The organism is Metabacillus sp. KH_069, from assembly GCF_057838075.1.
In genome coordinates this window covers 4,238,139-4,295,809 of the sequence record NZ_CM174460.1, presented here as the reverse complement: position 1 = coordinate 4,295,809, position 57,671 = coordinate 4,238,139, and the positions used below count along the sequence as shown (strand labels likewise).

Below are 57,671 nucleotides of genomic sequence, written 5' to 3'. Positions count from 1 at the left end.
ATTGTCTTTTCTTCAGAAGGAGAAACGGTATTTGATTTGAAGAAATGGGATTTGTAATAGAATGGATGGCTGCCTATTTAATGGCGGCTTTTTTTATTTAGGAATATATGAAATAGTCGATTTGAGTATAATTGCTTAACAATAATAGCATTGGGTGAGCTGAAAAAGTGCATCATCTAGGAAGGTTTAAAGTCAGTTCCAACAGGCAGATCCAGAAAAAAATGAAAAAGCCGGTCATCAAGGACCGGCTCAATTTAAGAGAGAAAAAGAATAAAATTTAGCGCTTCGATGGCTAGCGGAATCGCCAATAAAAGCAAAAACTCCTTTATTGTCGGATCTTTATCTGTCATGCCTGCGCTAAACAGGCACTTCCACTTTTCTTATTCGCTTTCGTATAAACGCAATGCAGCGTGGTTTGTCGGCCCAACGTACTCGTTAAGAGGGAAGGAATGACGAATGGCTGCTGTAATAAATTGTTTAGCTGTATAAATGGCTTCTTTAACAGATGCACCTTTTGCAAGTTCCGCCGTAATCGCAGCTGAATATGTGCAGCCTGCACCGTGTGTATAAGAAGTATCGATACGCTCGCCTTCAAGAATCTGAAATTCTGTTCCATCATAAAGAACGTCCACTGCTTTTTCATGCTGAAGCTTTCCGCCGCCTTTTACAAGCACGAATTTAGCGCCCAAATCATAAATTTTGACTGCCGCTTCCTTCATCTGATCAACTGTTGTAATGGTTCCGATGCCGCTTAATTGGCCAGCTTCAAATAAGTTTGGAGTAACAACAGTGGCAAGCGGTGTAAGGATTTCGCGCAAGGCATCCGCAAGGTCGGGATACAGTACTTCGTCCGCTCCTTTACATACCATAACAGGATCCACTACTACGTTTTGAAGGTTATTCTTTTTTATCGTTTCTGCAGCAAGTTTAATGATATCTACAGTTGGAAGCATGCCTGTTTTCATGGCATCCACACCGATACCTTCTACGATGGTTGCTGCCTGGGCTTTAATAGTATCTAATTCCACGGGAAATACTTGATGATGCCACTCATTGGCCGGGTCCATCGCTACAACGACTGTTAAAGCAGTCATGCCATATACTCCGCGCTCTTGAAATGTTTTTAAATCTGCCTGAATACCAGCACCGCCGCTGCTATCTGATCCAGCAAATGTTAAGGCTTTTTTCATTGTCATAAGTATGTGTACCTCCATCCAGGTGATTGAAAACGAATCTTACACAGCTATTATAACAATTTAGAAAAAGGTTAGCCATTGATGCGAAATAGGTTGCAAAATGGATAAGATACCCATATACTTTTATTGAACAGTGGTTAAATAAAGGGCGGTGATACATATGGCAGCAAGAAGAGCAGTCGATCAAGAACTTACGCGGGAATCCATCATGCATGCTGCGCATCAATTATTTAATGAAAAAGGCTATCAGAACGTTTCCATGAGACAAATCGCCAAAGAGCTGAATTACAGTCACGGAGCTATCTACTATCATTTTAAAAACAAGGCTGAGCTTTTTTATGCACTGGTTAAGGCAGATTTCACTCTCCTGGATGAAAAATTGATGAATGTTTTGGACCAAGAAGAACTGAGCAATAAAGGAAAAACTAAAAAAATACTCGAGAGCTACATTGAATTCGGCTTGAGAAATCAAAGCCAATATGAACTCATGTTTTTAACGAAAGATGAAGAGGTTATCAGCTATATGATTCATGAGCCTAATGCGAGCTACGATCAATTTGCTCAAGCCATTTATGCGTTATCCGGTAAGCAGCTTTCAGCAAATGTCATTTGGTCTGTCTTTTTGTCCCTTCATGGATTTGTCACGCATTATTGCAAGACAGGGATGACATTTGAAGAGGTGGAGCCTCTGGTGAAGGCACATGTTCTTTTTCTAATGAAGGGGTTATCTTAATTTTTTGTCTTTAATTGAACGATGGTTAATAAAGGGGAGGAGAATAAAAATGAATGCAATTGTTTTTGGGGCATCAGGCGGAATGGGTTATGCACTTGTCATGGAGCTTGTCAGCAGAGGGATTGATGTTACAGCTTTTGCGAGAAATGATCAAAAGTTAAAAAAACTTTTTGGCCATATAAAGGAAGTGAGGATTCATCAAGGTGATGCGATGAACCCTGATGAAGTCGCAGAGGCATGCAGGAAGAAAGAATTCATTTTTCACAGCATTAATATTCCTTATCCTGAATGGGCCGATGGACACCCGCGTATTATGCAAAACTTGCTGCAGGCTGTTAAACAGGAAAATTCACGTTTCATACTTGCAGACAACATATACGCCTATGGAAGACAATCAGAGGCTGTCACTGAAGCTGCCTCCAAGGACCCGCATACAAAAAAGGGGAAAATAAGACTTCATCTTGAACAGATGGTGAAGTCGGCTGAAATTCCTTATCTCATTCTTCATTTTCCGGATTATTATGGTCCAAAAGCTGAAAATACCTATATCCATTATACGCTTAATCAGATGCTGCAAAATCGCACCTCTCAATTTGTAGGGTCTTTAGACCTTGAGAGAGAATATATTTATACTCCTGACGGTGCAAAAGCTGCGGTTGAACTTGCCCTCACTCCACATGCTTATCAGCAAAATTGGAACATTCCTGGAGCGGGCACAATGACTGGAAATGAGTTCGTTGAAATGGTGCGCGACGCAACTGGCTACAGTAAAAAAGTGATAACGGTAAAAAAAGGCATGATTTCCTTCATCGGTCTTTTCGACAAAATGATGAAGGAATCGGTTGAAATGATGTATTTAACAGAAAAACCGGTTTATTTATCTGGATCCAAATATGAAAAAGAAATTGGTCCGCTTCCAAGAACGCCATATGACAAAGGGATAAGAGCAGTCATTTCCTCCATGCAAAAAACTAGCTAGTCAGCTGGTTTTTGGGGGACACGAAACATCCATTTTTATATGAATATCAGGAAAATAGATACGGCCCTGTATTTTACTTTTTATACAGTTTAAAGGATCTTCTTCTTCAGGTTCCGGTGCTGCTGGTTTTGGCTTTTCAACAGGTTCGGGAGCAGGTTTTTCTTCAGCAGGAGGCTCCGGTTTCTTTTCTTCTTCAACTGGTGCTGAATCTGCGGGTACAGTATTTGGATAGTTGTTTGCAGCAGCTATTGCTTCAAAGGATTGATTTGAATGAAGAATGATAACAGAGGTGCCTGTGTGTACTAGGTCGAATAAATAGCGGATTTCTTCATTATGCATACGAATGCAGCCGGCGCTGGCATAAGTTCCGATGGAATTTGGATTGCTGTTTCCATGAATGGCATAGGTCGTTCCATTGGTGCCCAGAGCATGAAGACCGAGCCATCTGTCTCCGAGCGGATTTCTGCTGTCGCCCCCTGGAATCTTGTCTTTGTAATAAGGACGATTTTTAATCTTGTTTACAATTGGAAATGTTCCTTCCGGGGTAAACGAATTATCTCTCCCTGTTGCGACATTAAATACTTTAACAAGCTGTCCGCTGTCAAAAAATGCGAGTTTATTCGTGCTTTTGTTAATGATAATCAGCTGAGGTACAGCATCTGCTTTAGCAGGTGCGGAAAAGGATGCAAATAAGAAAAGAGCGGCAAACAGCATGAACCATTTTTTCATTTCTCTCTAGTCCCCTTTTATTTAGTAGCAGAAAAGTCAAACCCGGACTTTTCTGCCGGATTCTTATCTGTCATGCCTGAGCTAAACAGGCAGCTCCGCTTTTCTGATTACAAGAAAAGATTACCAGACAAAGACTGAGGAACATGTAGAATCTTCTTGTCGAAAGCTGACAATGAAAGAAATTACTATTTTTAATCCTTTCACAGCATAAGACGGGAAGAGGAGTAAAATTGTTCCATGAATCATCATGAAATATAAAAAAGGCGGGTCTCATGAGACATGAGACCCGCCTATACATCTATATTAGTAGGGGGAAATATAGATTGTATGAATTATTGGTGTGCTACGATAACTACTTTGCCTTTATCAAGCTCTTCTTCCATATGAGCTGCTTCGTTCTCTGTTAAGCCCAGAGAAACCATTTTTGAGCGAAGCTCATCTCCGCGTGAACGGAATACGTTTTTCATTGATGAAAAGACGCCTTGTTCTGATACGCCGACACTTTCAGTATCTGTACCGGAAGTGAGATGCTTTGAGCGGTTCGGGTCATGTGCGAATAAATAAATATCGTCTTTCACAAACCCTTCAACTTCAAGGTGATTGATTTTTTCTGTTGCTTGAACACCATTTTCAACTACAAATGTTTTCATTTTAATCTCTCTCCTTATGTTTGTTGATAGTTAATAAATACCCAATGTACAAACTTTAAAAACACAGAATTTCATAAATGGGTCTAAAGGTCCAGCCTAGAGAAATCTTTTCCTTTTTATGTTTTAATGAGCAGTAGAAATATACAAAGAAATGAGGAGATCTCTATTGCGTGTTTCAGTCGTTATTGTAACGTATAACCGTCTATATCCTCTTGCTGAGCTTTTGGAATCAATTGCCCGTCAAACATACCTTCCGCATGAAATTATTATTGTGAACGACGGAGGAGAACCGGCAGACTCTTTAACAGCTGCTTATGATGATCTGCCGATTCGGATGATTAATCTAGAAGAAAATACAGGACATGTTCATGCACGGAATACCGGAGTATTTCAGGCAGAGGGCGACGCCATTATGCTATGTGATGATGATGATTATTTCGCCCCGGAGCATATTGAAAGAATGGTGCATGAATTGACAGATGCACATCTGGTATATTCAGATGTTGAGATTGTCGAGTTTGAAGTGCAAAATAACGTTCGTGTGCCTGTAAGCCGCAGATTATTCGCCTATACATATGATGCTGAAGAGATGAGGCGCTTCTCAACGTTTGTGCCATCAGGAAGCTTGTACCTAAAAGAGGTGCATCAGTCGATTGGATATTATGATCCGGAGGTTCATAATTATTGGGACTGGGATTTCTTTTTAAGGGTTTCAGAAAAATTTCAAGTTAAGCGGGTTCCTGTGGCAAGCGTTATTTATGCTTTTTCTGATACAGGCAATCATCAATCCGCAGCTCTTAATGAAAGAAGACAATCTTACCTTGAAAAGCTAAGTGAGAAGCATCAATTGGGAGAGCTTCCTCAAAAAAACTTCTTTGTTTTATTAGAGGAACCCGAGTTAAAGGCGAGAGAAGCGCTGAGCTTGCTTGTCTGGGACGGGAAGCCGATGATACCCAGAATAACCTGACTCCTGCTGCGGCGGGAGTTTTCTTATGTTTACAAAGAAGCCACCTCCATGATACTATATGTTTAAACATTTAAACAAATAAACCAAAGGGAGTTTTATAGATGAAAACCGTTTTAATTACAGGTGCATCAGATGGAATTGGAAGAGAGCTTGCTTATAAGTATGCGCAGGATGGGTACCGTCTAATCTTGACGGCAAGAAACGAAATGAAACTGATGAAACTTGCAGGCGAACTGAAAAATACGAAAGCAATCGTCAAAGCCAAGGACTTAAGTGATATGAACCAGATTCATGAGTTGTTTCAGGAATTGCAGGAGGAAAAGATTCAGGTTGACGTTTTAGTGAACAATGTCGGCTTTGGTTTATATGGGGATTTTAAAAACACGTCCGCTATAGATGAGCTGAACATGATTGATTTGAACGTCAAATCCATTACACTGCTAACGAAATTGTTTTTGCCTGATATGATTTCAAAAAAATCGGGTCAGGTTTTAAATGTTGCCTCCTCTGCCGCTTTTCAGCCAGGACCATTGATGGCTGTGTATTACGCGACAAAAGCTTATGTGTTATCATTTAGTGAAGCAATTGAAAATGAACTGAAAGGCACTGGTGTATCAGTCTCCGTTTTATGTCCCGGCCCTACTAAAACCAGCTTCAGCGAACGTGCCAGCCTTGGACAATCCAAGCTCTTTAAAAGTGGAGTAATGGATGTGAAAACTGTTGCTGATGCGGCATATGAAGGGATGAAAAAAGGACAGACGCTGATTATTCCAGGCTTTAAAAATAAGATTCTTGCAGCAGCTGTACGATTCATGCCGCGGAAAACAGTAACAGGCATTGTGCGGAAAACGCAAGAACGCGCGTAAGAAAGGTGTGAAGCAAAATGGGAGACCAAGCCATTGATACATTTCGTTCATGCATCCCATTATTCCATGCTCTCGGGGATCCAGCGAGACAGGATATTATTCTTTTATTAGCAGAAACAGAACGTCTGACTGTGAATGAAATTGCCGATCAGTCCAGGCTTTCAAGACCAGCCATTTCCCACCATCTTAAAATCTTGAAGGATCAGGGATTGGTAAGCATTGAACAGCAGGGGACGAAAAGGTTTTATTCATTAGCACTTGAAGATTCCGTTACACTGCTGAAAAAATTAATAATATTAGTAGAAGAAACCTGTATTTAACCTCGGAAAGGGTGGGAACAGATGAAACAGCTGCTTCATGACGGCTGGTGGACATGGCTCAAGCCGGAATTTGAAAAACCCTATTATCAGAGGCTGAGAGAATTTCTGAAGACAGAATATGAAACAGAGACGATCTATCCAGATATGGAAGATCTGTTTAACGCACTGCAATTCACTTCTTATGAAGATGTAAAAGTCGTGATCCTTGGCCAGGATCCATATCATGGACCAAATCAGGCTCACGGACTCAGCTTCTCTGTTCAGGAAGGAGTCAAACTTCCGCCATCGCTCCGCAATATTTTTCTTGAACTGAAAGACGACCTTGGATACGATCCTCCAAATCATGGATCACTTGAAAAATGGGCCAAGCAGGGTGTGCTGCTATTGAATACGGTTTTGACAGTGAGAAAAGGGCAAGCAGCCTCACATAAAGGGCAAGGCTGGGAAACGTTCACAAATCGCATTATTGAGCTTCTGAATGAGCGTGAACTGCCAGTTGTGTTTATATTATGGGGAAAGCATGCAGCAGAAAAGAAATCACTGATTGATACAGACAAGCATATTGTGATTCAATCGCCTCATCCAAGTCCTTTTTCCGCCAGAAAAGGGTTCTTTGGTAGCAAGCCGTTTTCAAGAGCGAACGAAGCACTCAAGGAAATGGGCCGGAAGGATATTGACTGGGAAATAAAATAAAAAAGAGGAGGTGCGGACTAAACTGCACCTCCTCTTTACTGAAGAGATAAGAAAGTAGAAGATTTTGAGCATCGATGGCGAGCGGAAGCGCTCAGGCTCCTCGGCCAGAACGGCTCATTCAGCAAAGGCAAAAGCGCCTTCACTGTCGAATCCTTTTCTGTCTGTCGGAGCTTGCCGGGCGCTTCCGCTTTTCTTAAGAGATAAGAAAGTATCCAAACTTGCGCATTGATGTCTAGCTCCATCGCCCAACTCCTCGGCCAGAAAGGATTCGACAGTAAAGGCAAAAAGCGCCTTTTCTGTCGAATCCTTATCTGTCTGTCGGAGCTAAACGGGCGCTTCCGCTTTTCTTATTAAACCCAGCCCGTTACACGCTCATGATCTGTAACAAGCAACAAGATTTTACCTTCATCAAGCTTTTCTTCATAGCGTTCTGCTTCTGCTGAGCTGAATCCGACTTCCTCTAATTTTGTGCGAAGCTCATCGCCCTTTTTGCTGAAAATGTTGCCGACCGCACTTCCAAGACCTAATTCAGAGATGCCGATCGTATTTGCTTCAGCGTTGTTTGCTACACGGTTTGTGCGCTCATCATCATGTGAGAGAATATAAATGTCGTGCTTGTCGACACCTTTGCTTTTCAGTTCCATCACGTCATTTTTCAATAATTCGTCATTTGTATATTCTTTTACAGCTGGTTTCATTTTCATTCACTCTCCTTTTAGGTTTCATAGTAATTAAATAGCACGAATCGTACCTAGTTAAACCTCTTTTTTTGCAGGTGATGTTCTGTAACTTTGATATAATAGACTGCAAGGACAAGAATAAAGGCAGGATATAAAGATGAAGAATCAACAGATTAACTGCTTAAAATGCACGCATTACTATGTCACCTGGGACAGGAATTTTCCAAACGGCTGCAGGGCTTACGGGTTTAAATCTGCTGCAAGACCTTCCGTAACCGTGCTAAAATCATCAGGTGAATCCTGTTTGAAATACACACAAAAAAGATAATGTGTCATGCGATACAGAAATACCAAGTAATGAAGGAGCGATAAGGATGGATATACATATTTCAAAGCTGCTTGCGAAAATGGAAAAGGAAATTCACCGTGCGATGCACGGTTCAAGTGATTCAGAAGTAAGAGAGAGACTGCTTGCTGTGAAAACACTCTGTGATCTGGTGCTGGAAGAGCAGGCGGAAGAACGCTATGAACCAAAGCAGCAGCCCTCTCATAATCAAGTGGATGCTCTCCAGCTGCAAAAAATGATGGGGACATCCAATTTGGGCAAGAAAAAAGAAGAAGACGGCGTGAACGGCGATTCTATTTTTGATTTTTAAATCCTTCAAAGATTTTGAACATCTGTTGACGAATCCGCTGTCTGTCTTGATTTAAAGAAATGATAGGGTAAGATGAAAACTAGAGGCTGATTTTTAAATCGAGGAGAAGATAATCATGAAACTATTTTTAATACTAGCTGCAGCAAACGCTTTTCTGGCCGTTGCATTAGGCGCATTCGGAGCTCACGGTCTTGAAGGGAAAGTACCTGAAAAATACTTGAAAATCTGGCAGACGGGCGTCACCTATCAAATGTTTCATGCGGGAGGCTTATTCGTGATTGCCTTTTTAATCGACAAACTTCCTCAGGCAGGCATGCTGACTTGGGCCGGCTGGCTCATGTTTATCGGCATTCTCTTATTTTCCGGAAGCCTGTACGTTTTAACCGTTACTCAAATCAGTGTGCTCGGTGCGATCACACCGCTCGGCGGCCTGTCCTTTTTAATTGCCTGGGTAATGATGATCATCGCAGTTGTGAAGTTTTTATAGAATGAATGGGGGAGTCCTTTAGAGGGCTCTTTTTTATTTTTCTTTAATAAAGTTTAAAATCTCCAATTAATAGATCTGTTTCGATAACAAAATATAAAATTCGATAATATTCATTATCAGAATCTGACGCTAGTGAGGAGAATCGCAGTCATAGTCAAGAGAGTTTCACCTTGGAATCTCTTATTCCAACCGCACAATACATGGTAAAATAGGGAAAAAGAAGGGCGGGATGTAATGTGAAGAAGGTACTTTTGATTTTAGGAAGTTTAATGATTTTATCTGGTGTACTGGGTGCATTAAATCATCTATCACTTATTTTTAAGTCGCTTAAAGAAGAACTTGGTGAATACGGGAGTCCATCTTCTATAATGATCTGGCAGTACATTCCATCCTTCACGATCTACGTCACATTACTTGCAGCCGGCAGCCTATTGCTCGGTCTAGCAGCTTTATTGAAACAGCAAGAGAAGCGCAATGTTCTGATGGAACACCTGATCGATGCTGTGAAAGCAAATGAGGTTCAGAAAGTACAGCCAGCTGCTGAACCCGCTTCTGATATTGAAAAGCAGACACTTGCCCTGTTTCAAAGCAGAACCGGGCGTGATCCTGAAGAAACCCCGGATGATCCCGGTGAAGATGAACGCTACTACTGGAAGGGATGAGACATTCATAAGATAAGCGCAAGCACCCTGTTAACTAAAGGATCCGGCAGGTATGGATCCGCCAGAAAAGGCGCTTTTTGCCAATACTTGCGAAGCCGTTTTATCCGAGGAGCCTGAGCGATTCCACTCGCCATCGAAGCGCTCTTATCTCTTAAAAAAGAGCATACATTAAATGTATGCCCGGTGCCGCGTTATCTAGGAGGAGAAGAAGCCATATCATAAGGATAATAATAGGCAATTTCCTCATCAAATGTAATATAGTCTAAATAAACCATTAACAGCAGGTATCTTTTCGATGTTTTTTGATCGCTTAAAATAATATGATCTCGCCCTGCGGCTTCGATGACGCCTTTAAAGATCTTAGAGTTCCACTCTTTGCTGGCTTCAAACGTCATATAGATGGTTGCTACTTTCCCTCGATTTAAACGCAGTATATTTTCAATGTACGATTCCTCTAGCGGGAGCATGCCGCCCTGTGCCTGAGTGGGAGTCTGCTGCATCCCCTGCATCCCCTGCATTCCCTGACCGCCGCCCTGCTGGGGATATCCAAATTGCGGCTGCTGCTGCCGGTAATCATAACCGGTTCCATAAGGATTGAAGCCTGCTCCAAACTGATTGAACGATGAATTCATGTTGTACCTCCTTAAGTAGAAAAAAATTAATAAACGTCAGGACAATTTGATCGAGTCGGCGAAAAGAAACAGTGTGCTTTGAACCTTCCCGTATTCGGCTGGTTATACCAGGTGCCCGGACAATCTCCGTAAGGTCTGAAAAACCATAGGTTCGGCCCGGATCAGCCGGGCAAGCAGCTCCACTTCCTTTGATGTATAGGGAATCACTCCCATGTCATCACCTGCCTTATGAAAAAAACATCTGGTTGTATAAGGTGACTAGATGTAGAAAATTCAATCTCACTCATTTATAGGTATGTATGGAAAGGCTGTGTTATGCCATAAAAAAAGCCCTTGCCGACTTTGGCAAGAGCTTCAATAATCTTTCATTAAATATGAAAATATCCGTACAATTTATCGGCAGGAAGAATGTTTCCTACAAAGAATGTGCCAAATTCGCCGTAGCGTGCACTGACCTCATCAAAACGCATTTCATAAACAAGTTTTTTGAACTGAAGCACGTCATCAGAGAATAGCGTGACACCCCATTCAAAATCATCAAAACCGACAGATCCAGTAATGATCTGCTTTACTTTTCCTGCGTATTGACGGCCGATCATGCCGTGGCTGCGCATCAGGCTTTTGCGCTCATCCATTGGGAGCATATACCAGTTATCTTCGCCATTGCGGCGTTTATCCATCGGATAGAAGCAGACATGCTTTGCTTCTGGAAGAGATGGATAGAGACGGGCAAGCACTTGCGGATTTTGGTATGGATCTTCACCTGCAGGCAAGTAGTTGCTGAGCTCCACAACAGATACATAGGAATATGTAGGAAGAGTATAATCAGCAAGCTTCGATTTATTAAACTCTGTTTCAATAACATTTAACTCTTCCATAGTAGGGCGCAGAATCATCAGCATAAAGTCAGCTTTTTGTCCGACAATCGAATATAGTGCCTGGCTGCCTTGCTTTTGATCTTCAGCAATTCCCCATTTTTCAAGCAAACCCTGAAACTCATAAATTGCTGCTTGACGCTCGTCACTGCTTACCGTTTTCCAAAGCGCCCAGTTCATTGCGCGGAAGTCATGTAAACAATACCAGCCATCTAACGTTTGTGCAGCTTCACTCATATAAGTTCACTCCGTTTCATCATTCTTAAATACCTTTTAACTATACCATAGTTTGTCCATTCCATAATGGAAACAGCCTTCATTGTCCATATTAAAAAGATAGTACATGTGTTTAGATGTTAGTTAATTTAGAAAATAAAGAATTTAAGTTGTAAGCGCTCTATCAGTCCGCGGCTGTTTGAATTTGCCTGTAAGTGGAGTATCCTTAAACATAGAGCAATGGTTTTTAACTAATTAGGAGGTTTTTTAATGTCTGATTTATTTACTCTTTTAAAAGAAAAAGTAACTGGAAAAGAGCTTAAAATTGTTTTTCCTGAAGGAACGGATGAGCGCATTCTGACGGCTGCAAACCGTTTGGCAGGAGAAGGAATCCTTAAGCCTATTCTTGTCGGCAGCAATGACGATATTACGAAAAAAGCAAATGAACTGAACCTTACATTAGATGGCGTAGAAATTTATGATCCAAAAACATTTGAAGGCATGAAAGAGCTTGTTCAATCTTTCGTAGAACGAAGAAAAGGCAAAGCGACAGAAGAACAGGCACAAAAAATTCTGCTTGATGAAAACTACTTCGGAACGATGCTTGTGTACACAGGACAAGCTCACGGCTTAGTAAGCGGTGCAGCTCATTCAACAGCAGACACCGTGCGCCCGGCGCTTCAAATCATCAAAACAAAAGAAGGAATCAAGAAAACATCTGGCGTCTTCATCATGGTTCGCGGCGATGAGAAATATGTATTTGCAGACTGTGCAATCAATATTTCACCAGACAGCCAGGATCTTGCTGAAATTGCCATCGAAAGTGCAAAAACAGCTGATATGTTTGATATCGAACCAAGAGTGGCTATGCTTAGCTTCTCAACAAAAGGCTCTGCAAAATCACCTGAAACAGAGCGCGTAGCAGAAGCGGTAAAAATCGCAAAAGAAATGGAGCCTAACCTTGTTTTAGATGGTGAGTTCCAATTTGACGCTGCATTTGTACCCTCAGTTGCAAAATCAAAAGCACCGGACTCAGTCATCAAAGGCGATGCAAACGTATTTGTTTTCCCAAGTCTTGAAGCAGGAAACATCGGATACAAAATTGCACAGCGCTTAGGCAACTTTGAAGCAGTCGGACCGATTCTTCAAGGCTTGAATGCACCTGTGAACGATCTTTCACGCGGATGTAATGCTGAGGATGTTTATAAGTTAGCATTGATTACTGCAGGACAAGCGGTTTAATAGTAAGAATGGGAGACAGCCGGGTTTGGCTGTCTCTTTTTCTGCCTCTATATTTCCATTCGTTCATGCTATAATAAACTTGTTTATAAACTCGAGGGAGTCCATCAACATGTCATTTGAAACCTTATTAAAACAAGATGAATGGAAGATTGTCGATCAGTCCAGCCTCGGACCTCATTTCGATGCGAGACAGTCCTTTGCGATGGATGATACGTTATGTGCTGCGGTCGGGAACGGCACTTCTCCTGCAACGGCCCGGACATGGGTTCATCACAAAACAATTGTGCTTGGCATACAAGACACGAAACTTCCATATTTACAGGACGGAATCTCTTATTTAAAAGAACAGGGGTATCGCGTAATCGTCCGGAATTCAGGCGGCCTCGCTGTTGTTCTAGATGAAGGGGTTCTTAATATATCACTGATTTTTCCTGAAACTGAAAAAGGAATTGATATCAATCGCGGCTATGATACGATGTGGGATCTGATTAAGCGGATGCTTGCGGGCTATGGTACTGAGATAGAAGCACGAGAAATTACAGGGTCTTATTGCCCTGGCAGCTATGACTTAAGCATAGGCGGAAAAAAATTCGCCGGGATTTCACAGCGGAGACTGCGCGGCGGAATCGCTGTTCAAATTTATCTCTGTGCTGACGGCAGCGGAGCTGAGAGGGCGGAGCTTATACGAAGATTTTATGAGCTTGCGAAAAAAGGCGAGCCGACGAAGCTTGTTTATCCTGAAATCGTTCCAGAAACAATGGCATCCTTGAGCGAATTGCTTGATGACGAAATCAACGTTCAAACGCTCATGCTTTCATTTTTGCAAACCTTGAAGGAGCTGAGCGGCAGAATATACGCAGCTTCGCTGTCAGTCGATGAGCAGGTGCTGTTTGAAAAAAATCTGCTTCGCATGTACGACCGGAATGAAAAAGTGTTTGGGACATTTCAATAAGCGGTGGGTATCCCTAAAAAGCAGGCAGGAGGATTCTCCTTGCCTGCTTTTTTAGTGTTATTGGAAGCTGGTGTCTCTAGACGATCGCAATGAGATGATCAAATATGAAAAATCTTCCCTTAGTTCGTGACGAATACGTCTTTTTAGAGCACTAATCGTTCCTCTCCGTCCTTCGTTTGTGCAGTAAGCGCGCTTTTGGAGCATTTACATTTTCACGCCATTTAGAGTAAGTGCTGTAAAGCCCTTTTAAGAGCACTTGCGCTTCCTCACCGTTCGGGGTTTGTGCAGTAAACATCGTCTAAGAGCACTTACGCTCCTTCACCACCAATAGTTTGTGCTCCAAAAACGTCTTTGAAGTACTTTCTACTCTAGAGTCTTTCAATACATGATGTCCCCGAGATGTGTACTCAACTAAAAAAAGATGCCAGTATAGGCATCCTTTTTTGAAATCGAAGAGTAAATATTTCTGCGCTTCGATGTCTAGCTCCAGCGCCCAACTCCTCGGCCAGAACGGATCTGCCATGCCTGCGCTAAACGGGCGCTTGCGCTTTTCTTATTCAGCTAACTTTTCCAAATTTCCATTCCGGTCCATTTTGAACTTCGTAGCCGGACGCTCTTCTTCCTCAAATAAAACTAGTTTTCTTGCACGGTTCATAATCTTCATTAATGTTTCATAATCTTCTTGAACCATAACAGTATCCTGTTCAAGCTGAGAAACCTTTACGGCCAGATCCTGATTGCGTCTTGAAAGCTCATAGTTTTCGCGTTTCAATCTCTCATTCTCAAGTTTTAAGGCATTGACATGTTCATTGTTCGAAGAATAAGATTCTAAAAATGCGATAACCTGGTTCATTGTGAGATCGGCAGATGCGGCAGGTGTTCTGCGCGCAGTATATGGAATTTCATAGGTCTCTTCTTGATAGACTTCCTCTTTGTAGACAGGGTGAGTGACTGCAGGCAATTCTTCGTTATCAGTCTCAAAAGCTTCAACTTCAGTCATTACCGGTGCTGCTTCTGACTCCGGCGGTGAATACAGCAATTGCTTTTTGGCAGGCTGTCCCTTGCCGGTTGCTCTCATTTTTTGCTTGCGCTGTTTTTTTGCCAGCTGAAGTGCTTTTTCATAGTTATGTCTGACAACTGCGTTCCAGCGGAAACCGCAGGCTGCTGATGTACGATTGAGTTTGTCTCCAACTTCTTCAAATGCGTTTAGCTGTGTGCTTCCTTCGCGAACGTGGCGGAGCACGGTTTCAGCTAATAATAAATCATCTTCTTCTGACCAGGCATCTTGTCTTTGCTTCATGGTCTCAACTCCCTTTTTAGTTATAAAGTTCCTGAGCTTGGATGGCAAGTGGAATCGCCGGCTCCTCGAGTAGAATCAGGCTGAGCATGGCAATCCGCTTTTCTTAGATAGATAGTTGTGTATTTTCCTGTTATCATTTTGACCAGAAACACTGGGCTTTATACAAAAATATTAGAAGGATACTAGATTTTCCTTCCATTTTTTTCTTTTGGCTATAATAGAAGTTATTTCCCCCGGCTTGCAATGAAGATCGATTAACGGTAAAATACCAAATAGTGTTTGAACGTGATTTAACAGAAGGAAAGGGTTGTAAATAAGGTGGCAAATGAATTCAGAATATGCGACGATTGCCAGGCAACCAACATTAAGACGTTGCTCCCCCGCCTGAAAAAAGTTGATCCCGAAGCGAAAATTGATATCGGGTGTCAATCATACTGCGGTCCGGGAAGAAAAAAATCGTTTGCATTTGTAAATAATCGTCCGCTCTCAGCACCAAATGAGGACGAATTGATCGTGAAGATTGAAACAAAAATCAGTAAATAATATCACCATTGGCTCATTATGCAGTGGTGATTTTTTTATCCAGCTAACTTCAGAAAAAAAGTGGTTGTTTGCGTCGAAATAGAATCGATATAATGGAAACAAGTCAAGATGGAAGAGGGAAAGCGATGGCCTATCGGAGCGGGAAGTTATCTGAGGAAAAAGTATTCAAAGATCCTGTTCACAGATACATTCATGTACGGGACAAGCTGATCTGGGATTTAATTGGAACGAAAGAATTTCAAAGGCTCCGCAGAATCCGTCAATTAGGGACGACCTATTTAGTTTTCCACGGAGCAGAGCACAGCCGTTTTAATCATTCTTTAGGAGTCTATGAAATTGTACGGAGAATTGTAGATGATGTGTTTAAAGGGCGTCCTGAATGGAATGAGGATGACCGTCTGCTTTCGCTTTGTGCGGCACTTCTGCATGATCTGGGACACGGTCCGTTCTCGCATTCTTTTGAAAAAGTGTTTCATTTGGATCATGAAAAGTTCACGCGTGACATTCTTGTGGGAGACACCGAAGTAAACGAAGTGCTCCGGCGCATGGGCGACGATTTTCCGAAGAAGGTATCGGAGGTCATCGCCAAAACATATGAAAATAAACAAGTTGTAAGTCTTATTTCAAGCCAGATTGATGCCGACCGCATGGACTACCTGCAGCGCGATGCCTATTTTACAGGAGTCAGTTATGGCCATTTTGATATGGAGCGGATTCTGAGGGTGATGAGGCCCCGCGAGGATCAGGTCGTGATTAAGCAAAGCGGCATGCATGCTGTCGAGGATTACATAATGAGCCGCTACCAGATGTATTGGCAGGTGTATTTCCATCCGGTGACCCGCAGTGCAGAGGTCATATTGACGAAAATCCTTCACCGGGCGAAACAGCTGCATAAAGATTACTACACCTTCAAACAGGATCCCATTCACTTTTACTCCATTTTTGAAGATGAAGTGACAACACATGATTATCTGAAATTGGATGAGTCCGTTGTTCTGTACTATTTTCAGCAGTGGCAGGAGGAGGAAGATCCTATATTGAGAGATCTTTGTTCAAGATTCATGAACCGGAATCTGTTTCAATATGCCGAGTTTAATCCGGCAGCCACAATGGAGATGAAAAAGCTGATGGAGCTTACGACCCTCTTTAAAAAAGCAGGCATCGATCCAGACTATTACTTAGTTGTTGATTCATCTTCAGATCTTCCTTATGACTTCTATCGTCCGGGAGAGGAAGAGGAGCGGCTGCCAATTCACTTGCAGCTGCCGAATGGAGACCTGCGCGAGCTTTCCCGCCAGTCTGAAATTGTAGATGCGATTTCCGGAAAACGCAGAACAGACCATAAGCTGTATTTTCCATTAGATCTCATTCAAGATATGTCAGCAAAACGAACGGCCAAGAAACGGATTTTGGAATTGTTAAATTTATAAAAAGAGAGAGATAGTGTGAAAATACAAGGTTAGGAGTGTTGGGGTTTGCTTAACGAACACGCAAAGCTGATGAAGGTGTTCTCTTCATCAGGAGAAATTACCGGACGGAAAAAGCTGCAGAAGATGATCTACATTGCCAAAAAGATCAATCTTCCTTTTTATGAAAAGTACGACTTTCACTTTTACGGGCCTTATTCGGAGGAGCTTACTCTCAGAATTGAAGAGCTTTGCAATTTAGGTTTTTTAAATGAAATGCATGAGAAAAAGGGCGGCTACTTTCAATATCGCTACTCCCTGACAGAAACGGGCGAGGAATTTTTAACTCATTACGAACTCGAGATGCCTCCGCTTAAAGAGTGCATGGAAGATTTGAACAGTCAATCAGCAAGATTCCTTGAACTTGTATCTACGGTTCTATTCTTCGACACTCTAGAAAAAGAAGAAGTGATGGAGAAGGTATTTACCCTGAAGAGCAAGCAGAAGTACACAGAAGAAGAAATTGAACAGGCTTATGCGTACATAGAGTCAATTCGTACAAAGGTTGTTCAATAAGAAGATTCCGCGGTCTATATTGGCTGCGGGATTTTTTTGTGCATTCTGGGTCAAACCTTGCTTATAGCAGAGATAGCTGCTTTATTAGCCAAAACATCGAGCAGAAGTAAACGTTTTTCTAGCTGAAACCTGGAAGGAAAGGCACTGGAATATTATTAAGAAAAGCTGGTATTTCTAAATAACATGACGTCCCATGGGGAGAATCAGGTGGATAACCTATGATTCCTCCAATTTGATTTTTCCGCAGGAAAGAGGAATCAAACCCCCGCAATGATTCCTCTATTTTGGATTTTGTGTAGGAAAGTGGAATCAAACGTATGCAATGATTCCTTTAATTTCGTTTTTGCGGAGTAAGGTGGAATCAAACCCCCGTAATGATTCCTCCAACCCAAAGCCATTGAAATGCAACCGTTTGCGCTTTCATAATCTTGCAAAATTTTTTATTTTCCCTATTGTAATCGTTTTCAAACCGGAATATAATAAATCCATTGAAACGTTTCGATAAACTTTCTGAATTTTTTTTGAATTCGAATTGAAACGTTTCAATATTCTTTTAACTGCTATTGAAACGTTTCAATACATAATTCAATAGAGTGGTTAATTTCCTAAGGGGGGAGCTCTTGGTTACTCTAAAAGATGTCGCAAAGCGGGCAAATGTGAGTTTGTCTACTGCCTCTTATTCAATGAATGGCAGTCCGCTGATCACGAATGAAACTAGACAAAAGGTACTGACTGCAGCAGAAGAGATTGGCTATCGTCCGAATGGAATGGCGAAAAATCTCAAGACGAAGAAAACAAACATCATCGGTTTATTCTTAAGCGGCTTCACGGGACCATTTTTTAATGACATGGTTGAAGGAATTCAGGATGTTGTGATGGAGAATGGCTACGAACTGGTTGTATGTGCATCAGTTGAAACACATCGTTTGCTTGTAGAACGCTATGTGGATGGAGCTATTATCTTAAACTATCATATGGAAGATCAGCTGCTGCAAACCTTGGCAAACGAAAAAATGCCGTTTGTGGTGATGGATCGTGAAATTCAAAATCCCTATATAAAGAACATTGTGCTTCCTAACCATGAAGGAGCAAAAATGATTGTCGACTACTTGGTTCAAAAGGGACATGCCCGAATAGGCTTTGTAGGCGGTTCAGAGGAATCTTATGACGGGGAAACACGTTTAACGGGATTTATGAAAGCGCTGAGCAAGCATGGCATGGTGCTTGAGGAGTCAGATTTAATCAGGGCAGATTTCACGGAAGAGAGCGGATATACAGAGATGAAAGCTTATATGGAGATGAAATCTTCCATTCCATCTGCATTTGTCTGTGCCAATGATGAAATGGCGATGGGGGCGATCCGGGCAGCAAGAGAAAATGGGATAAAGGTTCCTGAAGAGCTTGCAATAACAGGATTCGATGATATCTTTGTATCGCGCCATTTCACCCCGTCTCTTACAACTGTGAAAGTACCGAGAAAAGAATGGGGAACCATCGCTGCTCAAACATTGTTTAAAATGCTGAACAAAGATTTTGACTATACCCCTGAAGGATTGAAAGTTGAATTGATGACAAGAAATTCAGGATGAGAAGTCACCGCTGTGCCCGCAAACATGATTATAAAAATGAAAAGGGAGTGAAGTTTCACATGAAAAAGCTTGTTTCCTTATTAGCCATTATGACCTTAGTGTTCACGCTTGCCGCATGTAATTCAGACAAAGCCTCAACAGATAAAAAGGAATCAGATAAAGAGCAGATCACGTTATCTTACGCGAACTGGACACTTGGGACTGAAGAAGAGCAGAACTTAGAAAGAGTCATGATTAAAGAGTTTGAAAAGAAAAACCCGAATATCAAAATTAAAATTGACGAGTCAATCTCTACAACGGATTGGAACGGTACATTGTCAGCAGCAGCAAGCGGAGGGAAAATGCCGGATGTGTTTATGCTTGCACAAATCCCGCTTCCTTTATCAAACGACTGGTTAATGGATTTAACAGAAATGACTTCAAAGGATGAGGATTTCAAAAAGATTCCGGAAGTGATTCAACAGTCCGCTACTTACAGTGACAAGGTATATGCGCTTCCATATGCCCAGCATTTTCTTGGATATTTAGTGAATAAAGACCTGTTCAATGAAGCAAACCTTGATTACCCAGAATACGGCGCTTCGTTTGACGAATTTATGAGTGCAATAAAAGATGTTACGAACATCAATAATGGCGTTGCCGGCATCAACCACCCATTCTCTATTCCAGATTGGTATCCATCAGCAGTAAATGAGGATCTTGGCTGGTACACATATAAAGATGGCGAATATCAGCTTGACAGCAAAGAGTTTATTAACGGTGTGAATATCGCAAAAGAGATGAATGCAAACGGCTATGCTTATGAAACATTGACGGATGACCAAAAAGCGAAATTCAAAGGCGAAAATCCGGAAGAGGTCTGGATGCAAGGGCAGGTTGCAGTTAAGTGGGATGGAACCTGGGGAACAGGAAACTTAACTCAAAACGCAAGCTTTGAATGGGATTTCATCGGCATTCCAGGAGGAAGAACGATTGTAACAAATGACTTCCTTGGAATCTCCAAATCAACGAAGCATGCTAAAGAGGCGTACGAATTTTCAAAATGGATGTCTTTTGGCAAAGAGGGCTTTATGAAACGCCTTGAGCTGGTTGAAAAAGAAGACAAAGCACTGAATACATTGCCTGTAACAAGTGATGAAGAAGTTTTAGAAGCTTACTTTGAGCTGAACGAAGTACCAGGTATCCGTACAGCTTATGAAAACCTTGATAACGCCATCGTTGAACCGGTTAAAACGGTCCCTGGATTTGTTGAATCAAGATGGGAAGCTCCAACTGGCATTAAAGCAGGAGAAAATGCAAATGCAACAATCGGACAGATGATTGACAGCTTCTGGAAGGGTGAGCTGAAAGTAGAAGATTATGCAAAACAGCTTGATGAACTTGCAGATCAAAAGAGCAAAGAAGCAATAGATGCACTAAATAAATAATTTTCATTTCGCATTTAGGAGGATGATTGGCATGAAATCTAAGATACTCGTTTGGTCGGTCCTACTGCTGTTCGTACTGTTCCAACACCAACACATTTTTGCTGAAGAAAAGAAAAGCACTGGCCAAGTCGTAGAAGAAAGATATCATTCCATCCTCTCCGAATGGGAAGAGAAGGGAATCACAGCCGCCTCAGAAACTGAGATGGCTGTGCTGCCTTCTGACTTTACTGAAGCTGATCCAAAAAATCTTCTGCCTGAAGCAAAGAGCAAAGATTATGGCGATCGGGTCTTCTATTGGCATAATCAGCAATCCTTTTCTTTTGAGATTGATATAAAAGAAGAAGGTTTATATGAGCTTGGATTTGACTACTATCCGCTCGGAAAAGAGGTTGTCCCAATAGAGGGTGCAATACAAGTGAACGGCAGCTTTCCTTACTATGAAAGCAGGAGAATTGTGTTTCCTGCAGATTGGAAAAATGAGAAAAACACGTTTGACTCAGACCGATTCGGCAATGACATGCTTCCTAAGCAAGTGGCAAGTCCTGCATGGAAAAAAACGAAATCTGAGGATGCAAGCGGGCTGCAGCCGGAAGCGCTGAAGTATCATTTGAAAAAAGGAAAAAACAAAATTACAGTAACAAATTTAAGAGGCGAAATGCTTGTCGGAAAGATTTACGTTTCTGCGCCTGTTCCGCTTAAGACATACAAAGAATATGGAGCGGAAGCAGAAAAAGCCGTTTCATCGCTTAAAGCATATGAAGCTGAAAAAATCTTTAAAAAGAACAGTTCCTACATACGTCCCGAAGCGAAACAGGATTCATCGGCTGTACCTAATGATCCAAAGCATCTGCTTTTAAATACGCTTGGAGGAGAGTCATGGAGTACAAGCGGCCAAAGTGTCTCCTGGAAGGTGAATGTCCCGGATGACGGCTTTTATCATTTAACCTTTAAAGTTCTGCAAAACAAAGAAACGGGTGGAACGGTTTTTCGAAAAGTGAAAATTGACGGCGGCATTCCTTTTGCAGAAGTTGCTCATTATCCTTTTCCATTCAGCAAAAAATGGGCCAATGAAACGCTGGGCAGCAAAGAAGGAGAGCCATATCTGTTTTATCTGAAGAAGGGAAGCCATGAAATTGAGTTAGTGGCGGATGCTTCGCCGGCAGAGAGAGTCATTGCAAAGACCAATGAAGTGATGAAAGAAATTGAGGAGCTTTCCTTATCGATCCGGAAGCTGACAGGAAATCAAACCGACCGCTCCCGCAACTGGAAGATAAGCGAGTTTATTCCTGATATCGATAAACAGGTGCTGACATGGGCAGACGAGCTTGAAAGAGAAAGCGTTTACCTAGAGGGGCTGAGTGATTCAGAGGAAGAATCAAAAGAGGTTGTTTCTATTAAACTTGCAGCTAAAAAGCTTAGAACGCTTGGAGGCGAGCCTGACAAAATCCCGAACCGTATGACGGAGTTATCAGAAGGCTCAGCGTCTGTTGCCCAGCTGCTTGGAAATTTCTTGCTTGATATTCAAAAACAGCCGCTGACCATTGACCGTTTTTATGTGCATGGCGGCAAGGAAGTACCTCCGGCAGAGGCAGGGTTCCTTACACAAGCTGCAGACGGAGTGAAGCGATTTTTCCTCTCCTTCTCAAAGGGCAATTATTCTGCTTCAGAAGCAGATGAAAAAACAATTGAAGTTTGGGTAAACCGTCCAAGACAATATGTGGAGCTGATTCAGAACACGGCTGACCGCACGTTTACGCCGGAAACGGGCATCAGGGTGAAATTCTCGATTATGCCTGATGAACAAAAGCTGATTTTAGCAAGCGCAGCTGACAAGCAGCCTGATGTGGCGTTTGGGATAAGCAACTGGCTGCCATATGAATTATCCATGCGTGATGCAGCCGTTGATTTGCGGCAATTTGACGATTTTGATTCATTCAGCAAGCAGTTTTCGCCGGGGGCATTTCTGCCGTTAATGATTGATGATTCCGTCTATGCCCTGCCGGAAACACAGGATTTCTTTGTGCAGTTTTACCGCAAGGACATCCTGGAAGCTTTAAAACTCCCTGTACCGGACACATGGGATGATGTCGTAAGCATCCTGCCGGAATTGCAGCGGTACGGCATGAACTATTATACGCCGATTTCAGGATCGGGCGGGTTCAAGGCTTTTCAGACGACAGCGCCATATATTTATCAATTTCAGGGAGATCTGTATGGAAAAGACGGGATGACGACAGCGATAAACAGCGAGGAATCGTTAAAAGGCATTCAGTTTATGACGGATTTAAATACGATTTACAGTATGCCGCTTCAAGTTCCGAATTTTTATAACCATTTCCGTTATTCAACCCTGCCGATTGGGATCTCTACGTTTACAACATATATCCAATTAACAGCAGCTGCGCCTGAAATCGCAGGATGGTGGGACCTTGCACCGCATCCGGGCGTTAAGCAAAAGGATGGGACCGTTGAACGCTGGGCCACTGGTTCAGGCCAATCCGCGATGATATTTAAAGGCTCGAAAGATAAAGAGGCATCATGGGAGCTTTTGAAGTGGTGGATGAAGGAAGAAACGCAAACGGAATTTGCGACAAGCCTTCAAACCCTCTACGGACCCGAGTATATGTGGAATACAGCGAATTTGGAAGCCTTTAAAAAGCTTCCTTGGCCAGAAGAGCATAAAGCAACCATTTTGAAACAATGGGAATATTTAATGGAAGTTCCAAAGACTCCGGGAGCTTATATGGTTGAGCGTGAGCTGAGCAATATCTGGAACCGTATCGTCTTTGACGGAGAAAATACAAGATCGGCAGTTGATGATTCTGTTATTGCAATCGACAGAGAAATCAGCCGCAAGATGGAAGAGTTCGGATATATGAAAGATGGCAAGATGGTGAAGCCATATCGGGTTCCTTCAATAGAAACTGTAGAAAGTTGGGCGGTCGATGAAAATGAAGAGTAAACAGCGGGACAGAAGCCAGTGGGTTTTCCTGGCACCTTATTTGATCTTTTTCTCTGTTTTCATCATCATTCCTGTAGCTGCTGCAATAGTATTATCCTTTACTTATTTTAATGCGATTGAAGCACCATCCTTTATTGGATTAAGCAACTATGTGGCTTTGATGACACAAGATGAGGTTTTCATGCAGAAGGTCCTCCCGAACACATTGACCTTTGCATTGATTGTCGGGCCGGGAGGATACATTCTTTCCTTTATCCTGGCATGGGCGCTCGCTCAAATTCCTAAAAAACCGAGGACCGTCCTCGCATTGATTATTTACTCGCCGTCCATGACGGCGGGAATCGCGATGTCTGTAGTGTGGACGATTATCTTCAGCGGAGATGAGACCGGGTATTTGAACAGTCTGCTGATTACAATGGGCGTACTTTTAGAGCCGATACAGTGGCTGCAGTCGCCGGAATATTTAATGAAAATCATGATTTTCGTCACACTATGGGGCAGCATGGGGGTCGGATTTCTCGCGATGCTGTCTGGTGTATTGAATATCAACAGCGAGATTTATGAAGCGGGATACATCGACGGCATTAAAAATCGATTCCAGGAAATTATTTATATCACGATTCCTTCAATGAGGCCGCAAATGCTTTTCGGTGCAGTCATGGCGGTTGTCGGAACCTTTCAGGCAGGAGCGATCGGAGTAGCATTATCAGGTGCAAATCCGACGCCGCAATATGCCGGACAGCTCATGGTCAACCATTTGGAGGATTACGGGTTTATCCGCTATGAAATGGGCTACGCAGCTGCTGTTTCTGTCGTTTTGCTCCTTGTCGTCTATGCATTTTCTAAAGTGGCCTGGAGATTATTCGGAGAGAAGGATTAAACGAAAGGGAGTGGAACCGTATGTCAGCTTTTCAGGGAACTAAAATCAATCCGTCGAAATTTCACATCAGCCAGTGGAAGTTTTTCCTCTTTCTGATTCCGCTTGCGGCGTTCATGGCACTGCCTATCGTTTATATCTTTTTCCACGCGTTCAAACCGATAGACGAGCTGTTTGCTTATCCGCCGCGGTTCATCGTGCAAAAACCGACGCTGCAGAACTTCGCAGATCTTTTTGCACAATCCACAGCGAGCGGGGTTCCGATGTCGCGCTATTTATTTAATAGTATTGTCATTACGATTCTCGTTGTTTTCTTAACTGTCGTCATCAGTACAATGGCTGGCTATGCTCTCTCAAAAAAAGAGTTCAGGCTGAAGAAAACCATTTTTGAAATTAATACAGTCGCTTTAATGTTCGTTCCGGCTGCTGTCGCCATTCCAAGGTATCTCCTGATTGAGGAGCTTGGTTTAATCAATGTCTTTGTCGTACATATCTTTCCGCTGCTTGCCATGCCGATCGGACTGTTTTTGGTGAAGCAGTTTATTGATCAAATTCCAAATGAGCTGATAGAAGCGGCAAAGCTTGACGGAGCAACGGATACCCAGATTTTTTTAAGGATCATCATTCCATTAGTGAAGCCTGCGATTGCTACCATTGCGATTCTGTCGTTTCAGCTTGTTTGGAACAATATTGAGACATCTACACTCTATGTGAATGACGAAGGATTGAAGACATTCTCTTTCTTCATGTCAACGCTCGCCTCACAGGTGACCGGAAATACAGTAGCAGGTCAAGGGCTTGCAGCTGCTGCATCTTTAATAATGTTTGTACCGAATTTAATCATCTTTATCATCCTTCAAAGCCAGGTTATGAACACGATGGCTCATTCAGGAATCAAGTAACAGATAGGGGGGAGGGAAATGAAGCAGTTTACGAAAGGAATCATCTGCGCTCTGCTTGTCTGTCTGCTGCCTTGGCATACAGCAGCGGAGGCTTCGGTCCCTTATAAGACAGAGACATTATCAGCAAATGGAGATCTAATTGAAACACAAACAGCTTATAAGCCTCTTGGACAGTTAACGCTTGGCAATCAGGAAATGACACCGGAAGATCTTTTCATTGATAAAAAGGATCAAATTTACCTCGCAGATTCAAAGACTCAGAAAATCATTGTGTCGAATCTGAATGGCGAGATTATCAAGGAGATTGGCGCGGGGGTTTTGAAAAATCCTACTGGTGTGTTTGTGGATGAAAACGGAGAAGTTTACGCTGCAGACTATGAACAAGAAAAAGTGTTCAGGTTTTCAAGCGAAGGAAAGCTTTTAAAAGAGTACGAGAAACCTGATTCACCGCTGTTTGGAAGCAAGTCTCCTTTTAAACCGCAGAAAATTGGCGTTGATAAACGCGGAAACCTATACATCATCGGCGAGGGCTCAACAAACGGGATCATCCAGCTCAGCCGGGAAGGGAACTTTCTTGGGTACTACGGAGTAAACAGCACGCGGTCTTCGATCAAGTCATTCCTGCAAAACGCACTGAATGCAAGCGGGAAAATGAAGCTGTTTATGAAAACTCCTCCGGCTCCGGACAATATAGCCATTGATGAACAAGGCCTTATTTATTCCATTACAGAGGGAACGAAGGAAGAAGTCATCAAAAAACTGAATGTGGCAGGGAATAACATGCTTGCACCGGATATTTCAGAGGTGGCTTCCCTTCAGGACATTGCAGTCGATCCGCTTGGAAACATATTTGTTTCAAGTGCCAGCGGAAAGATATATGAATACGACAGCTTTGGCAATCTCTTATTCATCTTTGGAGGAAAAGACGATGGGACGAACCGCATCGGGCTTCTCAAACAGCCATCAGGAATTGCCGTCGACCGAAATGGGCGGCTGTATGTAGCGGATAAAGAAAGAGGCATGGTTCAGACTTATGATACGACATCCTTTTCTGTCAGTGTTCATGAAGGAATTGCCCTCTTCAAAGAAGGGTTATATGTAGAAAGTCAGCAATACTTTGAATCTGTCTTAAGACAAAATTCTTCCTTCGGGCTTGCAAGAACTGCGATGGGAAGAGCGTATTACAAACAGCAGGACTATGAGGCTGCATTGGAGGAATTCAAATTTGCAGAAGATGTTGGCGGGTATTCCAATTCCTTCTGGGAAATCCGTCATGAATGGATGCAGAAAAACCTCGGAACGGTTTTACTGATCATCATTTTAGCAGCAATCTTTTATTCTCTTTTTAAACACTTCGATAAAAAACGAAATCTGTTAAAAGGTCCCAAAGAACGGATGGGACGATTGAAAAAAAGGAAAATGACAGCGGAGCTTTTCTTTCTTTTTAAGTTTTTCCGTCATCCAATTGACAGCTTCTATTATTTAAAACGAAAGAATCATGCATCTGTCTTATCAGCGACGATTCTCTACGTTCTTTTATTCATCGAATACTTATTTGCCACTTATCAAACAGGATTTATCTTTTCCGCACACGGCGGGGAAGAGGCCAATCTGTCAATGGAACTGCTGAAGGTGTTTGTGCCGCTTGCCCTGTTCGTCATCATTAACTATCTCGTGAGCACAATCAATGACGGGGAAGGACGCTTTGTTGATATTTACAGAGGAACGATCTATTCGCTTGCACCGTATCTTGTGTTCAGCATTCCTATTACCTTGATTACAAATATCCTGACGCTGAATGAGTCATTTATTTACGAGTTTTCCATTCAAATTGTCTACGCATGGTGCGTCATCATTCTGTTCATCATGATAAAGGAAATTCACAATTATACGTTCAGCGAAACGGTCCGCAACATTTTCATGACGCTGTTTGGAATGGTTATCATGCTGCTGGTCATTTTCATCATGTTTGTGCTGTTCGATCAAGTTTACGATTTCGTCTATTCTATCATTCAGGAGGTCATCTTACGTGTATAAGAAATTAATGGTTGGATTACTGGTTCTGATGATGCCGCTGCAGGCCTTTGCTGCTCCTGATGAGAAGAAAGAGGATCTATTAAAATACAGCTCCAGTGCGTTCACCCAGCCTGAGAAGCAAGTGAAAGAACAAACTCCGGCAGGCACGGTTGAAGGGTTTGAGAAGGCTGCTGAAAATGAGAATCTCATTTTATTTGTAAATGAAGAGTCTCTTGCTCTCAAAATATTGAATAAAAAGACAAATTATATTTGGAATTCAGGCATCGATCAGATTGAAGATGTCCGCCTCAATAAAACGTGGGAACAAATGGCCCAGTCGGCAATCACAATTGAGTACAGCGACCGCCGCGGAAAAATCAAGTCAGAGAGCATTCAGACAAATGATTCACGGCCGAATGTGAAAATCACAGATAACGGCTTTAGTGCCAACGTTTATATGAATGGATCAAAAATCAGCCTTGAGCTGAGTGTCACGCTTGAAAAAGACAATATTGCCGTCAGCATCCCTGATAAGGAGTTAAAAGAAGGGAAACGGAACAAACTGATTTCGATGAAGGTATATCCTTTCCTTGGAGCGGTAAATGGAGACGAACGGAATGGATATATGTTTATTCCGGATGGAAGCGGCGCACTCATCCGCTATGAAAAAGGCAGTAAAGCAGATGCTCCATTTAAAGGCGCTATATACGGCGCAGATGCGGGTTTTCAAAAGTCTTCCGATAAAACGGAAGAAAAAATAGTTCCTGCTAAACAAATAAGCATGCCGGTGTTTGGAGCGGTGCACGGCGTCAAGAAAAACGGGTTTGCTGCAGTAGTGGAAAAAGGCGCAGAGTACGGGGACATCCTTGCCTATCCGTCCGGCGTATCCACCGATTTCAACTGGACGACAGCTCAATTTAACTACCGCTATGAATATTATCAGCCGACAAGCAAAAGCATGAGCGGCACAAACGTTTACCAAAAAAATAAGAATGCATTTGATATCTCATTAAGATATTACTTTCTGTCCAATGAACAGGCAGATTATGTCGGCATGGCCAAGCGCTATCAGGAGTATCTCTTAGAAACGAAGCAGCTAGCAAAAAAAGAAGATCGGGCAGAAGTGCGTCTGGAATTCTTGGGCAGCGAAACCAAAAAAGGGCTGTTCTGGGATTCAGTCATTCCGATGACACCTGTAGAAAAGCTTCCTGATTTTGCAAAAGAATTGAAAAAAGAAAAAGTTGAAGACATGTTCATGATTTACAAGGGCTGGTCAAAAGGCGGTTTGACAGGCACACTGCCTTCGAAGTTTCCGGTTGAGAAAAAGCTTGGAACCAAAGGGGATGTGAAGGATTCCGCTGAAGCACTTGAAAATGAAAATGTCCCGCTTTTCTTCCAGACAGATTACACAAAGGCTTATGAAAATGCAGGAGGCTTTTCCGGCAGCAAAGATGTGAGCAAAAAAATCAGTTCTGAAACCATCTCTTACAAGAAGGATGATAAAACGTTCTACTATTTATCGCCGGACAAGTCTCTGAAAATAGCAAAAGAAGACCTCAAGCAATACAGCGAGTACGGCATAAAAAATGCAGCTGTGGATGGAAGCTCAACTATCCTTTTCTCTGATTACACAAAAGGGAACAGTTCCTCGAGAATTCAAACAGCAGAGACGTATAACAAGTTATTTTCACAGCTTCATAAAGCAGGAGAGGTAGCTCTTTATAACCCGAACGCGTATGCATGGGGGCAAACAGACCGCTTCCTCGATGCTCCGATGACATCGTCAAATTATATCTTTGAAAGTGACACAGTGCCTTTTCTGCAAATTGTACTGAAGGGTTATATTCCGTACTATGCAGAATTCTCAAATTTCCACTCGGATTCTAAGGACGATGTGCTGCGAATGATTGAATACGGAGCCTATCCATCTTTTTACTTGACGGATGAGCCGTCCCATTTATTGATGAAAACACCTTCTAAAGATCTTTATACATCGGAGTTTAACAGCTGGAAGGATGAAATCGTGAATCAGTATAAAATGATGCAGGACAGCCTTGGCGGAGTTGAAGGTGAGACCATCGAAAGCCGTACTGTTCCTGCAGTTGGGATTGTAGAGGTCTCTTACTCAAACGGCCAGACAATCATCGTTAACTATACGAACACGCCATACCGTGCAGGCGGAAACGAAATTCCTGCAAAAGGGTTTATTGTAACCGATGGGGGGGATAAGCAGTGAAACCATTACTGAAGTCAAAAAACAGCATGATCGGTTATCTCTTTATTTCTCCTTGGATTATCGGCTTTTTGGTTTTTACCGCCATTCCCATTTTTTATTCTTTGTTCTTGAGCTTTCAGGAAGTCAAGATTACAACCGGGGGAATTGAAACGAAGTTCGTGAAATTTGAAAACTTCAAGTATGCCTTCGGAGTCGATGCCCTATTTTTAGAGTACATGGGAACGTATTTGAAGGAAATCATCATTTCCGTACCCATCATCATTGTATTCTCTTTAATCATCGCGCTCTTGCTTAATCAAAAAATCAAATTCCGCGGACTGTTCCGGACAATCTTTTTCCTGCCCGTCATCATTGCGAGCGGTCCTGTAATCAAAGAACTGATCGACCAGGGTGTCACAACGATTCCTTCCATCGAGCAGTATGCAATCTATGAAGCTCTGAATGCGAATCCGGATGCGTTTATCAACGGCATTCTGCTCTACTTAATTAAAAACCTGATTATGATTCTTTGGTTCTCAGGGGTGCAAATCTTAATTTTCCTTGCAGCCCTTCAAAAGATCGATAAACAGGTGTATGAAGCAGCAAAAATCGACGGCGCTTCAAACTGGGAGTCATTCTGGAAGGTAACGCTTCCGAGTCTTGCACCTATGATTGTTGTGAATACGATTTATACGATCGTAACGTATTCCGTCTTTTCATTGAATCCGATCATCGGCCATATTCAAAAAAATATGTTCAAGGTTGATACAGGTTTTGGGTATGCTTCAGCGCTGTCATGGATCTACTTCCTGACAATCGCAGTCATTCTTGCAGTGGCCGTTGGCGCCATGACGTTAAAAGGAAAGAGAAGCTATACATAAGGAGGAGCCGGCATGAAACGTGAAAAGCTTGAGAATAGTCTATTAAAAATAAAACGCATTTTCATGGGGATGCAGGGAACAGATGGCCTGCTCTTTAAACTCCTCACGTATGGCTTATTGATTGGAATTGGATTTGTCTATCTATATCCGCTTTTATACATGGGATCGTTCAGCTTTAAAAGCCTGGATGATCTGCTGAATCCATTGGTGAACTGGATTCCGACTGAATTTTATCTTGGAAACTACGAAAAAGCGAATGAAGTGCTGAATTTCTTTTCAACACTGCTTGAAACATTATATGTAACGGTTTTGCCTGCTTTGGCGCAAACGGCCGTTGCAGCTGTCATTGGATACGGATTTGCGAGATTTGAGTTTAAAGGGAAAAAGATGCTTTTCGTGCTCGTGCTGGCAACCTTTATCATTCCTCCTCAGGTTACGCTGATTCCGAGATACATCTTTTTCAACGAGCTGAATATTCTTGGCAGTCTGCAGGCCTTTCTTTTGCCGGCAGCCTTCGGACAAGGGTTAAACAGTGCGATTTTCATTTTGATTTTTTACCAGTTTTTCAGAATGGTGCCAAAAGCGCTTGAAGAGGCTGCACAAATCGATGGAGCGGGTCACCTGCGGATTTTCTTGACGATAGCCTTGCCAATGGCGGTACCGGCCGTCATCATTTCCTTTCTCTTCTCGTTTGTATGGTATTGGAATGAAACCTATTTGGCGGCAATCTACTTTGGAGATCAGCTCACAACCCTTCCGCTGCAGCTGCAGAAGTTTGTGGCAACGTTCCAGAAGATGTTCCCGGCAGAAATGGGGCTCTCAGGAAATCAATTAAATGAAGGAATCAAAATGGCCGGCACCGTGCTGTCTATTTTGCCGCTGCTAATTGTTTACTTTATTACACAGCGCTGGTTTGTCGAGGGCGTGGACCGTTCAGGTATTACAGGAGAATAACAAGGGGGAACTTTAATTATGAACAAGTATGAAATCGTTGCTGCAGAAGCAAAAGGATGCTTTGATTTTTTCTGGAAGGAAGCGAACACAGATCCCAATAGCCCTGGATATGGCCTAATTCTCGATCAATCAGCGAACAAAAAAGTGGCGAGTATAGCTTCTGTCGGTTTCGGATTATCCGCGATCATTATCGGCATTGAAAAAGGCTGGATCACGTACGAACAGGGATATGAGAGAACGAGAGGCACGCTTCACACATTTTTGCACAAAGTGGAACACGAAGGCGGATTCTTTTATCACTTTCTGAATATGGAAACAGCCAAAAAGAATGAAGAATTTTATGACTGTGCATCCATTATTGATACATCGCTCTTTTTGAACGGGGCCATTACTTCTGCTGAGTATTTCGGCGGAGAGATCAAAGAGCTGTTTGAGCAAATCTATCAGCGCGTTGACTGGAATATGTATTATGACAAAGAAAAGAATCAGTTTTATATGGGCTACAAACCGGAATCAGGCGGCTTCGGCCACTGGGATATGTATGCAGAGCAAATGATGCAGTATATTCTTGGCGTTGCCTCTCCGACTCACGCTGTGCCGGTTGAAATCTATCAGGGCTTTGAGCGCAGGCTTGACAAATACGGGGAGTACGAATTCTATAATTGCCCCGGCGGAAGTCTCTTTACCCATCAATATTCCCACGCATGGTTTTCGTTTGAAGGATATGTGGATGGGGATGGAATCGACTGGTTCGAAAATTCCGTTAAGGCGAGCCTTGCAAACCGTCAGTACTGCATCGATAACCCTGATGGCCTGAAAACGTTCCATAAGGATTCATGGGGGCTGACAGCTTGTGCGACACCTAAAGGATATGGCACTCCGGGCACACCCCCATATCATCCTAATGTTCAAAAAGAGAATGATGGTACAGTCGCTCCGGCTGGTGCTGCAGGATCCATTGTCTTTACAAAAGAAGAATCGATTGATGCCATGAATTATTTCTACAACCACCATCCAAAGCTTTGGGGTGAATACGGCTTCCAGGATGCCTATAACCTCGATGTAAGCCCTGAATGGTACGCAGACCATGTCATCGGCATCGATAAGGGAATTACGCTCTTGATGATTGAAAACGAACAAACCGGATTAATCTGGGATTTATATATGAAAAATGAGCATGTGAAGCGCGGAGCTTCCATGCTTAACTGGAAAAAGAAAAACTAGCTTAAAAGGGGATGGCGGAATGATTGAAATCAAGAATAAGCAAATTATGATTGATGGCAAGCCTGAGCTGCTGATGTGCGGCGAAATTCATTACTACCGGCTCGACCGCGGTGACTGGCAGGACCGCATCGATAAGCTGAAGCGATCAGGATGCAATGCGGTCGCTACTTATGTTCCCTGGCTTTGCCACGAACCATCAGAAGGCGAATTCGATTTAACGGGAAAAACAAGGCCAGAGCTTGATCTTGCAGCCTACATTGATCTCTGCAAAGAAAATGGCCTTTATTTCTTCGTGCGTCCGGGTCCATTCATTATGGCTGAAATGAAAAATGAAGGCCTTCCATATTGGGTTTATGAAAAGCATCCTGAAATTATCCCTTCCGGCTGGGACGGAAATCCTGCAACAACAAAAACAGTCGACTATCTTGCACCCGGCTTTTTAAAAGATGTCCGCAATTGGTATAAAGCGGTGATGGAAATCGTCACTCCGCGCCTTCATACAAATGGCGGCAATATTATTGCGTTTCAGCTTGATAATGAAGTCGGAATGCTTTCATGGGTCAGCAACTGTCCTGATTTAACCGATCATCTTCTTCAGGATTATAGAGGATGGCTGAAAAATCACTATGACAGCAGTACGCTTTTAGCCAGATATCCTTTTGATTTAAATGAACAGGAGACTGCAAATAGCTGCTTCCGTTCTCCTCAGGAAGAGTTCGCGGGTGAACTTCTGCGTGACTTAGGCTATTACATGAGAAATCGGTTTGCCCGTTATATTGCTGTTTTGCGTGAATACGCGGAAGAGTTTGGCGTCCGGGATATCCCTTTTGTGGTGAATACCCACGGAACAGGCGGAGGACGAGGCTTCACTTATCCAATCGGGATCAGCCAGCTCTATGAATCTTATACACAGGCTCCGGGATACATCTCTGGATCTGATATTTATTTCGGAGATCTGGATATGAATACGTTTCAGGATCTCTATTTAATAAATGGTTTTATGGACAGTGTTCATCTCGAAGATCAGCCGCTGACATCTGTTGAGTTCAACTGCGGGGACGGAAACTTCGGAAATACCTATGGCGGACGCTACGATCCGTCTGCGGTCGATTTTAAAACGAGAATGTGTGTAGCACAGGGCAATCGTCTGATTAACTATTATTTATTTGCCGGCGGGAAAAACTACCGCTTCGATACAGAGCTAAAAGACGGGAATGACCGCGTTGCTTTTACAGGCGAGCATCATGGCTTTGCTGCGCCGGTAGGACCAGAAGGGAAGCTAAACTACACTTATCCGAAAATGGCAAGTGTGATTCAGACAGTGATGGCCGTATCGGATAAAATTGCGGCTATGGACGAAGAACATGATGAGGTTTCTTTTGCCTTTATCCCGGACTACTATATGACGGAGTACCGCTATCCAACCAGCAAACTCATGGAGGACATCGTTCGCAGCCTTGAAGCGAACCGTGCATCAGGCTCTTGGGAAATCATGGCCCGCTCGATGCTCCTGCTTGGATACCGCTTTACATCTGTGGACATTCAGAATAGAGAACTGACACCAGTAAAAACAAAGGTGCTTACTCTTCCTTCAGCAAGGTACATGTCAGTTGGTATCCAGGAGAAGCTTGTTACATACCTGAATGAAGGAGGACGCATTCTTCTTTACGGGGAGGTGCCTATGTTTGATATGGAAGGCAAGCCTTGCACGATCCTTGCTGATGCATTAGGGGTAAAAGAAAAAGGAATTCACCGCGATTCGGGAAGCTTTTTTCTTTCACTTCAGGCAGAAAATTGGGCATCAGGCCGGCCTGAGGTTCGCTCCCATTTCGCACAAGTATTCGACGCGGGGGAGACCACTCCAATCTTGAAAGTGTACGGGACAGATGAAGTCTGCGGATTTGAAGCTCGCGTTGGAGACGGGACAGCTGTCGTTCTCAGCACAGCCTATCCATGTGATCTCACATTCTTTAAAACCATTTTTGAACAATTAGGAGTCACTCCAAAGCTTGTTCACGATTGCGAAGAGCATGGCATCTTCATGACATCAACAGCAAATGAAGCGGGAGAACGGTTTATTCACCTTCTAAATCTAGATGGATTTGATAAGTTCGTGCACATCTATGATCAAGGCGAAGTCATGTTTGGAGGAAAAGAAATCGTGCTCGGACGAAAAGAAGGGCTGATGCTGCCTGTTCAGCTTGAGGTTGAGGTTGGGAAAATTGTATCCTCAACTGCTGAAATCAATGGACGTTCAGAGAAAGCGATCGAGTTCAGGCTGACTCAGCCGGAGGACATCATTGTTTTTGAAACAGACAGAGAAATCCTGTCCAGTGACGAGTACGAGGTTACATGCAGCGGAAATCAGAAGACTGTGATATCTAAGAAACACAGCAGAGTGGACGAGCATTTGAGAGTTCTGTTTGCTTGAGAAAAGCCCGCATAGAGCGGGCTTTTTCATTGTGCAAATTGTCTCTTGCTAGAAAAAAGGCATCATAGTATTTAAACATACCAAGTGGATTTCCCATGATAAAGACAAAGAGGCTGGGACGTAACGATCATCTCCTGAATGAAAGCCGAACATTGAATAGTGCGAAAACTATTAAAAGAAAGGGCTATTTTCGCAAAGATTGTTGTGTTTTATGATAAATAATGTCCGTTTCTTTCCGCTCCAGGAACTTGCTTTCCGCGGAGAGCATGGGAGCCTCCTCGGCGTTGCCTGTGGGGTCTCCCAATTTGCTCTATATCCCGCAGGAGTCAAGTTCCTTCCGCTGCAATCCACTTAAGGTTTCTAACATTTAGTCAAAAAAAAAAATCCGAACTAAAACGAAATTCAAGTTGGAATTTCACATAATAGTTCGGATTTTTCTTTGGCTGAAAACCTTTTGTCCCAGCCTCTTCCTCATATGTACTCAGTCCTCGTCGCTCAAACGCTTGCCGTTCACCGCATAATGATTCTTGCTCATTTCCTCAATGAAAACCGCAATCTTTTCTGGTTGAGCACCTGTCGTTTCAGATACAGCAGCCGTTACTTTTTCAACTAGAGCTTTTTTTTGTTCTTCTGTGCGGCCTTCGAGCATTTTTACTGTTACGTATGGCATGTTGATCTCTCCTTTTTCTATCGTAGATGGATTCTTCTATAGTATACTTGATGGAGAATAGAATGTTTAGCGAACCCGCTTATAAAGGAGAATGATTGGTGGAGTTTTTGGCGTTTGAATTAAAGCTTATTCCGTATGTTGTGATTGTTTTGGCGATTGCGTTTACGGTTCATGAATTTGCACATGCTTATGTAGCATATAAATTTGGAGACCCGACGGCGAAGAAGCAGGGGAGGCTGACGCTGTCGCCGCTTGCCCATCTTGATCCGATCGGAACACTGCTGATCTTCATTGCCGGCTTTGGCTGGGCGAAGCCGGTGCCTGTGAACCGGTTTTATTTTAAAAATCCGCGCCTTGCAGGTGTTCTCGTTTCAGTTGCGGGACCGCTAAGCAATTTGGTCATCGCTTTTATCGGGCTTGCTACTTGGTATATACTTTTAAGTGCGGGTGCTTTATCTTCTATGTCACCCGGGACTGCGGAGAGTCTGGAGCAGTTCTTCAACATCTTAGTTTTGCTGAATATTACGCTGTTCATTTTTAATCTTTTTCCGTTTCCGCCGCTGGATGGATACCGGATTATTGAAGATCTGGCACCGGCTGGAGTCAGGGCAAAAATGACGCAGTTTGAAAGCTACGGAATCGTTGTTTTTTTAATTTTAGTACTGACACCTTTGGATAAATACACGATACAGCCTGCTTTCTCTTATGGGACTGATATTGTGCTGACAGTTTTTAAATCAATACTTAACCCGTTTTTCTAGGAGGTCATTTCATTGGAACAAGATAAAAAGAAAAAAAAGGTTGGTTTTAACATTATAAAAAGTGATCCGACAGACGGTCACGGCGGCTATGGAGTCGGCGCACTCAGCCTTGATAACATTTCACCGGTTTTCGTAGATGTAACCGAAGGGGAAGCATTTGTGGACATTGGCGCAATGCATGCAAGAAGTGTGGTGGAAAAAGGAATAAAGTTTCTGCCAAACAAAGAAGATGTGCCTAACGGAAAGCCGTTTTGGCTCGTATGGGTGACTATTGACCGCAAGCCTGAGGGGCCATATTATGCAGGGGTTACTGCCTGTGAAATGACAGTCGACCGTTCCATCAGAAGAGGCTACAAATCTCTTCCTGAGCATGTCAACAAAATGGATAAATCCTTAAAGCGCCACATAATGGTAGAGCATATGGATGATGCTTCAAAAGGCATTTTGATGAACTTCCTGAAAAATCATAATGCGGATATGTGGAAGAATTCCACTCAGGAATTAAAAGCAGGGCTTGGGGAAGCGTGACAATTCTGTGACGTTTATGTGAACAAATTGTCAAAATCTTGAGCTTTAAATCGCTTATTAGTAAACTGAACTTAGCTTATAAAGCTAGGACACGAAAAACCCCGGACCGTATGAGGTCCGGGGTTTTTCATATGGTTTGCTGTTTTCTGCTGAATAATTATCCGCTAATACTTTTCGTAAACAAAGGCTAATCCCACCATCTCCATACCTTCTTATACCAAGTCTCATCCTGATTTTCAGTCTCTTTTGCAGGCTTGGTCTGTTTCCCTGACTCCAAATGCTCAGTACAGTACTCTGTCGGCTCAGTTCCCCTTACAAAATAAGCAAAGCGCTTAACCGGGCAATCGTCTGAGGCAAGCTTGCCTGATTTAGGATTGATATATACGCCAATAACGCCTTTAGGAGGATTAAATGCTTTAACGGATTGATCTTCTAAGGCTTCTTCCATAAATTCGGCCCATATTTGTTTGGCGTAGCCTCTTTCTGCAACAAGATCAATCGTTTTGTCTTTATCATAGCCAGTCCAGATGCCTGCGACCAGCTGCGGTGAAAAGCCGATCATCCAGCTGTCCGCTTTAGTCGTGCCCGATTTCCCTGCATATTCGCGCGACAGTTTCGGGATAATGGTGTGGCCAGTTACGGACGTATAATCATTCAGCTTTTCATCAAACATGCCGGTCATCAAATGTGAGGTAACGAACGCTGCCTCTTTGTTTAAAAGCTGCTCATGCTCATTTTCATTTTGATAAATCACGTTTCCCTCTGCATCTTCAACTTTTTTTATAAACGTAGGTTCAATCTTCTTGCCTCCATTTGCAAGCATCCCATAGCCGTTCACCATTTCAGTCAAACGGACAGGCGAAGTTCCAAGAGCAAGTGATGGCACATGTGATAATTTGCTTGTTACGCCAAAGCTTTTAGATGCCTGAATCAGCTCATCCATACCGAGAAAAAGATGAGTCTTAACGGCGTAAATATTATCAGAGAGAGCGATCGCCTGAGCTAAGGTTATATCGCCGTTTGCGTAATACCCATTGTAATTGCTTGGTTTATAGCTTGATTTGCCATCCTCAAACGTAAAAGTGTAAGGTTCACTCCTTAAAAGGGTAGAAGGGGTGAAGCCTTTATTTACGGCGGCATAATACAGAAACGGCTTCATCGTTGAACCAGGCTGCCTTTTAGCCTGTGTTGCCCGATTGAACGTGCTTTTTGTATAATCACGCCCGCCTACAAGAGCCTTTACACTTCCTGTTTTAGGATCCATTGCCATGAACCCGGCCTGGATGTCAGATGATTCATCAATGATATCTGCAATCTTTTTTTCAGCTATTTTCTGCATATCAGGGTCTAAAGTAGTGAAAATTCTTAATCCCCGTGTTTCAATGGTTGTCTGATCAAGATTCAATTTTTTTGATAGCTCATTCATAACTGCATCCTGAAAATAAGGAGCAATATCTTCTGTTTTCACATTTTTCATAGAACGATAGCTGAGAGTTTCAGCGTATGCCTGATCAGCTTCTGCCTGGCTGATGATTTCTTGATTGACCATCGTTTTTAAGATAAGTTCCTGTCTGCTTTTTGCACGCACTTCATTCTCAAGCGGCGAATAAAGGCTTGGCGCTTTTGGAATACCTGCAAGCATTGCAGCTTCGCCCATGGATAATTCACTGGCTGATTTGTCAAAATAATAATTGGCGGCAGCCTCAACGCCATAAGCGCCATGACCGTAATAAATCGTATTTAAATAGCCTTCCAGAATTTCTTCCTTACTGTAGTTCAGCTCAAGCCGAATGGTATAGAAAGCTTCTGTCAGCTTGCGTTTCCATGTTTTATCGTGGCCCAAAAACAGGTTTCTTGCATATTGCTGGCTGATTGTACTCGCTCCCTGAACCTTGGCCATTGCTTTTAAATCAGCAAGAGCAGCTCCTGCGATCCGTTTATAGTCAAAGCCGTTATGATCATAAAAATGACGGTCTTCTATCGCAACAGCGGCCTGGGTTAAGGAAGGAGATATTTCATCTAAATCAACCCAATACCTTTTTCCGCCGTGATGGGTCTTGCCCATCTCAGATCCATCATTTGCGTACATAATAGAAGATTGCTGAACCGTCAGGGAAGGAGCTCCCTGCCATTTCGCCGTGAGCAGAATGGCTGCAAGGACGATTGAAGCCAAGAAAAATAATATAAGTCCAATAAAAATAGCGGCACGAACAGTTTTAATTGTGATTTTAAGCCGTCTGGGCGTGATGATTTCCAATTTCTCCACCTCGTTTCCTCATCTGTTCTTTTTCTTTTTAATCAGTATGAGAATATTCATCTATTTTTAAACCTTCTCTATTAAAATTCTTCTTGCAATTTTGCTAGATTCATCTATACTTTTTCCTGAGGTTTTGAACTCGAATTTTGGCGAATTGTATTTATTGATTAGGGTATAATCGTAACTAGGGCTTTAAGAAAAATTGATATAGAAAGGAAGTTTTAAAATGGGAGGACATTGGTTTACAGAAAAACAAACCGAGAATTTCGGCATCACGATCAAAATTAACCGCACTTTACATACAGAGCAAACAGAATTTCAAAAATTAGATATGGTAGAAACAGAGGAGTTCGGCAACATGCTTCTTTTAGACGGCATGGTCATGACTTCACAAAGAGATGAATTTGTTTACCATGAAATGGTTGCTCACGTTCCTTTATTTACACATCCAAACCCTGAAAACGTATTGGTAGTCGGAGGCGGAGACGGCGGCGTAATCCGTGAGATCATGAAGCATCCAGGCGTTAAAAAAGCAACGCTTGTTGATATTGACGGCAAAGTCATTGAGTACTCTAAAAAGTACTTGCCTGAAATTGCAGGAGAGCTTGAAAACGAGCGCGTTGAAGTAAAAGTAGGCGACGGGTTCATGCACATCGCAGAGAGCAACAATGAATATGACGTCATCATGGTTGATTCAACAGAGCCTGTGGGCCCGGCTGTGAACCTTTTCTCTAAAGGCTTCTACGCAGGTATCTCAAAAGCGCTTAAAGAAGACGGCATCTTTGTTGCACAGTCGGACAACCCTTGGTTCACACCTGACCTTATCCGCAACGTACAGCGCGATGTAAGAGAAATCTTCCCGATTACGCGTCTATACACTGCAAACATCCCAACATATCCAAGCGGTCTTTGGACATTTACAATTGGATCAAAAAAATATGATCCGCTGGAAGTAAGCGAAGAGCGTTTCCATGAAATTGAAACAAAATACTATACAAAAGAGCTTCATAAAGCAGCGTTTGCCCTGCCTAAATTTGTAGCAGACTTAATTAAATAATTAGGAGGGAATTCAAATGCGATTTGATGAAGCCTATTCAGGCAACGTTTTTATAAAAAGCCATCCATCATTTGAAGACAGTGAAGCAGTCCTTTACGGTATGCCGATGGACTGGACAGTAAGCTACCGTCCGGGTTCAAGATTCGGTCCAGCCCGCATCCGCGAGGTGTCAATCGGTCTTGAGGAATACAGCGCGTACTTAGACCGCGAGCTTGAAGAAGTGAAGTATTTTGATGCAGGAGATATTCCGCTTCCTTTCGGAAATCCGCAGCGAAGCATTGAAATGATTGAAGATTTCATTGATAAACTTTTGGCTGAGGACAAGTTTCCGCTCGGTATGGGTGGGGAGCACCTTGTATCATGGCCTGTCATCAAAGCGATGTACAAAAAATATCCGGATCTTGCGATTATCCATATGGACGCACATACCGATTTGCGCGAAGAGTATGAAGGAGAGCCTCTTTCCCACTCCACACCAATCCGCAAAGCGGCAAATCTGATCGGACCATCAAATGTTTACTCATTCGGTATTCGTTCAGGTATGAAAGAAGAATTTCAGTGGGCGAAGGAAGTCGGCATGCACATTTCTAAGTTTGAAGTGCTTGAGCCTTTAAAAGAGGTGCTTCCGAAGCTTGCAGGACGTCCTGTCTATGTAACCATTGATATTGATGTCCTCGATCCGGCACACGCACCAGGCACAGGTACGGTAGATGCAGGCGGTATTACATCAAGAGAATTGCTTGCATCGATCCATGCGATTGCAAACTCGGATATCAGCGTAGTAGGCGCTGACCTTGTAGAGGTAGCTCCAATCTATGATAACTCTGAGCAGACAGCTAACACGGCAAGCAAATTAATTCGTGAAATGATTTTAGGATGGGTGCAAAAGCGTCCTTAATTTGAGGAGAAGCTCCAGGTGTGACTGGGGCTTTTTTCTTATTTTGGAATATTTGGCGAAAAGCGTATAAATAATGCCAGAACGTCAACCATGAATACGACCCGCCGTCCTATTGAACTTTTTTCATGAAATCTTTATACTAGATAAGTTAATAGCGGATACTTTAAAAGGATGTGTCAAAATGACGGCAAGTAAACCAGTTCAAATTATCGTAAAAACCGAAATCAGCCAGGGGGATGATTCAGAGAACCTGGAGCTTTTTACGAGCGGTGAACACTATGTTAAAAATAACGCCTCCTATTTAAGCTATCACGAGGAACACGAGTACGGAAAAGTAAAAACGGTCGTGAAGTTCAGAGACGACGAGGTTTTCATTATGAGGTCCGGATCTATTTCAATGAAGCAGCGCTTTATTGAAGGAACGGAAACAATCACGAATTATCAGACACAATTCGGACAGCTTCAGCTTGAAACAAACACTACAGCGATTTCCGTCCGCACGATGGAAGGGAAATCAAACGGCATTATCAAAGTTGATTATGAATTGCAGATTGGCGAAGAAGATTCGCATTTACATACTTTACATATCATGTTTAGGGAGGAAAAAGGATGAACATCGTTGATCAAGTAAAAGAACGGTTAAAAGGTGAAATTAAAGCGTCAGTGCTTAAGGCAGGCCTGGCAGAAGAAAGTCAGATTCCAGACGCTATACTTGAGCTGCCTAAAGATAAAGCTCACGGAGACTATTCTACAAATATGGCGATGCAGCTTGCACGCGTTGCTAAGAAAGCACCCCGCGCCATTGCAGAAGACATTGTCGCTTCTTTTGATAAAGGAAAAGCATCGATTGAAAAAATTGAGATCGCAGGGCCAGGATTCATCAATTTTTATATGAACAACTCGTACTTAACAGATCTTATTCCATCTATTCTTCAAGCTGGCGATTCTTATGGCGAGGTCAATATCGGCAATAAAGAAAAACTGCAGGTTGAATTTGTATCGGCTAATCCGACAGGGACGCTTCATTTAGGACACGCGCGCGGCGCAGCAGTCGGCGATTCTCTTTGCAACATTCTTGCAAAAGCAGGCTATGATGTTTCACGCGAATACTACATCAATGATGCAGGAAATCAGATTAACAACCTGGCTCTTTCAGTTGAAGCACGTTATTTGCAGGCTCTCGGACAAGATGCAGCCATGCCTGAGGACGGCTACCACGGCCAGGATATCATCGAAATCGGCAAAAAGCTTGCAGATGAATTCGGCGATCGTTTTGCAAATGAAAGCAAAGAAGAGCGTCTTGCCTTTTTCCGTGAATACGGCCTGAAATTTGAAATGGATAAATTGAAAAAAGACTTGGATGCATTCCGTGTGCCATTTGATGTTTGGTATTCAGAAACGTCACTTTACCATAACGGCAAAATCGATCAGGCTCTTGAGGTTCTCCGTGAAAAAGGACACATTTTCGAAGAAGACGGTGCTACATGGTTCCGTTCAACTGTGTTCGGAGATGACAAAGACCGTGTATTAATTAAGAATGACGGTTCTTACACGTATTTAACGCCTGATATCGCATACCACAAAGACAAGCTTGACCGCGGATTTACAAAGCTGATCAACATTTGGGGCGCAGATCATCACGGGTATATCCCGCGCATGAAGGCGGCAATTGAGGCACTTGGCTATGAAAAGAACACACTTGAGGTTGAAATTATTCAGCTTGTTCACCTATACAAAAACGGCGAGAAAATGAAAATGAGCAAACGTACAGGCAAAGCTGTAACAATGCGTGATCTGATGGAAGAAGTGGGTCTTGACGCTGTTCGTTATTTCTTCGCAATGAGAAGTGCGGATACTCACATGGACTTTGACATGGACCTTGCCGCATCACAATCCAATGAAAACCCTGTTTTCTATGCTCAATATGCACATGCACGGATTGAAAGCATGCTGCGTCAAGGAGCAGAGCAAGGATTATCATATGACGCTGTTCAGAATTTCACAGACATCTCATCTGAAAAAGAAATTGAACTCCTGAAAATACTGGGTGAATTCCCGCAGGCAGTAGCAGAAGCAGCAACAAAACGCATTCCGCACCGCATCACAAATTACGTGAATGATGTCGCATCTGCTCTGCACAGCTTCTATAACGCAGAAAAAGTACTTGATCCGGAAAATGAAGAGAAAAGCAAGGCGCGCCTCGCTCTAATGAGAGCAACGCAAATTACGCTTAAAAATTCATTGTCACTGATCGGTGTTTCTGCACCAGAAAAAATGTAAGGATGAGGAACGGCTAATGGCCGTTCTTTTTTTTGTCTTGCAGCACGGGGTCTAGCGAGTAGACTAATTTGCAAACTATCTTTTATCAAGGCTGCTTTCGCATAGATTGTTGTTTTTCATTACAAATGTTGCCCGTTCCTTGCAGCGAGAGGAACTTGCTTTCCGCGGGGAACATGGGAGCCTTCTCGGCGTTGCCTGTGGGGTCTCCCAATTTGCTCTATTTCCCGCAGGAGTCAAGTTTATCCGCTGCAATCCACTAAGGGTTTTTAACATTTAGTCTAATAGCAACAATATTTACGAAAAGAGCCTTTATCAAAAAAGAGTTTAAAAGCACAACAAATTGTGGTAAAAATTACAAGATAATAAGAGGGGAGCAATACATAATGGGATGTTTGACTGCACTGATAAAAATTCCGATTACTATTGTAATAGTGGCAATCGGCTGGATGACGATTTCAGGTTTATTGGGTTCTTTTGCTGCAAGTGAGACTTGGAAGGCTTTTGCCTGCGGCCTGTTTCTGGTGATACTGGCAGCAATCCTTTATATGCTGTGGGGGAGAAAGCGATTAGAAATGAGGGAAAGAGTAAGCGATGCAGGTTTCTTTTTGCTTATGCTATTTTCTGCAATCCTGATGGCTGTCGGCACATATAACGGTTTTGCTGAGGGCGAATGGCTGCTGGCTTCGGTTGCTGCACTTTTCTGCCTGGTAACTGCAGCACTATGTATTGGTTCATTTTTCAGCATATTTGAAAAGAATAAAGAAAATCACGGGGCATAACCCCGTGATCCTTTCTACCAGTTAATCGACCCGCCGCTCAGCCTTTTGACCCCGCGAATAGCTGAAATCTCCTCAACCAGCCTCAAAGCAGCCCGGTCCTTTTGCTTCGCCTCAATCATAAAATCGCAATCCATTTCCATCTCCTTCAATTTTTTCAGCAAGGGCATAATAAAATTCAGGTCTACATAATCAGCGTGGCTTCTGAATTCTTTTTCAGATTTAGGAGAGGAAATATGGATTTTAGGCTTAGCTCCTTTTCCTTCCCACGTTTTCGCAAAACGCACAAGCAGTTCCTCCAAATCATCTTCATCGGATTTGTTTGCACAGTAGTGATGATAGTCAAACATAAGCGGAATGCCTTCATTTTTACAGATGGCAAGAGTTTCAGAAGTTGTGTATGTTTTGTCATCATTTTCAAGCGTCATTCTCTGCTTGATGTCTTCAGGGAGCGTTTTTATATTGCTGTAAAAACGCTCTGTCGCTGTTTCTTTATTTCCATAGGCTCCGCCAACGTGAATGTTGATGAAACCTTCTTTTTCAAGTCCCATTCCTTTTAGCAGGTCATAATGGTACTGCATATCGATCACTGCGTTTTCAGTAATATGCGGCTTATCGCTTGTGAACAATGTGAACTGATTCGGATGGAAGCTCGTTCTCAAACCGTTTTTCCGGACCAGATCTCCGATTTCTTTTAAAAGATCGCAAAAAGGAGTGATGAAATCCCATTTCACATCTGGATGAGTGGCAAGCGGCACAAGGGATGATGAAAACCGGTAAAGCTCAATTTGATGCGCAATATTGTAATGAATCATCCGCAGAGTATGCTCCAAATTCTGTTCTGTAACCGACATGAGCGCTTCTTTTTGAGACTCTCCATCAAGCTTTGAATAACGGGCATACGTCAATGTTTTTGCAGGAGAGCAGTCCCACAGGTTTAATGCATTTGAAACGTAGCCAAAACGAATAAACATATGACGCTCCTTTTCCTCATAAAAATTTCTACAAAAAATGAGAGACTAGTGTGGCGACTGCTTCTAATCCTCTTTGTGTAATGGATCTTTCACTGTATTTGTCATAAGTCAGCTTCACGGACCCTCGTATGTCTTCATTCACGGTAGTCTTCACGTACTTAATAAAATCCTTATCATAAATAAGACAATTCATTTCATCGTTTAAGTAAAGGCTCCGCTTGTCAAAATTAGCGGTTCCAATGTCGCAAAGCGTATCATCGACGACAATGACTTTTGCATGATAAAAACCATAATAATATTGATAGATTTCACAGCCCGAAAGAATCAGGGGGCCGAAGTATGGAAAAGAGGCTTCCTTGACTAAAGGATGGTCTGCTCTCATAGGGACGATCACTTTAATATCTACACCGCGCCTGCGTGCTTTTATAAGCTCATCCTGTATTTCTTTTCCCGGTATAAAATAAGGCGTGCAAATCATCAGCTCTTTTTGTGCCTGCTTGATGAAGGATAAAAAATGTCTTTCTAAGCTTTGCCCGCAGGTAGAAAGGAATTGATGTTCAATCGTCCCTTGCGAGAGGGATGGGAAGTATGCTTGAACAGTTTTAAGGTCTTCATTCGTAGCTTCATGCCAATCACGTAAAAATTGTGTTTGGAGATCCTGCACACCTTCGCTTGTTACGCGCAGATGATAATCCCGCCAGAAGCCAAGCTTCGGGTCCTTCCCTAAATATTCTTTTCCAATATTGAATCCTCCAGAATAACCGATCTTCCCGTCAATCACCGTTATCTTACGGTGATTGCGTGCCTGAAGAGTGTAAAAAAAGTAAGGCGGTGAAGGCTTATGTGTATACGAAAAAGAAATTCCGCTCTTTTTTAACTCTGCTATTTTCGCTTTTTCAAGTGAATGGCTGCCGACGTAATCGAGAAGAAGCCGGACTTCAATGCCCTGTTCTGCTTTTTTCATGAGAAGGGAAAGAAATTCATCGCTGTCAGGATCATTTTTTACAATATAAAATAACACATGGATCGAATGTGTGCTATTTTCAATGTCCTCGAACAATCTTTCATAAAAGCGTTCACCCACAATATATAGTCCAAAATTACTTTTTCTCAAAGGGTACTTCAGTTCATTTAATTTGCTGAGGTGTTTTTTCCTGCCAAAAGAATAGTCGAGCCGCAGCCAAACAACAAAAATCACTGCAATTATTCCGATCGTTATGATGCTGTTCAACATAAGCCCTCCTTATCGCTCCCAATCATCTAACTATTATGTTTTACGTCAGGATGAAAAATTATCAGCATAAAATCATTGACTGAATGCTCATTCATTATTATCATGTAAATATAGGGTAAGATTCAGAAAATTACATGGATTTTAAGTTTTTTGAATGATGGGGCAATGGGAGAATTCATCACAGAAACGGGGGAGACAAAATGGAAGCACTGTTATGGATCAATTTTGCTGCATTTCTACTTGTAACCGCTTACGGTGCAAGTTTGTTTATTTACTTGATCCGTTCAAGAATGGCATACATCAAGCTCGGGAAGAAAACAGAGTTTGATCAGCAGCTAAATGAAAGACTGAAGAACATTATGATCAATGTTTTCGGTCAAAAGAAGCTCCTAAAGGATAAAAAGAGCGGCATCATGCATGTGATGTTCTTTTACGGGTTTATCCTGGTGCAGTTTGGAGCACTTGATTTTATTATTAAAGGCTTATTGCCAGACAAGCATCTTCCGCTCGGACCGCTTTATCCGGGCTTCACTTTCTTTCAGGAAATCATCACTTTGATGATTCTGGTTGCGGTTGTATGGGCTTTTTACCGCAGGTACATTGAGAAGCTTGTGCGGTTAAAGAAAAACTTTAAAGCCGGGCTTGTGTTAATTTTTATCGGCGGCCTGATGCTGTCCGTTCTGCTTGGCAACGGAATGAACTTAATCTGGCACAATCATGAACTAACATGGACTGAACCGATTGCCTCAAGCTTTGCCTATCTGCTGAGCTTTGTCGGTGAAACTGGTGCGGCCGTTATCTTCTACGTTTCATGGTGGGTGCATTTGCTTATTCTTTTAACGTTCTTGGTTTATGTGCCTCAATCAAAGCATGCTCACTTGCTTGCAGGTCCGGCGAATGTTTACTTCGGCCGACTTTCAAACCCTGGAAAACTTGAGAAGATTGATTTTGAGGACGAGTCACAGGAAACATTCGGTGTTGGAAAAATTGAAGATTTCAAACAAACACAGCTGATTGATTTATATGCATGTGTCGAATGCGGACGCTGTACGAATATGTGTCCTGCAACCGGAACAGGCAAAATGCTTTCTCCGATGGATTTAATTTTGAGACTGCGCGATCATTTAACGGAAAAAGGGGCAGCTGTAACATCTATGTCTCCATGGGTGCCGACGTACGCTTTTGCCGGCACTAAGGGCAATCAGCTTGCAGCCATGGCATCAGGTCAGGGTTCTCAAGAAGCTGCTGCCGCGCTTGAATATAATCCAAGCCTGATCGGCGAAATCATCACAGAAGAAGAAATCTGGGCGTGTACGACATGCCGCAACTGTGAAGATCAGTGTCCGGTTATGAATGAACACGTAGACAAAATCATTGATATGCGGCGTTATCTTGTTTTGACAGAAGGTAAAATGGATCCGGATGCACAGCGTGCGATGACAAACATTGAACGCCAGGGAAATCCATGGGGCCTTAACCGAAAAGAGCGTGAAGACTGGCGTGAGGCTCGCGACGACGTTCATGTTCCAACTGTAAAAGAAATGAGTAAAGCAGGCGAGGAATTTGAGTACCTGTTCTGGGTAGGCTCAATGGGATCGTACGATAACCGCAGCCAAAAAATCGCGTTATCTTTTGCGAAGCTTTTAAACGAAGCGGGAGTGAAATTCGCAATCCTTGGAAACAAGGAAAAGAACTCGGGAGACACGCCTCGCCGCCTTGGAAACGAATTTTTATTCCAGGAGCTTGCAACGAAAAATATTGATGAATTCCAGAAAAATGAGATCAAGAAAATTGTCACGATTGATCCTCATGCGTACAACATTTTCAAAAATGAATATCCTGATTTTGGACTCGAGGCAGAAGTATACCATCATACAGAACTGCTCGCCAAGCTTGTAGAAGAGGGAAGGCTTGTTCCTAAATTTGAAGTGAACGAGACCATTACCTTCCATGACTCCTGCTACTTGGGACGCTACAACGAAGTATATGAGCCGCCGCGCGAAATTCTGAAGTCCATTCCTGGAGTTAAGCTTGTAGAAATGAACCGCAACCGTGAAACGGGAATGTGCTGCGGAGCAGGCGGAGGACTCATGTGGATGGAAGAAGATGCCGGTTCACGGGTAAACGTCGCAAGAACAAACCAGGCGCTTGAAGTGAACCCGACAGTCATCAGTTCAGGCTGTCCGTACTGCTTAACAATGCTGAGTGACGGAACGAAAGCAAAAGAGGTTGAAGAGACCGTCAGCACGTATGACGTAGCCGAGCTTCTTGAAAAAGCGGTGCTCGGGGATAAAAAAGAGAGCGTTGCTTAAAAGGAATTTCAGCATAAATGAAGAATGAAAGAGATAGACATATAGGAGGGTGAAGCGGATTTCGTTTCACCTTCTTCCCTGGAAGCAACCTGAGCGAGCGTTCAATCGGAATTTTGTAACCGTTTACTTTAGGTGTAAAAAATTTAAATAGTCTATACCATCTATGTCTGGCTTCAGCGCCTAGATCCTTGGTCAGAACAAGGCGCTTCCACTTTTCTTATTAAACTTAAGGGGATGACGAATGATGAATCGAACTGTAATCGTAAGCGGTGTTAGAACACCTTTTGGGAAATTCGGCGGAGGCCTCAGCTCTCTTACAGCGTCAGAGCTCGGAGGAATCGCTATTAAAGAAGCCTTAAAGCGTGCAAATGTAAACGCAGAAGAGGTGGATGAAGTGATTATGGGGTCTGTTCTGCAAGGCGGTCAGGGGCAAATTCCTTCCCTTCAGGCGGCAAGACATGCTGACATTCCCTGGAGCGTAAAAACAGAAACGATTAACAAAGTATGTGCGTCAGGAATGAGAAGTGTCACGCTTGCTGATCAAATCATCCGTGCCGGAGACGAAGAGGTCATAGTAGCAGGAGGAATGGAATCAATGAGCAATGCACCGTACATCATGCCTAAAGCAAGATGGGGACTGCGCATGGGAGATGCCAAGGTTCAGGATTTAATGGTTCATGATGGTCTTACATGCAGCTTTACAGGGGTTCACATGGGCACGTACGGAAATGAAACAGCATCAGATTTAGACATTTCAAGAGAAGCACAGGATGAGTGGGCGCTAAGAAGTCACAGGCGTACAGTTGAAGCGATCGAATCAGGGAAATTAAGCGAAGAAATCGTCCGTGTGGAGATTCCTCAGCGTAAAGGCGATCCGCTTAAAATAGAGCACGATGAAGCACCAAGAAAAGACACATCGATTGAAAGACTGTCTAAATTAAAACCAGTATTTAATCAAGCAGGCACCATTACGGCAGGAAATGCACCTGGTGTCAATGACGGCGCGGGAGCTCTTGTGCTGATGAGCGAAGAGCGTGCTAAACAAGAAGGAAAGCAGCCGATTGCGGCGATCATCGGCCATACTTCCATTGCGCTTGAGGCAAAGGACTTTCCGAAAACACCGGGACTTGTCATTCTTGAGCTTCTGAAAAAAACGGGTAAGAAGCTTGAAGACATCGATTTGTTTGAAATTAATGAGGCATTTTCAGCGGTCGCTTTAGCAAGCAATCAGCTGGCAGGACTCCATCCTGAAAAAGTAAATGTAAACGGCGGAGCCGTTGCACTCGGACATCCGATTGGAGCAAGCGGGGCAAGAATCATTATTACATTAATTCATGAGCTGAAAAGACGCGGGGGCGGAATCGGCATTGCGGCTATCTGCAGCGGCGGAGGCCAGGGCGACGCCATTATGGTTGAAGTATAAGCTTTCAAACGATCAAGGGGGATATACATGAGTATTCAAAACGTAATGGTTATCGGGGCAGGTCAAATGGGATCAGGCATTGCGCAGGTTTGTGCAATGGCAGGCTACAAGGTTTACTTGAATGATTTAAAAGAAGAATTCGTTCAAAAGGGATTCGCTTCGATTGATAAAAACCTTCAAAGGCAAGTAGAGAAAGAAAAAATGACAGCTGAACAAAAGCAGGAAATCTTAAGCAGACTGACTGCTTCAACAGATCTTCAAGATGCAGCACAAACGGATTTGGTTATTGAGGCAGCTGTTGAAAATATGAAAATCAAATCAGACATTTTTGCAAAGCTTGATGAAATTACACCAGAGCAAACCATTCTTGCGACAAATACTTCTTCTTTGCCGATTACAGAAATCGCAGCAGCAACAAAGCGTCCTGAAAAGGTAATCGGCATGCACTTTATGAACCCGGTGCCAGTGATGAAGCTGGTTGAAATTATCCGCGGTCTCGCAACAAGCGATGAAGTGTATCAGGCGATTGAAGATATGACGAAAACATTGAAAAAAGTTCCGGTTGAAGTGAATGATTTTCCTGGCTTCGTTTCAAACAGAATTCTTATGCCGATGATCAATGAAGCCATCTACACTCTGTACGAAGGGGTTGCAGAGAAAGAAGCGATTGATGAAGTGATGAAGCTCGGGATGAATCATCCGATGGGACCGCTCACGCTTGCAGACTTTATTGGTCTTGATACGTGTCTTTATATTATGGAAACGCTGCACGAAGGCTTTGGCGACGATAAATACCGCCCATGCCCGCTTCTCAGAAAATATGTGAAAGCAGGATGGCTCGGCCGCAAAACAGGCAGAGGATTTTATTCATACGAGAGTTAATCAGACATCACAGGGGGACGGAACATGAATATTCGCTTCACAGAAGAGCAGGAAATGATGCGGAAGATGGTGCGGGATTTTGCTCAAACAGAAATTGAGCCGTTTGTTGAAAAGATGGAGCAGGGAGAATTTCCAAGAGAGATTCTCCGCAAAATGGGTTCACTTGGTTTAATGGGGATTCCGATCCCTGAGCAATACGGAGGAGCGGGTATGGATTTTACCTCCTACATTATCGCAATCCATGAGCTTTCAAAAGTAAGTGCGACAGTCGGAGTGATATTAAGCGTTCATACCTCAGTCGGCACGAATCCGATTCTTTATTTTGGAACAGAAGAGCAGAAAAAGAAGTATATTCCAAAGCTTGCAAGCGGCGAATACTTAGGCGCTTTCTGTTTAACAGAGCCGGGATCAGGGTCTGATGCCGGCAGCTTAAAAACAAAGGCTGTCAAAAAAGACGGCAAATACATTCTGAATGGATCAAAGGTATTTATCACAAATGGGGGAGAGGCAGACACGTATATCGTGTTTGCATCAACAAATCCCGAGGCAGGCACAAAGGGGATTTCAGCATTTGTGGTTGAAAAGAATACGGAGGGCCTTGTGATTGGGAAAGATGAGCATAAAATGGGGCTTTGCGGCTCACGGACTGTCCAGCTTTCCTTCGAGGATGCAGAGATTCCGTTTGAAAACCTTCTTGGGGAAGAAGGAGACGGGTTTAAAATTGCCATGGCCAATCTGGATGTGGGGAGAATCGGAATTGCGGCACAGTCGCTTGGCATCGCGCAGTCTGCACTTGAGAACTCCATTCAATATGCAAAAGACCGTGTTCAATTCGGCAAGCCAATCTCTGCTCAGCAGGGAATCGGCTTTAAACTGGCAGACATGGCAACAAGTGTTGAATCCTCTGAACTCCTGACATACAGAGCCGCTTTTTTGAGGCAAAACGGACTTCCATGCGGAAAAGAAGCGTCTATGGCAAAGCTGTTCGCATCAAAAACAGCGATGGAGGCTGCTACAGAAGCGATTCAAGTATTCGGCGGCTATGGCTATACAAAGGACTATCCAGTTGAACGCTACTTCCGTGACGCAAAAGTTTGCGAAATTTATGAAGGAACAAGCGAGATTCAAAGAATCGTCATCAGTAAACATGTCTTAAATTAAAACAACGGGGGATGAAATAAATGTTTTTTAAACTATCAGATGAGCATGAAATGATCCGCAAAATGGTAAGAGATTTCGCTAAAAATGAAGTAGAGCCGACAGCTGCAGAGCGCGATGAAGAAGAACGTTTTGACCGCGAACTTTTCGACAAAATGGCGGAGCTCGGTTTAACAGGCATTCCATGGCCAGAAGAATACGGCGGCATCGGCAGCGACTACTTGGCGTATGTCATTGCGGTTGAAGAACTTTCAAGAGTGTGTGCATCAATCGGGGTAACCTTATCTGCCCATACATCACTTGCAGGCTGGCCTGTCTACAAATTCGGCACAGAAGAGCAAAAGCAGAAGTATTTGAAGCCAATGGCACAGGGCGAAAAAATTGGCGCTTACGGATTAACTGAGCCAGGATCAGGGTCTGACGCAGGCGGCATGAGAACAACTGCTAAATTAAACGGCGACTATTACATTCTTAATGGCTCTAAAATTTTCATTACAAACGGCGGAATTGCCGATACGTATATTGTTTTTGCGGTGACGGACCCTGAGAGCAAACATAAGGGCACTAGCGCATTTATCGTTGAAAAAGACTTCAAGGGCTTCTCTGTTGGCAAAAAAGAAAGCAAGCTTGGCATTCGTTCCTCGCCGACAACAGAAATCATCTTTGAAGATTGCATCGTGCCAAAAGAAAACCTTCTTGGCCAAGAAGGAGAAGGCTTTAAAATCGCCATGATGACCCTTGATGGCGGCCGTAACGGAATTGCCGCACAAGCTGTCGGAATTGCACAAGGTGCTCTTGATGCTTCTGTTGCTTATGCGAAAGAACGCCAGCAGTTCGGAAAACCGATTGCCATGCAGCAGGGCATCGGCTTCAAATTGGCTGATATGGCTACGACGGTTGAAGCATCCCGTCTCTTAACCTATCAGGCTGCTTGGCTTGAATCAGAAGGGCTTCCTTATGGAAAAGAATCAGCCATGTCGAAGCTTTTTGCAGGGGATACGGCAATGAAGGTGACAACAGAAGCTGTACAGGTGTTCGGCGGCTACGGCTACACGAAAGATTACCCTGTAGAACGGTATATGAGAGATGCAAAAATCACTCAAATCTATGAAGGCACACAGGAGATTCAAAGACTGGTTATTTCAAGAATGATCACAAAATAAGAGAGAAAAAACAGGGAGGCGGTGGAAAATGACGAAACGTGAAGTGCATGCTTCTGTCAAAGACGAGCGGCTTGTTCAAAAACGGCGTGACCAAATGATTAAAGGTGCGGTAAATCTCTTTAAGCAAAAAGGATTCCACCGCACCACCACCAGGGAAATTGCCAAGGCGGCCGGCTTCAGCATCGGCACGCTGTATGAATATATCAGACAAAAGGAAGATGTGCTGTATCTTGTCTGTGACACGATCTATGACCAGGTTCGCGACAGGCTGGAGAAAGACATTGATATTAAGCAGGGAACCATTGAAAGCTTAAAGGTTGCGATTGCCAACTATTTCAAAGTGGTCGATGAAATGCAGGATGAGGTGCTTGTCATGTACCAGGAGGCAAAGTCACTGTCGCGTGACGCTCTCCCGTACGTCCTGCAAAAAGAAATCGAAATGGTCGGGATGTTTGAAAAAGTGATTGCAGGCTGCGTGGATAAAGGGGAAATCTCGCTTACTTCCAGGGAGCGGGAATTATTGGCGCACAATATATTCGTTCAGGGGCAAATGTGGGGCTTCAGAAGATGGGCTCTGCAAAGAAACTACACGTTAGAGGAGTATATTGAAGTTCAGACAAAGCTGATTCTTCAAGGGGTAGAAAAAACGGGAATCTAACGAATAACGAGAGCAAAGGGGATGCGGGACGTATGCATACACAGGAGACCTATAAACCGAAACATGCCGTTCGTTTTGTAACGGCTTCAAGTTTGTTTGACGGACACGATGCTTCGATTAACATTATGCGGAGAATTCTGCAGGCGAGCGGAGCAGAGGTTATCCACCTCGGACACAATCGTTCGGTTGAAGAAATCGTAAATGCAGCCATTCAGGAGGATGCACAGGGAATTGCCATTTCTTCTTATCAAGGCGGACATGTTGAGTTCTTCAAATACATGTATGACCTTTTAAAAGAAAGAGGAGCCTCGCATATTCGTCTGTACGGCGGAGGCGGCGGTGTCATCATTCCGCGTGAAATAAAAGAACTGCATGAATACGGGATTGCTCGGATTTTTTCTCCTGAAGACGGCAGAGAGCTCGGACTTCAAGGAATGATTGAGCTCATGATGAAAGAGTGCGATTTCCAAACCGCTGTGAAAATTGAGGACGAAATCGAAAAGCTGAAAACGGGTGATGTTGGAGCAATTGCCAAGCTGATTACAGTTGCTGAATCACAGCTCGGCAGCAAAAACGAAGCAGCTGCGACAGCTGAAAAGGTGATTTCAGAAGTGAAGCAATTGTCTTCAGACGCTCCTGTGATCGGGATAACAGGTACTGGCGGAGCTGGAAAAAGTTCGCTTACAGATGAACTGATCCGCAGATTTCTAAATGAAGTTCCTGAAATCAAAATTGCGGTTATCTCCATTGACCCGACAAAGCAAAAAACTGGCGGAGCCCTGCTCGGTGACCGCATCCGCATGAACGCCATCTTTTCGCCAAGGGTATACATGAGAAGTCTTGCGACAAGACAATCAAGATCAGAATTGTCTCTTGCGATCAATGATGCGATTGCTGTTGTCAAAGGTGCAGGATATGACCTGATTATTGTTGAAACAAGCGGAATCGGCCAGGGTGATGCTGCAATTACAGAAATTTGTGATCTCTCTTTATATGTCATGACAAGCGAATTTGGCGCCCCGTCCCAGCTTGAAAAAATAGATATGATCGATTACGCAGATCTGATTGTGATCAACAAGTTTGAGAGAAAAGGATCGCAGGATGCAAAGCGCCAGGTGCAAAAGCAATATCAGCGCAGCCACATGCTGTTTGAAAGTCCATTTGAAGACTTGCCGGTGTATGGAACAATTGCAAGCCAGTTCAACGATCCCGGCACAAACACATTGTTTGTAGCGCTTTTAGATCTGATCAATGAAAAGGCTGGAAAAAGCTGGTCTTCAACCCTTCCAGTCGTGAAGGATGTAGAAAAGCAAAACGTCATTATCCCGACAGACCGCCGCTACTATTTAAGGGAAATTAGTGAATCCGTTCGCAGCTACCATCAAAAAGCTGAATATCAGGCTGACGTTGCGAGAAGATTATTTCAGCTTCAGGGCGCAATTGAAAGTGTAAAAGAGAGAGGCGCTGCACCAGAAGTGGTGGAATCATTGGAAGCTATTAAAAAAAGTGTTGAAGAAGAGCTGTCGCAAGAATCAAAACGGATTTTAGATTCATGGGCTGCTTTGAGAGAAAAATATGAAGCGGATCAATTTGTGACCAAAATCCGCGATAAAGAAATCGTAACAAAATTAAAAACGGTTTCTCTTTCAGGATTATCCATTCCTAAAGTATCTTTGCCGAAATATAAAGATTACGGTGAAATTTTGAAATGGGTATACAAAGAAAATGTTCCGGGATCATTTCCGTATACGGCAGGCGTTTTTCCATTCAAACGTGCAGAAGAAGATCCGAAGCGCCAGTTCGCAGGAGAAGGAACTCCTGAACGGACAAATCGCCGTTTTCACTATTTGTCAAAGGATGATCCTGCTAAGCGCCTGAGCACAGCATTTGACTCTGTTACGCTGTACGGAGAAGATCCTGCTTACCGCCCTGATATTTACGGAAAAATCGGCGAAAGCGGTGTGAGCATCTGTACATTGGACGATATGAAAAAGCTGTATGCCGGATTTGATCTGTGTGCACCGGCAACTTCTGTTTCAATGACCATTAACGGCCCTGCGCCTATTATTCTGGCAATGTTCATGAATACGGCGATTGAACAGCAGATTCAAAAACAGGAAACAGAGCTTGGCCGCGCCCTTACCGCAGATGAGCTGAAAGCAGTGAAGGAAAAAACCCTTCAAACAGTCCGCGGTACGGTTCAGGCAGATATCTTAAAAGAAGATCAAGGTCAGAACACATGCATCTTCTCTACGGAATTCGCCTTGAAAATGATGGGTGACATTCAGGAATACTTTATCAATGAAAAAGTAAGAAACTACTATTCTGTTTCGATTTCGGGCTATCATATCGCCGAAGCCGGGGCTAACCCGATTTCCCAGCTGGCCTTTACGCTTGCGAACGGCTTCACTTACGTTGAATATTATTTAAGCCGCGGCATGAAAATAGATGATTTCGCACCGAATCTCTCTTTCTTCTTCAGCAATGGATTGGATCCGGAGTATACGGTGATCGGACGCGTCGCACGCCGCATCTGGTCGACAGTGATGAGAGAAAAATACGGTGCAAACGACCGCAGCCAAAAGCTGAAATATCATGTGCAGACATCAGGCCGCTCGCTGCATGCACAGGAAATCGACTTTAACGACATCCGTACTACACTGCAGGCATTAATGGCCCTGCAGGATAACTGCAACTCGCTTCATACGAACGCTTATGATGAAGCAATTACAACACCGACGGAAGAATCCGTGCGCAGAGCGATGGCGATTCAGCTGATTATTACAAAAGAGCACGGTTTAACCAAGAATGAAAATCCGCTGCAGGGATCCTTTATTATTGAAGAGTTAACAGATCTAGTAGAGGAAGCCGTCCTGAAGGAGTTCGATTCCATCAATGAGCGCGGCGGTGTTTTAGGCGCTATGGAAACACAGTATCAGCGCGGAAAAATTCAGGATGAGTCCATGCATTATGAAATGCAAAAACATTCAGGACAGCTGCCGATCATCGGTGTAAATACGTACATCAATCCAAACAAACCGTCCGAGGAATCAGTCGATAACATGGAAATCGCACGCGCATCCAAAGAAGAAAAAGAAACACAGATTCAAAACTTAAGAGCGTTCCAGGAACGCAACGAAGCATACGCAGCCGAAGCAATCGACCGCTTAAAGCAGGCAGCCATCCACAATCAGAATATTTTCGCTGAATTGATGGAGACGGTAAAATATGCAAGCTTAGGTCAAATCACGCAGGCTTTATATGAAGTAGGCGGACAGTATCGCCGGAATATGTAAGTATTAGAGCCCCCCCGGATATCCGGGGAGGCTTTTTTTCTGTGTAAAACAAGGGCTTGCCAGTTGAACTAGGCGGCACTTTTTGCGAGTGGCATGCTTCGAATAACACAAATCCGAATCTCTTTAGGACATCACAAATCTACTTCCTGAATTTTTCATTTAGTTCGTGCCAAATTTAGTATAAAATGAAAGAACATAGAAAACTTCGGCACACGCTGAAGAGAGGGGTTTTCATAAAAATGAGTACATATAAAATCTGGTTTAACCGCTGGTTCTCAGTTGCCTATCATTACATCGACATGATCCGGGCCAATGAAGACGGGATAAAGTTCGAAGTGTACGGAACGCACCCTGACCCTGACCACGTGATGCTTGCCAACTGCGATTATTCTGAAGTTGAGCCAAAGCTTGATACAGACGATGAGTATGTTCTTTATTGTCTGAATTTTTGTAAAAAACATGGAATTCAGCTGTTTGTTCCAAGATATAAAATGCTTCCAATTGCC

The 57,671-nt window shown here is 43.1% G+C and carries 53 protein-coding genes and 1 pseudogene (2 of these 54 cut by a window edge); 41 read left to right on the top strand and 13 right to left on the bottom strand.

Going from position 1 to position 57,671, the window contains the following annotated elements:
• Window positions 1–57 carry the end of a glycoside hydrolase family 32 protein gene (locus AC3ISE_RS21565; protein WP_489222549.1) on the top strand. It extends 1,389 nt beyond the left edge of the window, so 57 of the gene's 1,446 nt are visible here — the last part of the coding sequence; its start codon lies off the left edge, out of view; it ends in the stop codon at window positions 55–57.
• Window positions 58–380: 323 nt separating this feature from the next.
• Here the strand turns inward: AC3ISE_RS21565 and AC3ISE_RS21560 are convergent, their stop codons facing one another.
• Window positions 381–1,196, bottom strand: coding sequence for a bifunctional hydroxymethylpyrimidine kinase/phosphomethylpyrimidine kinase (locus tag AC3ISE_RS21560; RefSeq protein ID WP_070878815.1), 816 nt, complete (start codon window positions 1,194–1,196; stop codon window positions 381–383).
• Between the two features lie 160 nt (window positions 1,197–1,356).
• On the opposite strand from AC3ISE_RS21560, the gene AC3ISE_RS21555 reads away from it, so the two are divergent.
• Together AC3ISE_RS21555 and AC3ISE_RS21550 are read left to right on the top strand one after the other, a co-directional pair.
• The gene (locus AC3ISE_RS21555; RefSeq protein ID WP_489222548.1) at window positions 1,357–1,929 is read left to right on the top strand and encodes a TetR/AcrR family transcriptional regulator; all 573 of its coding nucleotides are present in this window, start codon (window positions 1,357–1,359) and stop codon (window positions 1,927–1,929) included.
• 49 nt (window positions 1,930–1,978) lie between these two features.
• Entirely contained in the window at window positions 1,979–2,908 is a 930-nt protein-coding gene (locus AC3ISE_RS21550) for an SDR family NAD(P)-dependent oxidoreductase (protein WP_489222547.1), read from the top strand.
• Here AC3ISE_RS21550 and AC3ISE_RS21545 read toward each other — a convergent pair whose 3' ends face one another.
• Both AC3ISE_RS21545 and AC3ISE_RS21540 read right to left on the bottom strand, forming a co-directional pair.
• Window positions 2,909–3,637: a L,D-transpeptidase gene (locus AC3ISE_RS21545; protein ID WP_489222546.1), complete on the bottom strand. Its 729-nt coding sequence runs from the start codon at window positions 3,635–3,637 to the stop codon at window positions 2,909–2,911.
• 332 nt (window positions 3,638–3,969) lie between these two features.
• Window positions 3,970–4,287 (bottom strand): YflT domain-containing protein, encoded by a 318-nt coding sequence (locus AC3ISE_RS21540; RefSeq protein WP_070878811.1) that lies wholly within the window; start codon window positions 4,285–4,287, stop codon window positions 3,970–3,972.
• A 166-nt stretch (window positions 4,288–4,453) separates the two neighbouring features.
• On the opposite strand from AC3ISE_RS21540, the gene AC3ISE_RS21535 reads away from it, so the two are divergent.
• The 4 genes from AC3ISE_RS21535 (at window position 4,454) to AC3ISE_RS21520 (ending at window position 7,133) form a co-directional block, all read left to right on the top strand.
• Window positions 4,454–5,254: a glycosyltransferase family 2 protein gene (locus AC3ISE_RS21535; protein ID WP_489222545.1), complete on the top strand. Its 801-nt coding sequence runs from the start codon at window positions 4,454–4,456 to the stop codon at window positions 5,252–5,254.
• Between the two features lie 101 nt (window positions 5,255–5,355).
• A complete protein-coding gene (locus AC3ISE_RS21530; RefSeq protein ID WP_489222544.1) occupies window positions 5,356–6,120 on the top strand; it encodes an SDR family NAD(P)-dependent oxidoreductase in 765 nt (254 codons plus the stop codon).
• Window positions 6,121–6,137: 17 nt separating this feature from the next.
• Window positions 6,138–6,440 carry an ArsR/SmtB family transcription factor gene (locus AC3ISE_RS21525; RefSeq protein WP_070878808.1) on the top strand — a complete coding sequence of 101 codons (303 nt, stop codon included), beginning with the start codon at window positions 6,138–6,140 and terminating at the stop codon, window positions 6,438–6,440.
• Window positions 6,441–6,461: 21 nt separating this feature from the next.
• Window positions 6,462–7,133, top strand: a complete 672-nt coding sequence (locus tag AC3ISE_RS21520; RefSeq protein WP_489222543.1) for a uracil-DNA glycosylase — start codon at window positions 6,462–6,464, stop codon at window positions 7,131–7,133.
• A 35-nt stretch (window positions 7,134–7,168) separates the two neighbouring features.
• On the opposite strand, the gene AC3ISE_RS21515 is transcribed toward AC3ISE_RS21520, so the two are convergent.
• Window positions 7,169–7,375, bottom strand: coding sequence for a hypothetical protein (locus AC3ISE_RS21515; protein WP_489222542.1), 207 nt, complete (start codon window positions 7,373–7,375; stop codon window positions 7,169–7,171).
• A 108-nt stretch (window positions 7,376–7,483) separates the two neighbouring features.
• Window positions 7,484–7,831 carry a YflT domain-containing protein gene (locus AC3ISE_RS21510; protein WP_070878930.1) on the bottom strand — a complete coding sequence of 116 codons (348 nt, stop codon included), beginning with the start codon at window positions 7,829–7,831 and terminating at the stop codon, window positions 7,484–7,486.
• Window positions 7,832–8,187: 356 nt separating this feature from the next.
• Between AC3ISE_RS21510 and AC3ISE_RS21505 the strand changes: the two genes are divergently transcribed.
• The 3 genes from AC3ISE_RS21505 to AC3ISE_RS21495 all read left to right on the top strand — a co-directional run bounded on the left by AC3ISE_RS21505 (window position 8,188) and on the right by AC3ISE_RS21495 (window position 9,618).
• Complete coding sequence (locus AC3ISE_RS21505; protein WP_489222541.1) at window positions 8,188–8,469, top strand: YwdI family protein; 282 nt, start codon at window positions 8,188–8,190, stop codon at window positions 8,467–8,469.
• A gap of 115 nt (window positions 8,470–8,584) precedes the next feature.
• Window positions 8,585–8,956 carry a DUF423 domain-containing protein gene (locus AC3ISE_RS21500; protein ID WP_070878805.1) on the top strand — a complete coding sequence of 124 codons (372 nt, stop codon included), beginning with the start codon at window positions 8,585–8,587 and terminating at the stop codon, window positions 8,954–8,956.
• 236 nt (window positions 8,957–9,192) lie between these two features.
• The gene (locus AC3ISE_RS21495; RefSeq protein WP_489222540.1) at window positions 9,193–9,618 is read left to right on the top strand and encodes a hypothetical protein; all 426 of its coding nucleotides are present in this window, start codon (window positions 9,193–9,195) and stop codon (window positions 9,616–9,618) included.
• 191 nt (window positions 9,619–9,809) lie between these two features.
• Here the strand turns inward: AC3ISE_RS21495 and gerQ are convergent, their stop codons facing one another.
• From gerQ to hemQ, 3 genes and pseudogenes are all read right to left on the bottom strand, one after another.
• The gene (gene gerQ, locus AC3ISE_RS21490; RefSeq protein ID WP_489222539.1) at window positions 9,810–10,250 is read right to left on the bottom strand and encodes a spore coat protein GerQ; all 441 of its coding nucleotides are present in this window, start codon (window positions 10,248–10,250) and stop codon (window positions 9,810–9,812) included.
• Between the two features lie 26 nt (window positions 10,251–10,276).
• Window positions 10,277–10,399, bottom strand: a pseudogene (locus AC3ISE_RS21485) (cell wall hydrolase); the annotation flags it as partial.
• Between the two features lie 219 nt (window positions 10,400–10,618).
• Entirely contained in the window at window positions 10,619–11,362 is a 744-nt protein-coding gene (gene hemQ, locus AC3ISE_RS21480) for a hydrogen peroxide-dependent heme synthase (RefSeq protein ID WP_070878802.1), read from the bottom strand.
• A gap of 249 nt (window positions 11,363–11,611) precedes the next feature.
• Between hemQ and pta the strand changes: the two genes are divergently transcribed.
• Together pta and lipL are read left to right on the top strand one after the other, a co-directional pair.
• Complete coding sequence (gene pta, locus AC3ISE_RS21475; protein ID WP_070878801.1) at window positions 11,612–12,583, top strand: phosphate acetyltransferase; 972 nt, start codon at window positions 11,612–11,614, stop codon at window positions 12,581–12,583.
• Window positions 12,584–12,692: 109 nt separating this feature from the next.
• Entirely contained in the window at window positions 12,693–13,535 is an 843-nt protein-coding gene (lipL, locus tag AC3ISE_RS21470) for an octanoyl-[GcvH]:protein N-octanoyltransferase (RefSeq protein ID WP_489222538.1), read from the top strand.
• Window positions 13,536–14,088: 553 nt separating this feature from the next.
• On the opposite strand, the gene AC3ISE_RS21465 is transcribed toward lipL, so the two are convergent.
• On the bottom strand, window positions 14,089–14,835 hold the full coding sequence (locus AC3ISE_RS21465) for an RsfA family transcriptional regulator (RefSeq protein ID WP_154318400.1): 747 nt from the start codon (window positions 14,833–14,835) through the stop codon (window positions 14,089–14,091).
• Window positions 14,836–15,153: 318 nt separating this feature from the next.
• Between AC3ISE_RS21465 and AC3ISE_RS21460 the strand changes: the two genes are divergently transcribed.
• The 14 genes from AC3ISE_RS21460 to AC3ISE_RS21395 all read left to right on the top strand — a co-directional run bounded on the left by AC3ISE_RS21460 (window position 15,154) and on the right by AC3ISE_RS21395 (window position 34,838).
• On the top strand, window positions 15,154–15,378 hold the full coding sequence (locus tag AC3ISE_RS21460; protein ID WP_070878799.1) for a YuzB family protein: 225 nt from the start codon (window positions 15,154–15,156) through the stop codon (window positions 15,376–15,378).
• A gap of 125 nt (window positions 15,379–15,503) precedes the next feature.
• Window positions 15,504–16,808: an HD domain-containing protein gene (locus tag AC3ISE_RS21455; RefSeq protein ID WP_489224408.1), complete on the top strand. Its 1,305-nt coding sequence runs from the start codon at window positions 15,504–15,506 to the stop codon at window positions 16,806–16,808.
• A 45-nt stretch (window positions 16,809–16,853) separates the two neighbouring features.
• The gene (locus AC3ISE_RS21450; protein WP_489222537.1) at window positions 16,854–17,360 is read left to right on the top strand and encodes a YwgA family protein; all 507 of its coding nucleotides are present in this window, start codon (window positions 16,854–16,856) and stop codon (window positions 17,358–17,360) included.
• Between the two features lie 620 nt (window positions 17,361–17,980).
• A complete protein-coding gene (locus AC3ISE_RS21445; protein ID WP_489222536.1) occupies window positions 17,981–18,949 on the top strand; it encodes a LacI family DNA-binding transcriptional regulator in 969 nt (322 codons plus the stop codon).
• A gap of 59 nt (window positions 18,950–19,008) precedes the next feature.
• The gene (locus AC3ISE_RS21440) at window positions 19,009–20,376 is read left to right on the top strand and encodes an ABC transporter substrate-binding protein (protein ID WP_489222535.1); all 1,368 of its coding nucleotides are present in this window, start codon (window positions 19,009–19,011) and stop codon (window positions 20,374–20,376) included.
• Between the two features lie 31 nt (window positions 20,377–20,407).
• The gene (locus AC3ISE_RS21435) at window positions 20,408–23,338 is read left to right on the top strand and encodes an extracellular solute-binding protein (protein ID WP_489222534.1); all 2,931 of its coding nucleotides are present in this window, start codon (window positions 20,408–20,410) and stop codon (window positions 23,336–23,338) included.
• On the top strand, window positions 23,328–24,218 hold the full coding sequence (locus AC3ISE_RS21430; RefSeq protein WP_206197396.1) for a carbohydrate ABC transporter permease: 891 nt from the start codon (window positions 23,328–23,330) through the stop codon (window positions 24,216–24,218). The genes AC3ISE_RS21435 and AC3ISE_RS21430 overlap by 11 nt, the downstream gene beginning before the upstream one ends.
• Before the next feature lie 20 nt (window positions 24,219–24,238).
• On the top strand, window positions 24,239–25,117 hold the full coding sequence (locus AC3ISE_RS21425; RefSeq protein ID WP_489222533.1) for a carbohydrate ABC transporter permease: 879 nt from the start codon (window positions 24,239–24,241) through the stop codon (window positions 25,115–25,117).
• 18 nt (window positions 25,118–25,135) lie between these two features.
• A complete protein-coding gene (locus AC3ISE_RS21420; protein WP_489222532.1) occupies window positions 25,136–27,154 on the top strand; it encodes an SMP-30/gluconolactonase/LRE family protein in 2,019 nt (672 codons plus the stop codon).
• Entirely contained in the window at window positions 27,147–29,369 is a 2,223-nt protein-coding gene (locus AC3ISE_RS21415; protein ID WP_489222531.1) for a DUF5696 domain-containing protein, read from the top strand. The genes AC3ISE_RS21420 and AC3ISE_RS21415 overlap by 8 nt, the downstream gene beginning before the upstream one ends.
• Window positions 29,366–30,229 carry a carbohydrate ABC transporter permease gene (locus AC3ISE_RS21410; protein ID WP_489222530.1) on the top strand — a complete coding sequence of 288 codons (864 nt, stop codon included), beginning with the start codon at window positions 29,366–29,368 and terminating at the stop codon, window positions 30,227–30,229. The genes AC3ISE_RS21415 and AC3ISE_RS21410 overlap by 4 nt, the downstream gene beginning before the upstream one ends.
• A gap of 12 nt (window positions 30,230–30,241) precedes the next feature.
• Window positions 30,242–31,183: a carbohydrate ABC transporter permease gene (locus AC3ISE_RS21405; RefSeq protein ID WP_489222529.1), complete on the top strand. Its 942-nt coding sequence runs from the start codon at window positions 30,242–30,244 to the stop codon at window positions 31,181–31,183.
• A gap of 18 nt (window positions 31,184–31,201) precedes the next feature.
• A complete protein-coding gene (locus AC3ISE_RS21400) occupies window positions 31,202–32,407 on the top strand; it encodes a glucoamylase family protein (RefSeq protein WP_489222528.1) in 1,206 nt (401 codons plus the stop codon).
• A 19-nt stretch (window positions 32,408–32,426) separates the two neighbouring features.
• Window positions 32,427–34,838: a beta-galactosidase gene (locus tag AC3ISE_RS21395; protein ID WP_489222527.1), complete on the top strand. Its 2,412-nt coding sequence runs from the start codon at window positions 32,427–32,429 to the stop codon at window positions 34,836–34,838.
• A 481-nt stretch (window positions 34,839–35,319) separates the two neighbouring features.
• On the opposite strand, the gene thmT is transcribed toward AC3ISE_RS21395, so the two are convergent.
• A complete protein-coding gene (gene thmT, locus AC3ISE_RS21390; protein ID WP_489222526.1) occupies window positions 35,320–35,508 on the bottom strand; it encodes a 2-hydroxymuconate tautomerase in 189 nt (62 codons plus the stop codon).
• A 95-nt stretch (window positions 35,509–35,603) separates the two neighbouring features.
• Between thmT and AC3ISE_RS21385 the strand changes: the two genes are divergently transcribed.
• The gene (locus AC3ISE_RS21385) at window positions 35,604–36,269 is read left to right on the top strand and encodes a site-2 protease family protein (protein WP_489222525.1); all 666 of its coding nucleotides are present in this window, start codon (window positions 35,604–35,606) and stop codon (window positions 36,267–36,269) included.
• A 12-nt stretch (window positions 36,270–36,281) separates the two neighbouring features.
• Window positions 36,282–36,797, top strand: a complete 516-nt coding sequence (locus AC3ISE_RS21380; RefSeq protein WP_489222524.1) for a YwhD family protein — start codon at window positions 36,282–36,284, stop codon at window positions 36,795–36,797.
• Between the two features lie 187 nt (window positions 36,798–36,984).
• Here AC3ISE_RS21380 and AC3ISE_RS21375 read toward each other — a convergent pair whose 3' ends face one another.
• On the bottom strand, window positions 36,985–39,054 hold the full coding sequence (locus AC3ISE_RS21375; RefSeq protein ID WP_489224407.1) for a transglycosylase domain-containing protein: 2,070 nt from the start codon (window positions 39,052–39,054) through the stop codon (window positions 36,985–36,987).
• A 226-nt stretch (window positions 39,055–39,280) separates the two neighbouring features.
• Between AC3ISE_RS21375 and speE the strand changes: the two genes are divergently transcribed.
• The 5 genes from speE to AC3ISE_RS21350 all read left to right on the top strand — a co-directional run bounded on the left by speE (window position 39,281) and on the right by AC3ISE_RS21350 (window position 44,068).
• Window positions 39,281–40,111 carry a spermidine synthase gene (gene speE, locus AC3ISE_RS21370; protein ID WP_309193348.1) on the top strand — a complete coding sequence of 277 codons (831 nt, stop codon included), beginning with the start codon at window positions 39,281–39,283 and terminating at the stop codon, window positions 40,109–40,111.
• A 16-nt stretch (window positions 40,112–40,127) separates the two neighbouring features.
• On the top strand, window positions 40,128–41,009 hold the full coding sequence (gene speB / locus AC3ISE_RS21365) for an agmatinase (protein ID WP_489222523.1): 882 nt from the start codon (window positions 40,128–40,130) through the stop codon (window positions 41,007–41,009).
• A 181-nt stretch (window positions 41,010–41,190) separates the two neighbouring features.
• Window positions 41,191–41,622: a YwiB family protein gene (locus AC3ISE_RS21360; protein ID WP_154318404.1), complete on the top strand. Its 432-nt coding sequence runs from the start codon at window positions 41,191–41,193 to the stop codon at window positions 41,620–41,622.
• On the top strand, window positions 41,619–43,289 hold the full coding sequence (gene argS / locus AC3ISE_RS21355; protein WP_489222522.1) for an arginine--tRNA ligase: 1,671 nt from the start codon (window positions 41,619–41,621) through the stop codon (window positions 43,287–43,289). The genes AC3ISE_RS21360 and argS overlap by 4 nt, the downstream gene beginning before the upstream one ends.
• A 383-nt stretch (window positions 43,290–43,672) precedes the next feature.
• Window positions 43,673–44,068 (top strand): hypothetical protein, encoded by a 396-nt coding sequence (locus AC3ISE_RS21350; protein WP_489222521.1) that lies wholly within the window; start codon window positions 43,673–43,675, stop codon window positions 44,066–44,068.
• 14 nt (window positions 44,069–44,082) lie between these two features.
• On the opposite strand, the gene uvsE is transcribed toward AC3ISE_RS21350, so the two are convergent.
• Both uvsE and cls read right to left on the bottom strand, forming a co-directional pair.
• Entirely contained in the window at window positions 44,083–45,039 is a 957-nt protein-coding gene (gene uvsE / locus AC3ISE_RS21345) for a UV DNA damage repair endonuclease UvsE (protein ID WP_489222520.1), read from the bottom strand.
• A 28-nt stretch (window positions 45,040–45,067) separates the two neighbouring features.
• A complete protein-coding gene (gene cls / locus AC3ISE_RS21340; RefSeq protein ID WP_489224406.1) occupies window positions 45,068–46,261 on the bottom strand; it encodes a cardiolipin synthase in 1,194 nt (397 codons plus the stop codon).
• A gap of 212 nt (window positions 46,262–46,473) precedes the next feature.
• Here cls and AC3ISE_RS21335 point away from each other — a divergent pair, with 212 nt between their 5' ends.
• From AC3ISE_RS21335 to AC3ISE_RS21300, 8 genes are all read left to right on the top strand, one after another.
• The gene (locus tag AC3ISE_RS21335) at window positions 46,474–48,585 is read left to right on the top strand and encodes a (Fe-S)-binding protein (protein ID WP_489222519.1); all 2,112 of its coding nucleotides are present in this window, start codon (window positions 46,474–46,476) and stop codon (window positions 48,583–48,585) included.
• 244 nt (window positions 48,586–48,829) lie between these two features.
• The gene (locus AC3ISE_RS21330) at window positions 48,830–50,008 is read left to right on the top strand and encodes an acetyl-CoA C-acetyltransferase (RefSeq protein WP_489224405.1); all 1,179 of its coding nucleotides are present in this window, start codon (window positions 48,830–48,832) and stop codon (window positions 50,006–50,008) included.
• Window positions 50,009–50,035: 27 nt separating this feature from the next.
• On the top strand, window positions 50,036–50,890 hold the full coding sequence (locus AC3ISE_RS21325; protein WP_489222518.1) for a 3-hydroxybutyryl-CoA dehydrogenase: 855 nt from the start codon (window positions 50,036–50,038) through the stop codon (window positions 50,888–50,890).
• Window positions 50,891–50,914: 24 nt separating this feature from the next.
• A complete protein-coding gene (locus AC3ISE_RS21320) occupies window positions 50,915–52,051 on the top strand; it encodes an acyl-CoA dehydrogenase (RefSeq protein WP_489222517.1) in 1,137 nt (378 codons plus the stop codon).
• 20 nt (window positions 52,052–52,071) lie between these two features.
• Window positions 52,072–53,211 (top strand): acyl-CoA dehydrogenase, encoded by a 1,140-nt coding sequence (locus tag AC3ISE_RS21315; RefSeq protein WP_489222516.1) that lies wholly within the window; start codon window positions 52,072–52,074, stop codon window positions 53,209–53,211.
• Window positions 53,212–53,239: 28 nt separating this feature from the next.
• A complete protein-coding gene (locus AC3ISE_RS21310; protein ID WP_309193336.1) occupies window positions 53,240–53,869 on the top strand; it encodes a TetR/AcrR family transcriptional regulator in 630 nt (209 codons plus the stop codon).
• A 32-nt stretch (window positions 53,870–53,901) separates the two neighbouring features.
• Window positions 53,902–57,165, top strand: a complete 3,264-nt coding sequence (gene icmF, locus AC3ISE_RS21305) for a fused isobutyryl-CoA mutase/GTPase IcmF (RefSeq protein ID WP_489222515.1) — start codon at window positions 53,902–53,904, stop codon at window positions 57,163–57,165.
• 239 nt (window positions 57,166–57,404) lie between these two features.
• Window positions 57,405–57,671 carry the start of an ATP-grasp domain-containing protein gene (locus tag AC3ISE_RS21300; RefSeq protein WP_489222514.1) on the top strand. It continues 747 nt past the right edge of the window, so only the first 267 of its 1,014 coding nucleotides appear in the window; its start codon is at window positions 57,405–57,407; its stop codon lies off the right edge, out of view.

What these genes read in the sequence shown, in the direction of transcription:
- AC3ISE_RS21505 (WP_489222541.1), top strand. Translation starts at nt 8,188, where the DNA reads ATGGATATACATATTTCAAAGCTGCTTGCGAAAATGGAAAAGGAAATT.
- AC3ISE_RS21350 (WP_489222521.1), top strand. Translation starts at nt 43,673, where the DNA reads ATGGGATGTTTGACTGCACTGATAAAAATTCCGATTACTATTGTAATA.
- AC3ISE_RS21320 (WP_489222517.1), top strand. Translation starts at nt 50,915, where the DNA reads ATGAATATTCGCTTCACAGAAGAGCAGGAAATGATGCGGAAGATGGTG.
- AC3ISE_RS21315 (WP_489222516.1), top strand. Translation starts at nt 52,072, where the DNA reads ATGTTTTTTAAACTATCAGATGAGCATGAAATGATCCGCAAAATGGTA.
- AC3ISE_RS21555 (WP_489222548.1), top strand. Translation starts at nt 1,357, where the DNA reads ATGGCAGCAAGAAGAGCAGTCGATCAAGAACTTACGCGGGAATCCATC.
- argS (WP_489222522.1), top strand. Translation starts at nt 41,619, where the DNA reads ATGAACATCGTTGATCAAGTAAAAGAACGGTTAAAAGGTGAAATTAAA.
- AC3ISE_RS21435 (WP_489222534.1), top strand. Translation starts at nt 20,408, where the DNA reads ATGAAATCTAAGATACTCGTTTGGTCGGTCCTACTGCTGTTCGTACTG.
- AC3ISE_RS21330 (WP_489224405.1), top strand. Translation starts at nt 48,830, where the DNA reads ATGAATCGAACTGTAATCGTAAGCGGTGTTAGAACACCTTTTGGGAAA.
- AC3ISE_RS21500 (WP_070878805.1), top strand. Translation starts at nt 8,585, where the DNA reads ATGAAACTATTTTTAATACTAGCTGCAGCAAACGCTTTTCTGGCCGTT.
- pta (WP_070878801.1), top strand. Translation starts at nt 11,612, where the DNA reads ATGTCTGATTTATTTACTCTTTTAAAAGAAAAAGTAACTGGAAAAGAG.
- thmT (WP_489222526.1), bottom strand. Translation starts at nt 35,508, where the DNA reads ATGCCATACGTAACAGTAAAAATGCTCGAAGGCCGCACAGAAGAACAA.
- AC3ISE_RS21515 (WP_489222542.1), bottom strand. Translation starts at nt 7,375, where the DNA reads ATGGAGCTAGACATCAATGCGCAAGTTTGGATACTTTCTTATCTCTTA.
- AC3ISE_RS21335 (WP_489222519.1), top strand. Translation starts at nt 46,474, where the DNA reads ATGGAAGCACTGTTATGGATCAATTTTGCTGCATTTCTACTTGTAACC.
- icmF (WP_489222515.1), top strand. Translation starts at nt 53,902, where the DNA reads ATGCATACACAGGAGACCTATAAACCGAAACATGCCGTTCGTTTTGTA.
- AC3ISE_RS21525 (WP_070878808.1), top strand. Translation starts at nt 6,138, where the DNA reads ATGGGAGACCAAGCCATTGATACATTTCGTTCATGCATCCCATTATTC.
- AC3ISE_RS21440 (WP_489222535.1), top strand. Translation starts at nt 19,009, where the DNA reads ATGAAAAAGCTTGTTTCCTTATTAGCCATTATGACCTTAGTGTTCACG.
- uvsE (WP_489222520.1), bottom strand. Translation starts at nt 45,039, where the DNA reads ATGTTTATTCGTTTTGGCTACGTTTCAAATGCATTAAACCTGTGGGAC.
- AC3ISE_RS21395 (WP_489222527.1), top strand. Translation starts at nt 32,427, where the DNA reads ATGATTGAAATCAAGAATAAGCAAATTATGATTGATGGCAAGCCTGAG.
- AC3ISE_RS21400 (WP_489222528.1), top strand. Translation starts at nt 31,202, where the DNA reads ATGAACAAGTATGAAATCGTTGCTGCAGAAGCAAAAGGATGCTTTGAT.
- AC3ISE_RS21430 (WP_206197396.1), top strand. Translation starts at nt 23,328, where the DNA reads ATGAAGAGTAAACAGCGGGACAGAAGCCAGTGGGTTTTCCTGGCACCT.
- speE (WP_309193348.1), top strand. Translation starts at nt 39,281, where the DNA reads ATGGGAGGACATTGGTTTACAGAAAAACAAACCGAGAATTTCGGCATC.
- AC3ISE_RS21510 (WP_070878930.1), bottom strand. Translation starts at nt 7,831, where the DNA reads ATGAAACCAGCTGTAAAAGAATATACAAATGACGAATTATTGAAAAAT.
- AC3ISE_RS21425 (WP_489222533.1), top strand. Translation starts at nt 24,239, where the DNA reads ATGTCAGCTTTTCAGGGAACTAAAATCAATCCGTCGAAATTTCACATC.
- AC3ISE_RS21420 (WP_489222532.1), top strand. Translation starts at nt 25,136, where the DNA reads ATGAAGCAGTTTACGAAAGGAATCATCTGCGCTCTGCTTGTCTGTCTG.
- hemQ (WP_070878802.1), bottom strand. Translation starts at nt 11,362, where the DNA reads ATGAGTGAAGCTGCACAAACGTTAGATGGCTGGTATTGTTTACATGAC.
- AC3ISE_RS21325 (WP_489222518.1), top strand. Translation starts at nt 50,036, where the DNA reads ATGAGTATTCAAAACGTAATGGTTATCGGGGCAGGTCAAATGGGATCA.
- AC3ISE_RS21455 (WP_489224408.1), top strand. Translation starts at nt 15,504, where the DNA reads ATGGCCTATCGGAGCGGGAAGTTATCTGAGGAAAAAGTATTCAAAGAT.
- AC3ISE_RS21405 (WP_489222529.1), top strand. Translation starts at nt 30,242, where the DNA reads ATGAAACGTGAAAAGCTTGAGAATAGTCTATTAAAAATAAAACGCATT.
- AC3ISE_RS21465 (WP_154318400.1), bottom strand. Translation starts at nt 14,835, where the DNA reads ATGAAGCAAAGACAAGATGCCTGGTCAGAAGAAGATGATTTATTATTA.
- AC3ISE_RS21545 (WP_489222546.1), bottom strand. Translation starts at nt 3,637, where the DNA reads ATGAAAAAATGGTTCATGCTGTTTGCCGCTCTTTTCTTATTTGCATCC.
- gerQ (WP_489222539.1), bottom strand. Translation starts at nt 10,250, where the DNA reads ATGAATTCATCGTTCAATCAGTTTGGAGCAGGCTTCAATCCTTATGGA.
- AC3ISE_RS21360 (WP_154318404.1), top strand. Translation starts at nt 41,191, where the DNA reads ATGACGGCAAGTAAACCAGTTCAAATTATCGTAAAAACCGAAATCAGC.
- speB (WP_489222523.1), top strand. Translation starts at nt 40,128, where the DNA reads ATGCGATTTGATGAAGCCTATTCAGGCAACGTTTTTATAAAAAGCCAT.
- AC3ISE_RS21310 (WP_309193336.1), top strand. Translation starts at nt 53,240, where the DNA reads ATGACGAAACGTGAAGTGCATGCTTCTGTCAAAGACGAGCGGCTTGTT.
- AC3ISE_RS21550 (WP_489222547.1), top strand. Translation starts at nt 1,979, where the DNA reads ATGAATGCAATTGTTTTTGGGGCATCAGGCGGAATGGGTTATGCACTT.
- AC3ISE_RS21560 (WP_070878815.1), bottom strand. Translation starts at nt 1,196, where the DNA reads ATGACAATGAAAAAAGCCTTAACATTTGCTGGATCAGATAGCAGCGGC.
- AC3ISE_RS21520 (WP_489222543.1), top strand. Translation starts at nt 6,462, where the DNA reads ATGAAACAGCTGCTTCATGACGGCTGGTGGACATGGCTCAAGCCGGAA.
- lipL (WP_489222538.1), top strand. Translation starts at nt 12,693, where the DNA reads ATGTCATTTGAAACCTTATTAAAACAAGATGAATGGAAGATTGTCGAT.
- AC3ISE_RS21530 (WP_489222544.1), top strand. Translation starts at nt 5,356, where the DNA reads ATGAAAACCGTTTTAATTACAGGTGCATCAGATGGAATTGGAAGAGAG.
- AC3ISE_RS21540 (WP_070878811.1), bottom strand. Translation starts at nt 4,287, where the DNA reads ATGAAAACATTTGTAGTTGAAAATGGTGTTCAAGCAACAGAAAAAATC.